The organism is Pseudomonas sp. NBRC 111119, assembly GCF_001320125.1.
Lineage (GTDB): Bacteria > Pseudomonadota > Gammaproteobacteria > Pseudomonadales > Pseudomonadaceae > Aquipseudomonas > Aquipseudomonas parafulva.
The window spans coordinates 1-57516 of sequence record NZ_BCAV01000068.1 but is presented as its reverse complement, the minus strand read 5'-3'; the positions used below and the strand labels follow the sequence as shown (position 1 = coordinate 57516).

Here is a 57516-nt window from a genome sequence, read left to right as displayed (position 1 = left end):
CCGCTACGCCAGTGACACGTATTTCGAAGGCGCGCTGCTGATTGCACTCTTCGGTTTCGTCGGGTCGTTTGCCCTGGCCAAATTCCTGCTGCGCGGTGAGGTGATCGAATGACCGAATCTCTGACATTGCCCTTCTGGCTCGAGCTGGTCACAGCCCTGCTGCTGCTGACCGGCAGCCTGTTCGCCCTGGTCGGCGCAATAGGGCTGGTGCGCTTGAAAGACTACTTCCAGCGCATGCACCCCCCGGCACTGGCCTCGACCATCGGCGCCTGGTGCGTGGCGCTCGCGTCGATCATCTACTTCTCTTGGCTCAAGGAAGCTGCCGTACTGCACGCTTGGCTGATCCCGATTCTGCTGTCCATTACAGTGCCGGTCACCACGCTGTTGCTGGCGCGTGCCGGGCTGTTTCGCAAGCGCCAGGCCAAAGAGCCGGTACCCGAAGAAGTCAGCAGCGGCCTGGACAGCGGCAACTGAGCCTGGCTGCCGTCACGTTTGGCTGAGGCGCTGCAATTCGCGCCTGACCATGGCGGCATAGGGCGGCGGCCCCAGCTGATAAAGCTCGGCCGCTACCCAACTCAACCAGCCTGCTTGCAGCTCACAACGCCGGGCCAGCAACCGCTCAGCCTCGGCCACTGCCCGTGCATGGTGCTGGCGATGGAACGCTGCACGGGTGCCAGTGCCATCCCCGGTCACTCACTGGCCTTGAAGGTAGTGAGCTCACCTTTACGCCATTTGGCAACCTTGCCCGTCACTGCCTTGAGCAGCTTGCCAAGGCCTTCCTGAACCTGCTGCTGGGCTGCGAACACCAGCATGACGCCCTGGCCTTCACGGAACACGATGCCCTCGCCTTCTGGCACCGACACGAATGCGTAATCGCCTACCCCGTACACATTCAACTTGATATCGCGAAAGCGTATTTCCAACTTGCCGCCCTCGCGGCTCGGTAGCACGGCAGCACGAAAGTGGTCGCCGACTTTCAGCTCCAATCGCTGTTTGTCATCCACCACCAACGCGCTTTCGGTATCGAGTTCGGCCATGTAAAGGCCATCGGGGTTCTGTTCGGTAACGTAGACAAAACGGCCCTGAAACAAATGAGCCAACTTGCCGCGCAGGTCGCCCAAGGCGAACAACGCATGCGTATCAAGAGTACTGACTGCCAATGAAGTAATCCTCAACCGGTTACTACCCGCGCCCGTCAACGCTCGACGAGGCACGGCCGTTTCTAATCGATAGGCGAAAAGACTAATAAACTACGCTGTGAAATGTCTGCCCCCGCTGGCGCTGCAGCGTGCAGGAATTTTTACTGTGGCTTGCCGGCTTCGCCGTCGTTAAATGACTTGGGGCATGCTCCCACGGCAGCGAGCGTTTAGTCTGACACTCACTGCCTGTAAAAATGCGGTTCAGGAATGGGCCCGCACGATACGAGCCCTGACATCCACTTGCGCACTGCTGGCGGGGGAATATGCCCGAAAACGGTGAAACCCGTCGAGAGCCAATGCCTATTTAGCAGGCCGCAGGGCCTTTGCGCAACTGCCACCCTGCTGTGCCCGGCGCGCGTGGCTGATCACCGGCCAGAAAAGCAAAAAGCCCCAGGGATCGCTCCGTGGGGCTGTGCATCGCGTGCGGATCAGACCTGGCGCTGGTGGCGGTCCAGCTGCTCGTGGCGCTCCTGGGCTTCGATGCAGTACTTGGTGGTCGGGCTGATGAGCAGACGCTTCAGGCCGATGGGTTCACCGCTGTCGTCGCACCAGCCGAAGCTCTCGTCAGTGATGCGGTCCAACGCCATCTCCAACTGCGGCAGCAGGCGCTGATCACGGTCGATGGCGTTCACCAGCCAGCTGCGCTCTTCTTCGACCGACGCCACATCGGCAGGGTCCGACGGGGTGTCCAGGCCTTCGATGGTGGCGCGGCTCAGCTCGATGCGTTCATGGGTTTCGACTTTCATCGCTTGCAGCAGCTGTGTGAAGAAGGCCAGCTGATCAGCGTTCATGTAGTCATCGGCCGACATGGCCAGCAACTGTTCCTTGGTCATCGAATTCTCTATGAAAATATGTGCATTTGGGCGATTCGGTTGCCGCCGACGCCCAGGCATCGGCAGCGAAATTCTTCAAGCGCCAATCGGCACTCTTTTACAGGGGGCGGAAGTCTAAGGCGCCACGTCGCCTGGAGCAACAGCAATCGCGGGCGAATTTGCGTGAAGGGGGCAGATTCCGCTGGTCGGTGCGCACAAAGCGGGCCGCCACCGGCAAGTGCCCTTGCAGGTGGCGGCAGCATCCAGCAACTCAAGCAGGCAAGCGGCAAGCGGCAAGGCTCAACGGTCCTTGAACTGCGCCTCGCGTTTGGCGATAAAGGCCGACATGCCTTCTTTCTGGTCTTCAGTGGCAAAGGCTGCGTGGAACACCCGGCGCTCGAAGCGCACCCCCTCGCTCAGCGTCACCTCGAAGGCGCGGTTCACGCTTTCCTTGACCATCATGCTCACCGGCACCGACTTGCTGGCGATGGTCGCCGCCACCTTGAGGGCTTCTTCCACCAGTTCGGCCTGGGGCACCACACGCGCCACCAGCCCCGCCCGCTCCGCCTCTTCAGCCCCCATCAGGCGCCCGGTGAGGCACAGCTCCATGGCCTTGGCCTTGCCCACTGCACGTGTCAGGCGCTGGGTACCGCCCATGCCGGGCAGTACACCGAGGTTGATTTCGGGTTGGCCGAACCGGGCGTTATCGCCCGCCAGGATGAAATCGCACATCATGGCCAGCTCGCAGCCGCCGCCCAGGGCAAAGCCAGACACCGCGGCAATGATCGGCTTGCGGCGGTTGGCGATACGATCGGCGTCGGCGAACAGGTCATCGACGTAGATTTGCGGGTACTCAAGGCCGGCCATCTCCTTGATATCGGCGCCCGCGGCGAACGCCTTGGCAGAGCCTGTCAGTACGATGCAACCAATTGCCGGGTCGCGCTCCAGCTGGTCCAGGGCCTGATTGATCTCGCTGACGATCTGGGCGTTCAGTGCGTTCAGCGCCTGGGGGCGATTGAGCGTAATCAGCCCGACCTTGCCGTGGATGTCCAACAGGATGGTTTCGAATGCCATGCGGTCTGCTCCTTCAAAGATTGCGCGCAATGACCATGCGCTGAATATCGCTGGTGCCTTCGTAAATCTGGCAAACCCGTACGTCGCGGTAAATGCGCTCCAGCGGGAAGTCACTCAGATAGCCATAACCCCCCAATGTCTGCAAGGCATCCGAGCAGACCTTTTCGGCCATTTCCGAGGCGAACAGCTTGGCCATCGACGCCTCCACCAACGCCGGGCGCCCGGCGTCACGCAGGGCAGCGGCATGCAGCACCATCTGCCGGGCGACGGCAATTCGGGTAGCCATGTCTGCCAGCCTGAAGGCGACGGCCTGATGCTCCACCAACGCCTTGCCAAAGCTCTGCCGCTCGCGCGCATAGTCGCGGGCCACCTCGAACGCAGCCCGGGCCATGCCCACGGCCTGGGCTGCGATACCGATACGCCCGCCTTCGAGGTTGGCCAACGCGATGCGGTAGCCCTCGCCCTCTTCGCCCAGGCGGTTGGCCACGGGTACGCGCACATGGTCGAACACGATCTGACACGTGTCGGAGGCGTGCTGGCCCAGCTTGTCTTCAACCCGCGCTACCTGATAACCCTGGGAGTCGGTGGGGACGATGAAGGCACTGATACCGCGCTTGCCAGCGTCGGGGTCGGTGACGGCGAACACGATCACCACGCCGGCATTCTGCCCGGAGGTGATGAACTGCTTGCTGCCGGTCAGCACGTAGTGGTCGCCTTCACGCCGCGCACGCGCCTTCAGGCTGCTGGCATCAGAGCCTGCCTGGGGTTCGGTGAGGGCGAACGCGCCCAACATCTCGCCTGTGGCCAACGGCGTCAGGAACTGTGCCTTCTGTTGGTCGCTGCCAAAACGCAGAATGGGCACACACCCTACCGAGTTATGTACGCTCATGATGGTCGAGCAGGCACCATCACCGGCGGCGATCTCCTCCAGGGCCATGGCATAGGCCACGTAGCCCGTGTCACTGCCGCCCCACTGCTCGGGCACCAACATGCCGAACAGGCCGAGCCCGGCCATTTCTTCGATGGCCTCCTTGGGAAACCGGTGAGCCTTGTCCCATTGCTCGGCAAAGGGTTTGAGCCGCTCCTGGGCGAAACTGCGCACCGCATCGGCGATCTGTTGTTGCTCGTCGTTAACCAGCATGTTTCACCTCAGTACAGGCATTCGATGGCCATGGCCGTAGCCTCGCCACCGCCAATGCAGATGGCCGCTACACCACGGCGCAGGTTGTTCTGACGCAGCGCGTGCAGCAGCGTGACCAGAATGCGCGCCCCGGAAGCACCTATCGGGTGGCCCAGCGCACAGGCACCGCCATGGATGTTGACCTTCTCATGGGGCAGGTCCAGGTGTTTCATCGCCGCCAGGGTCACCACAGCGAAGGCTTCGTTGATCTCGAACAGGTCGACGTCGCTAAGGCTCCAGCCGGTGCGCTTCATCAGCTTGTCCATGGCACCGATGGGCGCCGTGGGGAACAGTGCAGGGGCATCGGCGAACGCGGCATGCCCATGGATCACCGCCAGCGGTTGCAACCCGCGCTGGTCGGCCTGGGAGCGACGCATCAGCACCAATGCTGCGGCGCCATCGGAAATGGAACTGGCGTTGGCCGCGGTCACTGTCCCGCCTTCGCGGAAAGCCGGTTTGAGCTGGGCGATCTTGTCCAGGCGCGCCTTGGGCGGCTGCTCGTCATCCTTGATGACCCGCTGCTGCTTGCCCTCGACAACGTCCACCGGCACGATCTCCGCAGCGAAGCGGCCGGCCGCAATAGCCTGTTGGGCGCGGGTGAGCGAGGCCAGGGCGAACTGGTCCTGGGCTTCGCGGCTGAAGCCGTTGGCCTGCGCGCAGTCCTCGGCGAAGGTACCCATCAGCCGGCCCTTGTCATAGGCGTCTTCCAGGCCGTCCATGAACATGTGGTCGATGATTTTGCCGTGGCCCATGCGGTAGCCCGCACGGGCCTTGTCCAGCAGGTAGGGCGCGTTGCTCATGCTCTCCATGCCGCCGGCCACCACCACATCGGCGGTGCCGGCCAGCAGCAGGTCATGGCCCATGATGGCCGCCTGCATGCCAGAGCCGCACATCTTGTTCAGGGTGGTGCAGGTGGTGTGCTTGCCCAGCCCTGCGCCCAACGCCGCCTGGCGTGCCGGTGCCTGGCCCTGGCCGGCCGGCAGCACGCAACCGAACAGCACCTGGTCGACACTGGCTGCATCCAGGCCGGCGCGCTCGACAGCACCACGAATGGCGACGCTGCCAAGCTGTGCTGCAGTCAGGCTCTTGAGGTCGCCCTGCAACCCGCCCATGGGGGTGCGTGCAGCGCTGACGATTACCACCGGATCATTGCCCAGGTTCATGATGCTTCTCCTTACTTGGCCGCCATGCGCAGCGCACCGTCAAGGCGGATCACCTCGCCGTTGAGCATGCTGTTCTCGATGATATGCCGCGCCAGCGCAGCGTACTCCTGTGGGCGCCCGAGCCGTGGCGGGAACGGCACGCCGGCCGCCAGCGAAGCCCGCACGTCCTCGGTCATGCCAGCCATCATGGGGGTTTCGAAAATGCCCGGAGCGATGGTCATCACCCGGATGCCATGACGCGCCAGCTCGCGGGCAGCAGGCAGCGTCAGGCTGGCAATCGCCCCCTTCGACGCTGCGTAGGCCGCCTGGCCAATCTGCCCGTCATAGGCGGCTATGGAGGCCGTATTGATGATGACCCCGCGCTCGCCCCCCTCGTCGGCAACCCCTTCAGCCATGGCCTCGGCGGCGAGCCGCAGCATGTTGAAGCTGCCGATCAGGTTGACGTTGATGACCGCGGCAAAGCTGGCCAGGCGGTGTGGGCCCTGCTTGCCGAGCACCTTTTCAGCGCCAACGATGCCTGCGCAGTTGACCAGGCCGTGCAGGCTGCCAAATGCACTGACGGCAGCCGCTACGGCGGCCTTGGCTGCCGCTTCGTCGCTGATGTCTGCCACGCTGAACCTGGCCCGCTCGCCCAACGCCTGGGCTTTGGCCTCGACCGCCTCCGCGTTGAGGTCCACCAGCATCACCGAGGCACCGGCCTCGATCAGCATCTGCGCAGTGGCAGCCCCCAGGCCGGAGGCTGCGCCGGTGACGATGAACTGTTTGTTGGCTATCTGCATGTCGGGTTTCCTTTCAGGCGCCGGCGTTATTGGCTTGTTGCGCTTGTTGTCTGGCCACTTCCTGGTTACGCAGGATGAAGCGTTGCAGCTTGCCGCTCGGGGTCTTGGGCAGCTCGCTGACGAATTCGATTTCTCTTGGGTAGGCGTGGGCGTAGAGCCGTTGGCGAACGTGCTGGCGCAATTGCTCTTCCAGTTCGTCACTGGCTGTGAAGCCCTTGGCCAACACCACGAATGCCTTGATCAGCTCGGTGCGCTCAGGGTCCGGCTTGCCAACCACCGCCGCCTCCACCACCGCCGCATGCTCGATCAGCGCACTCTCCACGTCGAACGGCCCCACCCGGTAGCCCGACGTGGTGATCACATCATCGCTACGCCCGACAAAGCTGATGCTGCCGTCCGGGTTCAATTCGACGGTGTCGCCGCTGAGGTAGTACTTGCCGGCAAATGCCTTGGTCGGCAGCGCGTGATAGCCCGCAAACCAGCACATCGGCGACTGCTCACGGTCAACGGCCAGAATGCCCGGCTGGCCCGGTGGCAACTCGCGACGCTGCTCGTCCAGCACCACGATTCGGTGCCCAGGCACGGCAAAACCCGCTGCGCCCAGGTGCACGGGATGAGCAAGGCCATGGTGGTTGCACAGCACCATCCCCAGTTCGGTTTGCCCGTAATGGTCATGGATGGTCACACCCAGTTCGTCGCCAAACCAGCGGATAACCTCGGGGTTCAGCGGCTCGCCGGCACTGCTGACCACCCGCAGGCAACCCTTGACCGGTGCAGAAAACTGCTCGCCCGCTGCGATGAGCAGGCGGTAGGCCGTCGGCGAACCGGCAAGGTTGGTGATACCCCGTGTGCGGATCACCCGTGCGCAGCTCTCCACGCTGAACGGCCCGTCATAGAAAGTGGTGGCGTGCCCAAGCGACAACGGCCCGGTCACAGCGTAGTAAAGGCCATACGCCCAGCCGGGGTCAGCCAGGTTCCAGAACCTGTCCTCGCCGCGCAGGTCGATGGCGTCACGCATGTAGCCCTGAAACGCAACGATTGCCTTCAGGGGGACCTGCAAGGGTTTGGCAGGCCCGGTGGTGCCAGACGTAAACATCAGCAGAAACGGGTCGTCGCCCGTCAGCATCACCGGGTCGCACCCCTGTTGCGTCTGTTCCAGACACTGCTGGAAGTCCAGCTCACCGTTACGGGCATTGACCGTGATGATCAGCGGGCAAGCCTGGACATCGTCCAGCTTGAAGCGGTTATGGCTGTCGGTGACCACCACCCGGGCGTGCGACTGGTGCAGGCGGTGCTCGATGGCCGTCGGCCCGAAAGCGGTGAACAGCGGCTGGTAAACGGCGCCCAGGCGCCAGGTGGCCAAAATCGTCACCAGCAGTTGCGGAGTCCGCGGCAACAGCCCCGCCACCCGGTCACCGGCTACCACGCCCTGTGCTCTCAGCACGCTGGCAAACCGAGCGGCAAGCGCCTGCAGTTGCTCGAAACTCAACTGTTCGGTATTGCCATCGCGGTCTTCCCAATGCAGGGCCAGCTTGCCACTGCCGACATGGCGATCGCAGCACTCGACGCAGGCATTGAGCGCGTCGAGGCTGCCGTGCAGCGCAGCGCTTGCAGTGTCGAAATAATTGAACGAACGGGCAGCCTCGGCGTAATCACGCATCGTCGGACTCCTGGCTTGTTTTTGTTGGAGTGGTCCGACGATGTTCGCGCCGGCCAGGCGCTGGGGCAATGGCCAAAGCTGTCAATGTGGCTGACCGGTTTGGCCGCTGAGGGCGTCAGCCCAGGCCCCGCTCCCGGCCCAACAGCAACTGCCGCGTCAGTTCCTGAACAAGCATCTGTCGATTCCCAGCGTGCTCGATCTCAAGGTCGTCCCACTCCAACTGGTATTGATCAGCAGGCAACTCGCCTTGTCGCGCAGCCAAGGTAGCGCGGCGGGCGGCCAGATTTATATCGAGTGACGCGAAGGCTTGGGGATGCAGGGTTTCCATGCAACGCTCCCAGAACGTACGCTGGGCCAGGCTGACAGCCAGTGCGTCAGGCGGCTGCGCCGACAGCACCTCCTGGCAGGCCTGGTCGAGCTGGGCCTGGGTCACGTTGGCGGCCTCCTCGTAGCGCATCGCCCGGGGCTGGCACGGCAGGTTCAGCCGCACCCGCAAACGCACGCGGTACTGCAGGCTGAGCGCGATCTGGTCGACCCATTCGCGAGCGGCCAACCGCTGCAGGATATCGCGCCTGACCACCTGCTCCAGCCGTTCCAGGCGAAACAACTGCTGGCCGAGCATGAGCAGGTCATTGGTTCGGTCCGGCAGCGTATAATGCTCGGCCGCCTCGGCCAGCACCCTCAGTTGCAGCTCACAGAACCGGTCAGCGACCGTGTTGGCACAGGTCAACGGCAATTCGGCCAGGCTGAAGACGCGCTGTCGCAATTGAGCGTTGCCATCAATCGCTTCAAGTACCGACCAGACTCGCTCGCCAAGGTAGAACGAGGCTTGCTGGTAGTCGCCCGTATCCTGCAGGCGGCTGAGCACTCTGAGCAGGCCGCCACTGCGCGGCATTGCCATGACGCGGTCCCACAGCGCCTGCCGGCCAGGCGTCTGCTGCAAACCGATGGCATCCAGCCAAAGCTGACGGGTAGCCGTCGGCTCGATGGCCCGCCGGGCCTCAGGCAAGTGGAAGTGCTCGGCGATGGTGTCGAGTGCGAAGAGCTGCTGAATGTCTGCCATGCTCAAGCGGTTACGGTCGACCATCAGGCCGAGCCGTTGCACGTGGGGCATTGAAAGGATTGCCTGCGGCACCAGACCCAACTGGTTGTCCCGCAGGTCTGCCCGTTCCAGGCCTGCACACAGCTCCAGCCCCGATGGCCATTCACCCAGTTGGCAATGGCGCAGGTTCAGCTCAACCAGGTGGGGCAACTGGTTGTAGCGCACATGGAAGGCCCCAAGCGGGTTGTAGCTCAAGTCCAGCGAGCGCAGGTGGGGCAGGCCATTCATTACATCCAGGGCATTGCGGCTCAGACGAATGCGGTTGTGCCCCAGACGCAGCGTGCGTAGCTCTACAAGGTAAGCGAGGCCGACCGGTACCTGCAGCAGGCGGTTGTTGGAAAGGGTCAGCTCACGCAGGCCACTGAATGCACGAAGAAAATCTGTAGGCACATGGGTGATGGGTACATCGCGGACCACCAGCGCCCTGATCTGGGGGAAATCGATGTGCCCGGGCAACTCCGGCAGGCTGGCCAGGTTCAGGTTGATCAGGCTCAGCCGCTGGCCCTGCCCGTCGCTGCCCCAGGGTTCCCCTTGCAGCCGCCATGCCCGGCGCAGCCGCGCCGCCACCTGCTGGCGCACAGCTTGGCGTGCAGGGTCGAACTCGAAGCTGGCCCATCGGTTCAGATGCCGTTCAAGGTCGGCAAAGTCCTCCTCCAGCTCAAGCAAAGCGTCGTAGACAGAGCGCTGCCCTCCCAGCAAGCGGTTCAGTTGCTCATCGATCTGGGTATCGTCCAACCCTGGGTACAGATTACGTAAACGCTCGCGCAGTACGCGCTGGGGGCTTGGGTACCGAGGCAGGCGCCCACTTAATGGGTAGCCGACACGGCCGTCGGGCATGCGCCGACCAGGGTTGAACCAGCGGGCTCGGGGCGCCCACCCGAGCATGCGGGCGATCCCGTCGTGGCTGGCCGGAAGGTGCTTGATCAACTGCTTGCGCAACGCCGTGACCGGCTGGATGCCCGCCAGCCCAAGGCCTTCTGACTGCGCAGGCGTCAACACCGCCACCAGGCATTCGAACAGGCTATCCGACTCATGCACCAACGCACCGTAGCCTGGGGCCACCTCTTCGCGTAACTGGAAAAGCCCACCCCGGTGTACCACCCTGAGCACAGCTGCATTCCCCTTCCGCTCGCCCAGCACAGCGATACGACGCCCTGGATCATCCATGCTCCAGAGTTCCAGGTATCGGGGCGGCCAACCTTCCTGCCGGGCCAACAATGCGAACACAAGCTCACCGCCCTCATCGCAATAGGCATGATCCAGATACAAGCCGCAGACAGCGCGATTCAGCCGAGCCACGCGCAACAGCGCTGCGCCCTGCCGCAGGCTACGCAACGGCAACTTGCCTTCGGCCAACGCAAGCTGTCGTTCAGCGGCGCCCATTTCGTGGGCCAATGCCTGGGCATAGGTTACGGGCAGCCCTGGCAAGTCTTGCGCCATCACCGCCAGCAGTGGGTCGCCGTCAGCCTCCTGGCGGCACAAATGATCGAACAGACGCCTGCGTAGCCGAGGTGCCGCGGCCAGCAGTTCATCACGGGCATCGGCCTCCAGCGATATGCCACGCTCGTTGAGGCACCACGCTAGAACCTGAGCATCATCGCGGGGTATCGAACCTGCCTGCAGCCCCGCGAAGAAATTGCCGATACGCCTGTCAGCGCTAAACCGCAGCAGGGTATCGTGCAGGTTTGCAGGCGTATCCCGGCACTCCACCTGCAGACCGCGCAGCTCATCCATGTCGACACCTGCTGCACGCAGAACGCGGGAGGCGTCCGTTTCATCCAGCGGGCTGTGCAAGGGCCACAGGCTGTTGAGCAACTCCCCAGGGTTCGGCTGCTCAAGCGGGCGTGTATCGGTCAATCGCCAACTGCGGCTGCCAAATGCCTCGATGCTCGGCCCATAGCCGCCTGGGCGTCGAGGGTGGCAAATACGCCAAGGGCCATCGCCTTGCGGGCGGTGCACGGGATAGTAGTGCTGGCCAACGCGAAGCAACCTGTGCCCCTGATCCCGGTACAGCCCATCCGCAGACAGTTGAGGATACTCGGGCGTCAGCGCATAAGGCTTCAGGTCATTGGCCCACAGCCGCTTGCGGCCGTCACCGAGCACAACCGGTTCCAAGCCTTCAACAAATTCACTGGCGGCGAAACCGCGGGCCGTGATGTTCACGCCTGCTGCAACCGCTGCCGTCACCGCCAACGTTTCTGCTACGCCCAACATGTGTTCCAGTGCCTCATGCTGGTGCCCGTGGTACCAGTCGGCTGCGCCCTCGAAAACCTCAGCAAGCGTCTGAACCACCAGTTGCCCCAGCAACATGGCCCCGACCAGCGGGATGAACAGCCCTGCCAGGTTGGCGAGGCCCAGGCCGACAGATACCCACTGCTCGCGCAACCTTGCCGACGCCTGTTGATCGACCTGCGCGGTGGGCACCAGTAACAGCCGGGCATCGTCCTTTACCCGTTGCACCTGCTGCATGACCAGCATGCTGAAAATATCCCCGACCTGAGGCACGCCCTCCAGCGCCAGGTCTGGCACGGGGTCGGCCAGCCGTTTACCCAGCAACTGCAAAAATGCGGCGCGGTCCTGCACGGCCACCAACTGGCTGAGATAGCTACGGTACCCCGGCTCGCGCAAGGCATCGGCCAATGCGGCGTTCATCCGTGCAGCAGAGGAAAAGTAGCGTAAGGCCTGCGTGGGATCGCTGGGCAGGTACAAGACCAGACCCTGGTCGTTACCGCGTGCATCGCGCAGCTGGATCAGCAAGGCATCGGCCAAGGTGTGCCCCAGCACACTGAACAGGCCTGGATACCCATGAAGGTCCAGGCTGCCTGCATCGCTGCTGGCGATGTGCGCGAGTGCAAGCTGCTGAGGCGCGGTAAGGTCACCGCGCAGTGCGGCAATTTCGGTCGCCAGGCTCAGGGCTGCACGTTTGTCCTGGGCCAACGCTTCACAGGCCTGCTCGGTAAACACCTGCGTCAGCAGGCGTTGATAAAGCTCACCAGCATCCAGCCTGCGGCAGGCCAGCACCAAGGCCTCGGTATCCCCGGAAAGCGGGGTACTCTCGCCTTCCATCACCAAGCCACTGCCCTGATAAAAACTGGCCTTGTCTTCGAAATTCTGCATCAACCGCAACACCGCAGGTTCTCGCCACTCGATGACGGCTTGCACCGGCAGGGCGACCCCCGGTGGCACCGCGAACCTGCGACGGATTTCGAGCCACTGCAGTTTTTCCAGGCCCGGGCTGCCCGGCAGGCCCTCGACCAGACGTTGCATGTGCAGCTGGGCAAAGCTTTGTAACGGAATCAATCGGCGTGTGGCAGAGCGTACGTGCACCTGGCTGGCGTGATGCGCCTTGAAACGATCGCGCAGGCGGTTGATCTGGGCTGGCGATGCCTGCTTCAGCCATGCGGGCAGGCGGGCGCCGATGAAATCATGGGCAGCACGTGCCATCTTGGCGTTGCGCTGTGCAGTGGAGAGCGGGGGCGTTGCGCTGTCGGTCATGGGGCTTGGTCCAGAAAGAGGGCTGACCACCCAACTCTGTCGCCCTTACCTACTGACCGGCAGCAGGAAACACCCCCTCACTCACCTCGTCATTACCCAGCACAAGGCTGCGGTAATGCCCTGGGTTGCAACCAAACCACTTGCGAAACGCCTTGTAGAACGAGCTGGCATCCGCGAAGCCCAGCCGCGCCGCAATTTCGAACATGTCCAACTGCCCTTCGGCCAGCCAGGCGATTGCCAGTTGCCGCCGCACGCTGTCCTTCAGCCCCTGGTAACTGTGGCCTTCGTCCGCCAACCGGCGACGTAGCGTGGAGGCAGACAGGCACAGTTGCCGCGCCAGTTCATCGGCATCTGGCCATGAAGACGGGTGCCTGGCCAGCAAGCCGTGGCGTACCCGTTGAGCCAGGCTGGCAGGGTCCCGGTATTTGACCAGAATGTTGCCTGGCGCCTGCGCAAGAAACCGCTGCAGCTCGCTTTCGCTTCGCCGTATGGGCTGGGCCAGGCAGTCTGCGGCAATGATCATGCGCGTTCGCGGGCGCCCGAACTGCAGGTTTTCAGAAAACATGACCCGGTAGTCGTCGCAGAACGGGGGCTCGGCACAGCGCAGCTCAATGGCCAGAATAGGGATGCGTCGCCCCGCCAACCAGCAAGCCACACCGTGCACGATCATCCAGAAGGTAAAGTAGGTGAAGGCCCGGCGCGGCTCATCACGGGGTTCGTTGATGACGATTTCGGCCAGGCTGTGCTGGCGAACCAGGCCTGGCTGCAGGTCCTCGAGCATCAGCGTGAGAAAGGCCAGGGCTGTGTCCAGCCCTGCCTCGACGGTGGGCTGGGCCATGCTCGCCCGGCACAAAAACGCCAGGCTGCCGCTGCGCAGGCCGCGCGGGTCCATCGCAAAGAACTCGTCATTGCAGCGTCGTGCCAACAGGCGCCACAGGCGCGCATAGGCCGTCGACGGCACCCGTGCGTTCGCTTCATGCAGCAGCTGCGGGTCAATCCCGGCTTTGCTCAGCAGCCCCGCAACCGGGCAACCGGGCGGGCAGGCCTGCAGCAGCGCCTCACGCACCAGTTGCATGGAAATGGTGTCTTTGTCGCTCATCGCTTGCCCAGATTGCTCGATGCCAGCCATCTTAAAGCGACGGCGAAAAAACACCACCCTGGCGCGTGAACCGGTGGTGGGCCGCAGCAGGCTCGCCAACGGTCTCGCGAACATCACATCAGCCAAGCGAAGCCTCGGCCTGCCTGGCCAACGCTTGGCGGGTGAGCTCCAGCATCTTGGCCTTGACTGCACTGTCACAGGCCTTGGCAATGGCTTTGGCGCGGCGATCGTATATGGCATCGCTCATGCTTTGCCGGTCGGCGTACAAGCGTTCCATCTGTTCGGCGAAGGGCTCGCGGATTGCTTCGAACACAGCGCCATGGCGCGCCTGCAAGTGATCGCTCCAGAAGCCTCGCTCGCTGATGTCCGTTACCAGCTGATCGCTGGCCTCGGCCTGGCGCACATGGGCCTCGGCAGCATCAAGATCCTGCTGGCTAACACCCGCGGTAGACTCGAACTCCATGGTCCGCGCCTGCCCCGGCAAGTCCAGTTTGCTGGCCAACCCTACCCGGTAGGCCAGGCTGACCTCGATCTGGTCGACATTCTCCCCACCGGTTTCGCGCTGGCTCATCGCCTGCCTTGCATACGCCTCGACCTGGTCAAGACGGAAAAAACGCCGGGCAAGGCTCAGCAGCTCTCCCTCGGCATCACCGCCAGCGGCCCCTTCCACTGCCGCGCTCAGCAACCTGACCTCCAGCAGCCCGAAGCTTGAGATCACGCTGTCCACACATGTGCGCGGCTCGCTGGCCAGGGTAAAGGTCTGCTCACGCAGGCCGGTGTGCTGCTCGATTGTGTCAAACATCGCCCACAGTCGCGCTTCCAGGTCTCCACGTGCCAGGCGGAAGTCGCTGGTGTCTGTGAGCTCACCCACCAAGGTAAAGAAATCACCACTGCCAGGCTCGGTCAGCAGGCGGTTCCACTGGGCCGTTCGCAGGGCTCGCGCCTCGGCGTCAAGGTGCTCCATCCAGCGGCTCAGGTGAAACGCATCCCCATCGCTGCTGGCTTCGCTGTCGGAGGTGCGGCTTGCATCGATCCACAGGTCTCGATAAATGTCCGGCAAAGGGTTGCCCGCCAGGGCGATTCGTTGCCGCCACTGTGCCCGCTGCGCATTCAGCGAGGCCGGCAGCTCAGTGATATGGTTGTCACGCAGGTCGACGTACTCAAGCGATACAGCGTGTTCCAGGTGCGACGGGACCTCCGTCAGGCCTGCCCCCCTCAGCCCCAGCTGTCGTAGGCGCGGCAAACGGTCCAGCGCCAGCCCGAAGCTGCCCAGGGGGTTCTCGCTGAGATCCAGCACACTCAACCTGGACATACCTGCCAGCACCTCGAAATGTGAGGCATCCAGATGCAGGTTGTTACGTGAAAGCATCAGCTCCTGCAGATGCAACAGCCGGCTGAGTGCTTGCGGCAATGTGGTCAGGGCATTGTTGTCCACGTTCAGCGCACGCACGTTGCGAAATGGGTACATGAACCCGGCCGGCACTTCGCTCAGCTGCATGTTCGCCAGGCTGAGTTCACTGACATGAGTGAGGCCCCCTTGCCCGCTCAGGTCTGGTAGATCTCCGGCGCCTATCCCGGAAAGCACCAGGACCATGCCCGGGTCGCCATTGGGTTGGCGTCTGCCTGCCAGGCCCTGGAAGCGCCAGCACCGGCGCAGCTCATCGGCGACCATGCGCCGCTGTGGGCGCCTGGCAGCGCCCGCCGTGTCGACCGTCCACCGGTCCAGCGCCTGGTCTAGTTGTGCGTATTCACGCTCCAGGTCCAGCAAAACCGTAAAGGGCGAGCCTGGTTGCTCATCAAGCACATTCAGAAACAGTTCCAGCTGGCGCTCGCTGAAGCCTGGGTAAAGGCTGCGCACACGGTCCTGCAGGGTACGCTCGGCGAGGTGGTTGCCCGTGCCCCGGCCACTGAGCAAGTACCCGAAGCGCCGATCGGGCAGCCGGTCGGGGGAGCGGAATGTGGGCTTGATCGCTTCGATACCCATCAGACGACGCAGTGCAGCGCGGTCCGTCGGCAGGCGCTGCTGCAAGCTGTCACGCAGCGCAGCCACACCGCCCTCGCCCGCCCAGCCCAGGCGTGCCTTGTCTGCTGCAGGCAAGCAGTCCAAAAGCGCCTGGAGCAAGCCCCCACCGCCGCCCTGGCCAAGTTCCACTGGCCGGCCGCTCTGATGCACCGTCATCTTGCCCTCACCCCATACCAGCACCTTGGGCGGGTTGGCCGAATCAGACGGGTAAAGCTCGGCGATCAACCGCCCACCGGCACCACCCTCGCGCACCTGAACGTTGACCTGCTGCGGCCAGCCTGGGCTCTTTCTCAGCAATGCGAACACCAGCGACGCCGTGTCTGGATGGTACGCGTTGTTCAGATAAAGCCCTTGCAATGCTCGACACACTCTGGCGTTCTGCAGGGCCAGGCGGGCAGCCTCCGCCATGGCCAGGTCCAACCGACCGGTGGCGCTCAGGCGTACCTGCTGGTCGGCACTGGCATTGAGCAGCAGATCGGCGGCATAAGCACGTGGCAAACCGGGGAAATCCCGCTGGATGACGTCCATGCCCGCCGTGCCCTGGCCTTTGTCGGTCAGGTGCAACATCAGTTTTTCACGTAGCGGCGGCGCCTGCTGGCGAATCGCCTGCACCTTGGCATCCTGGGTCGACGGGAGGGTGGCCAATTGCTCGGAGCACCATTGCAGCAGCTGTGTGTCAGGCACCTCCTGGCCAACCTGCAGGGAACGGAAGAATTCGTCGATGCGCCGGTCGGCAGCAAAACGCTCCAAGGTGTCACGTAAATGCACAGGCATGACACGCTGCTCACTGACCAACCGACGCAGCGCGGGCTCATCAACGTCAGCAATGCTCAGCACCTGGCTGATCCGCTCGGCATCGAAATCGTGGGAGATCGGCCACAAGCGCCCCAGCAGCGCTGCCTGACCATGCCACTCCTGCGGGTGTTGCCACGACAGGCGCCAACCGTACTCCCCATTCCATTGCAGGGTGGGCGCAAAACCTTTTTGCCTGTCAGTGCGCAACAGCCGCCACTGGCGCGAGAGCGGGTCCCTGTGAACCTCGTGGTAGTGGCCCTCGTTCAGCCACCAGCGCCGGTCACCGTAGTGGAACAGCCCGTCACGCCCGCGCAGCGCCCGGCTGGGCACCTGCGCGGCCCGAAACGGCTTGATGTCTTGCGACCACAGGTTCGCCGTTTCAGCATTGGGTTCCACCGGTACCAGTTCATCGACGAACGCGCTGCGTTTGAACGAGCGAGCGACCGCGTGCCCGCCCGCAGCACCCAACGCGTTGACCGCCACTACTTCGGCTACGCCCAGCATGTGCTCCAAGGCTTCATGCTGGTGGCCCCGGGACCAGTCGTTCACCCCCTGGTACACCTCCTCGATCACCTGCCCAACCGTCGCCGCGAGCATCAGAGTGCCCAGTTGCGGCACGAACATCGAGGCCATCTGCAGCAGGTTCAGGCCAACCGCTTCCAGGGTTTGCAGGCGATGGAGCCGTTGTTGCGCATCCACATCGGTCACCGGCACCAGGATGAACCGGGCGTCATCCTTGATGCGCTGCACGTGCAGGCCAGCCAGTTCCCTGAACAACGGCGTACCCGCTGGCTTGCCGGTGACTTCCAGATCTGGCACGGGATCACTCAGGCGCTTTTTCAGCAGCCCCTCGAATGCAACCCGCTCGCTCAACGCAACCTGGGCGAGCAGTACCGGATAGTTGTGGGGGTTGCGCAGCAGCGTGGCCATGTGCGCGTTCAAGGCGCCCAGGTCTGCAAACCGTTGCAGTGGCAGATGCGGCAGGTAGAGCAGCAAGCCTGCCGTGGGACGGGCATGCTCGGGGGCGCCCGCGTCCGACAGCTCGATCAGCAGGCCATTGAGCATGGCATGGCCAAGCACATACAGGTGCTTGACCAAGACTGTGGGGTGCTTGGCGTTGGCGACGGGCAGTTCGCCAAGCGTGTGTTCGAGGTTGGCGACATCCGCTTCATCGATGCCTTGCTGCAACCCTGCCAGCTCCACTGCCAGGGCCAGGCGCTTGCGCTGGTCCTGCGCCATGAATGTGGTAACCGAGTTATCCAGAAAGCCGTCGAGGTACTGCTGGTAGCGCTTGCCCACATCCGCCTTGCGACACGCCACGGCCAGCTGCGCGGTGTCTACAAGTACCTCCGGGGGGTTGGCGGCAGTACGATGGGCGACAGAGACCAGGCCAGTTTTGGAATTGAAGCTGGCGCCTGACGGGAAGTTCTGCATCAAGTGGCTCATGGCCGGGTCGTAGGTATCATGGTTGCGCAGTGACTCGCCCCCCATGAGGCTGTAGTTTTCCCAGCGCTCGCGCCACAACGTGTGGGCAAGGTCGAGCTTGAGCTTGAATGTCTGCTCGAGCATTTCGGTCAGTGCTGCCCGGGCGAAGTGTTCCGGTGAGACCAGGCGGTTGAAGACCGTCTGCAGGCGCTGCTCGATAACGCGGTGCTCTTCGAAACGTGTACGCAGGGCGACGATCTGCTCGACCGAGGCAGCGTGCAACCAGTCGGGCAAGTGTTCGGCAATGAAGCCGTCGATGTGATCGGTGGTGGCGGCAGGGTTGGCCATGGTGGGCTCCAGATGGTTGAGAGCCCGGCACCTTTGCCCATCCGCCACAACCTGGGCAGGCGGAACCGCGTCCTAGCCCGCCCGCTGTGCCTGCGACACGTCCATGAACACCTGGATCAAGCGCAGCCCCCGCCGCCGCTCCAGGCAGCCCACCCAATGCTGGTTGACCAGCGCTGCACCGCTCAACGGGCGCACCACCACGCGCGGGTCGTGGGGGGCTTCGGTGGACGAGACGATACCGATGCCCAGCTCGGCGGCCACTGCCTCGACCACAGCTTCCCGGCTGCCCAATTCCAGCAGCACACGCAGTTGTAGCCGCGCCGCGGCGCAAGCCTCGTCGAAGGTGCGGCGGGTAGTGGAACCCTGCTCGCGCAGCACCATGGCCTGCTGATCGAGCCTGCTGAGCGGCAGGTCGCCAGCGCTCGCAGCCCAGGCATGGCCGGCCGGCAGCAGGGCGCAAATACGGGACTGGCACAGCGGTTGGAGGTAGAGCGCCTTGTGCGGCTCGGTGTCTGTGAGCACTGCCACATCGACGTGCTCGCTGAGCAAGGCCGCCAGGGTTTCACGCGCATTGCCCAGGCGCAGGCTGACGGTGACACCCGGATGAGCCTGGCGCAGCTGCGCCAGAATCGGCATGACGCGGTGCGGGCTGTCGGCAGCCACCTCCAGGCGCCCACTCAGCAGTTGCTGGTTGGCTTCGAGCATGGCCTTCGCCTCGTCGGCCAGGCCGAACATCGCGCGTGTCACGGCTGCCAGCCGCACGCCCGCTTCGGTCAGTTCCACCCGCCTGGCAGTGCGGCGCAACAACGTGACCTGGTAGTGCTCTTCCAGTGCCTTCACATGCCCGGTAACGGCCGGCTGGCTGATGAACAGGCGCGCAGCGGCGCGGGTGAAGCTGCCCTCGCGGGCCACGGCGTCGAACGCGCGAAGCTGAAACAGATTCATGGATATCGGCCTGGCTTATGGCTGGCATCGGAACAAGCAATTTGATTGATGGCCGCACCGATTGCAACCTCATGCCACAACCCCGGCCACTGCTGACGAGGCATCCCCCATGAGCACCGCGCCCACTCTTTTAACCCCCGGCCCCCTCACCACTTCCCTGCGCACCCGCCAAGCCATGCTGGTGGACTGGGGCTCCTGGGACGAGGATTTCAACCGCATCACCCACCGCGTGTGCGAACAACTGTTGGCCATCGCCAGCGCCAACGCCACCCATCACTGCGTACCGCTGCAAGGCAGCGGCACGTTCGCGGTGGAAGCGGCCATCGGTACCCTGGTACCCCGCGCAGGCAAGGTGCTGGTGCTGATCAATGGCGCCTACGGCCGCCGCATCGCCAACATCTGCCGGGTACTCGGGCGCACCTGCCTGCCGTTCAAAACCGCCGAAGACCAGGCTGTGAGCGCCGCGCAGGTCGATCGGCTGCTCACTGAGCACGCCGATGTCACCCATGTGGTGCTGGTTCACTGCGAAACCAGCACCGGCATCCGCAACCCGCTGGAGCTGATCGCACAGGTGGTGAGCAGGCATGGCAAGCGCCTGATCATCGATGCCATGAGCTCGTTCGGCGCCATCCCGATAGACGCCAGCAGCACACCCTTCGAAGCGCTGATCGCCGCCTCGGGAAAATGCCTGGAGGGGGTGCCGGGCATGGCGTTCGTGCTCGCCCAGAAGCACGCGCTGGCAGCCGCGGCAGGCAATGCCCACTCGCTGGCGCTGGACCTCTGCGACCAGCAGGCCTACATGGCCAGCACCGGCCAATGGCGCTTCACACCTCCCACCCACGTGGTAGCTGCCCTGCACGAAGCCCTGCAGCAATATGCCGAGCAAGGCGGCCTGCCCGCACGGGCGCGCCGCTATGCCGAAAACTGCGAATGCCTGCTGCAAGGCATGGCTGAGCTGGGGCTGCGCCGCTTTTTGCCCGCCGAAGTCCAGGCACCCATCATCGTCACCTTCCATGCGCCGCGCGATGCCCGCTATCGCTTCAAGGACTTCTACGAAGGGGTCAAGGCCAAGGGCTTCATTCTCTACCCAGGCAAGCTGACCGAGGTGGACACCTTCCGCGTCGGCTGCATCGGCGCGGTATCGCAGGACCGCATGCAGGCAGCGGTGAACGCCGTGGCAGAGGTACTTCGTGACCTGCACATCCGGTACATCTGACCCCCATCGACTATCTGGAAACAGCACCCATGAAGTACAGCAACCCTGCGCAATTACAGGCCGCCATCCTCGACTGGGCCGGCACCGTAGTCGACTTCGGTTCTTTTGCCCCTACCCAGATTTTTGTCGAGGCCTTCGCCGAATTCGGCGTCAGCCTCACACTCGAAGAAGCCCGCGGCCCGATGGGCATGGGCAAATGGGACCACATCCGCACGTTGTGCAATGTGCCAACCATCGCCTCACAGTATTGCCAAGCCTTTGGCCGGCTACCTACTGATGAAGACGTCACGGCCATCTACCAACGCTTCATGCCCCTGCAGATCGACAAGATCGCACTGCACTCGGCGTTGGTTCCCGGCGCATTGCACACGCTCAAGCGCCTGCGCGCGAGCGGCCTCAAGATCGGCTCATGCTCTGGCTACCCCAAGCGCGTGATGGACAGGGTGGTCGCGCTGGCTGCCAGCAGCGGTTACGTGGCCGACCACGTGGTAGCCACGGATGAAACACCCAACGGCCGCCCCTGGCCGGCCCAGGCGCTGGCCAACGTGATCGCGCTGGGCATCGAGGACGTTGCAGCGTGCGTCAAGGTCGACGACACGCTGCCGGGTATTCTGGAAGGCCGGCGTGCCGGCATGTGGACCGTCGCCCTGATGTGCTCAGGCAACGCCCTGGGCCTGAGCTGGGAGGGCTACCAGGCACTGACCGGCGAACAACTGCAGTACCAGCGCATGCGCATCGCGGCCCTGTTCGAAGAGGCGCAACCGCACTACCTGGTCGATACGCTCAACGGGCTGCCGGCCGTGGTGAATGACATCAACCGCCGCCTGGCAGCCGGCGAAATGCCCCAGACGGCGCAGGCCAATGCCCTGCTCGGCAGCCTGGGGTGAAGGCTACTGGGGCAATTGCACCTGCGGCTTGTTGGACACGAAAATCGCCCAGCTGGAGATGAACAGCGCCGCGATCAATGGCCCGATCACGAAGCCGTTGAGCCCGAACACCGACAGCCCACCCAGGGTAGATACCAGGATCAGGTAGTCTGGCATGCGCGTGTCCTTGCCTACCAGAATCGGCCGCAACAGGTTGTCCACCAGGCCGATTACTAATACCCCGAAGGCGGTCAATATCACCCCCTGAAGGATCGCACCGGTCATCAGGAAGTAGATCGCCACCGGGCCCCAGACGATGCCCGCGCCCACGGCAGGCAGCAACGACAGGAACGCCATCATCACCGCCCACACCAGCGCGCTGGGAATACCCAGTACCCAGAAGATGAAGCCACCCAGCGCGCCCTGGGTAATCGCTACCAGTACGTTGCCCTTGACCGTGGCACGCACCACACGCTTGAACTTCAGCTGCAGGCGGCGCTTCTGGTGCTCTGGCAGCGGCACCGCCATGCGTACGCGCCGGGCCACCTCGGCGCCTTCGCGCAGGAAGAAGAACAGCAGGTACATCATGATGCCGAAGCCCACCACGAAATCGAACGTGCCCTGGCCGAAGCTGAACGCCTGGCTGGCGAGAATCTGGCTGCCCTCCGAGGCCCAGGTGGTGATCTTGTCGCGCAGGGCTCCCAGGTTGCCCATGCCCATGTTGTCCAGGCCAGTCTGGGCGAAGGCCGGCAGCATCTCCTTGCCCCGCGCGACGTACCCGGCAATGTCCAGCTGCCCGCTCTGGATACGCTGGTACAGCGACGCGCCTTCCTGCACCAGCAGGCCGCTGGTGACGATGACCGGCAGTACCGCCACCAGCAGGCAGATCAGCGTGGTCACGCCGGCGGCCACGTTGCGCCGCCGCCCAAAGCGGATCAACAGGTTGCGCTGCAAAGGCGCAAACAGGATACCGAGAATCACCGCCCAGAAGATGGCGCCGTAATAGGGCAGCAAGATCCACACGAAGGCGATGGTCACCAGCGCCAGGAGCACTGCCAGGGCTTTGTTCTGCAAAGCGGTTTCGTTCATTTCCGGTCCTCGGAGGGTTACTGGCATATTAGTGCGCGCGGCACTGCCAAAAGTGCCGTTGTTCAGTTGATTCAGATCAATAACCTACCCCGTGCCAGGCGCTAGCATCCGCGCCCTTTACCCGGTGCGCCCATGACCCCCACTGCCAAGCCCGAACTGCTGGCTCCAGCCGGTACCCTCAAGACCATGCGCTATGCGTTCGCCTATGGCGCCGACGCGGTCTACGCGGGCCAGCCACGCTACAGCTTGCGGGTGCGCAACAACGAGTTCGACCACGCCAACCTCGCCCTGGGCATCCAGGAGGCCCATGCCTTGGGCAAGCGCTTCTACGTCGTGGTCAACATCGCCCCGCACAACGCCAAGCTCAAGACCTTCCTCAAGGACCTGGCACCGGTGATTGCCATGGCCCCCGACGCGTTGATCATGTCCGACCCCGGCTTGATCATGCTGGTGCGCCAGCACTTCCCGCACATGCCGGTGCACCTGTCGGTGCAGGCCAACACCGTCAACTGGGCCAGCGTGCAGTTCTGGCAGTCGCTGGGGCTTACCCGGGTGATCCTCTCGCGGGAACTCTCGCTCGAAGAAATCGCCGAGATCCGCCAGCAGGTGCCCGACATGGAGCTGGAGGTGTTCGTGCATGGCGCCCTGTGCATGGCCTACTCTGGCCGGTGCCTGCTGTCTGGCTACCTGAACAAGCGCGATGCCAACCAAGGCACTTGCACCAACGCCTGCCGCTGGCAGTACGACGTGAAACCCGCCAGCGAAAACGCGACCGGCGACATCGTGCGCGAAGTGCAGCCCACGCTGGGCCTGGGGGCGCCCACCGACCAGGTGTTCCTGCTGCAGGAGAGCAACCGCCCGGGCACCGAAATGCCAGCGTTCGAAGACGAGCATGGCACCTACATCATGAACGCCAAGGACCTGCGTGCCATCCAGCACGTCGAGCGCCTGGCCGGCATGGGTGTGCACTCGCTGAAGATCGAGGGCCGCACCAAGTCGCACTTCTACTGCGCCCGTGCGGTGCAGTCCTACCGCAAGGCCATTGATGACGCTGTGAACGGGCGCCCCTTCGACCGCGCGTTGATGGGCAACCTTGAATCGCTGGCGCAGCGCGGTTACACCGAGGGCTTCCTGCGCCGCCACGTGCACGACGAATACCAGAACTACCAGCGCGGCAATTCGGTGTCCGAGCGCCAGCAGTTCGTGGGCGAGCTGACCGGGCAGCGCATCGACGGCCTGGCCGAGGTCAAGGTCAAGAACCGCTTTGCCGTGGGTGATCACCTGGAGCTGATGACGCCGCGCGGCAACTATCACTTCGACCTGCACCAGCTGTGCAACCGCCAGCAGCAGGCCCTTGCAGTGGCGCCGGGTGACGGTCACGTGGTGTACCTGCCGATTCCGGAACAGGTCGCGCTCGAGCACGGCCTGCTGATGCGGGACCTTGCCGATGACGAAACTGCCAGCTGACAAAGCTGTAATGAATGCGTCAGCAGGCTGACAGGCGCTGCGGGCGAACATGCATCGCAAGCTGCCCCGCCACCGCGCCTGCGCTATGCTGCCGGCCCGGTCGGCGGTATTTCGCCTGCGTCACTCAAGGAGCTTTGATCATGCTGCGCAAACACCTGCTCACGCTGGGCCTGCTGGCCGCCTCCGGCATCGCCCAGGCCGCCGACACCCTCGATGTCTACCGCGACCCGAACTGTGGCTGCTGCAAGGCCTGGATCAGCCACCTGCAGGAAAACGGCTTCACCGTAAATGACCACGTTGAACCGAACATGAGCGCAGTGAAACAGCGCCTCGGTGTGGCGCCACGCCTGGCCTCGTGCCACACCGGCGTGATCAACGGCAAGTTCGTCGAGGGCCATGTGCCCGCCGAGCAGGTGCGCCTGCTGGCTGGGCGCAGTGACCTCAAGGGGGTTGCGGTGCCGGGCATGCCTGTCGGGTCACCCGGCATGGAAATGGGTGAGCGCAAGGACGCCTATGAGGTGATCGGGGTCACCCAGCAAGGCGAGGACACCGTGGTCGCCCGCTACTGATGTTCAGCCTGTGGGCGCTGTTTCTCAGCGCCTTTGGCGCCGCTACCCTGCTGCCGCTGCAGTCGGAGGCCGTGCTGGTCGGCTTGCTGCTGCGCCAGCCCGAAGCCTGGGTAACCCTGCTGCTGGTCGCCACCTTGGGCAATGTGTTGGGTTCGGTGGTGAACTGGCTGCTGGGGCGCGCCATCGAGCGCCTGCGCGACAAGCGCTGGTTCCCCTTCAGCCCCGCGCAATTGGCGCGTGCGCAGCGCCGCTACCAGCGTTGGGGCCCTTGGTCTTTACTGCTCAGCTGGGTGCCGGTGATCGGCGACCCGCTCACATTGATTGCCGGGATCATGGGTGAACCGCTGTGGCGCTTCCTGCTGCTGGTTACCCTGGCCAAGGCCGGCCGCTACGCCGTGCTGGTCATGCTCACCCTGGGCTGGTTTCACGCTTGGTAACACCTTCTCGACTACGCCGTGTCCAACGGCTGGTACAGTCGCCGTTTCCTACGTGATCTGACATGGAGTGCCACATGCTGCGCGCAACCGCCCTGGCCCTGACCTGCCTGGCCGGCAGTTCGGCCATTGCCGCTGAACCGCCCACCTACGGTGCCCAGCTCGAAGGGTTCACCTACCCTCACCCGCTCAAGCACTTTGAATTCGAATCCCAGCGCCAGGTGCTGCAGATGGGGTACATGGACGTACCCGCGCAAGGCCAGGCCAACGGCCGCAGCGTCGTGCTGATGCACGGCAAGAACTTCTGCGCCGCCACCTGGGAAACCACCATCGATGCCCTGAGCAAGGCAGGCTACCGGGTGATCGCGCCCGACCAGGTCGGCTTCTGTACCTCCAGCAAGCCCGCGCATTACCAGTACAGTTTCCAGCAACTGGCCGACAACACCCATGCATTGCTGCAGCACCTCGGCATCCAGCAGAGCGCCGTGCTTGGCCACTCCACCGGCGGCATGCTCGCCACCCGCTACGCGCTGATGTACCCACAGCAGGTCACACGCCTGGCCATGGTCAACCCCATCGGTCTCGAAGACTGGAAAGCCCTGGGGGTGCCTTATCGCACGGTAGACCAGTGGTATGCCCGCGAACTCAAGCTGGACGCAGCAGGCGTGCGCGACTATGAACGCAAGACCTACTATGCCGGGCGCTGGAAGCCGCAGTACGAGCGCTGGGTGCAGATGCTGGTGGGGCTCAACCAGGGGCCCGGGCATGAAGCGGTGGCATGGAACTCGGCGCTGATCTACGACATGATCTTCACCCAACCGGTCTATCACGAGTTCAAGCACCTGCAAATGCCGACGCTGCTGCTGATCGGTGACAAGGACACCACGGCCATTGGCAGCGATATCGCACCAGCGGACGTGAAGGCGAAGCTGGGCAAGTACGACGTGCTTGGCCCACAGGTCGCCAAGCTGATTCCCCAAGGGGAGCTGATCACCTTCGAAGGCATGGGGCATGCACCCCAGATCGAGGAACCTGTCCGGTTCAACCGCACCCTGATCGACTGGCTGGGGCGCTGAACACCGCGCCTGGCGTCGTCAGGCGAAACGTTGCAGCTGCATTTCCTTCAGCCGGCTGAGCGTACGCTGGTACGGGAAGGCCAGGTAGCCCTCGGTGTACAACTGGTCGAGCGGCACCTGTGCCTCCAGGTACAGGGCCACTCGGCGGTCGTAGCACTCGTCGACCAGGGCGATGAAGCGGCGCACCGCATCGTCCTTGGGCGACAGCGCCGGCAACTCCCGGTCACCCGCCGCTACCCGCGCAGCACCGTCTTCGGTACCCCGGGCGATCCGGCCGGCCTGCTGCTGCCCGCCCAGGGCAGGAATACCCGAAAGCAAGATGGCCGTGAACCCATCGCACAGGGCCATGAACTCGGCGGTCGCGAACGGCTGTTCGCACAGGTTGGCGAATGGGCACCAGATCACGTGCTGGCTGCGACGCAGCACCTGCAACTGCCTGCTGCCCATGGCCAAAGGCTGATCGGTACCGGGGTCGCCCGGGCTGAGCTGGCTGAACAGCGTTGCAAACTGGCTGACCTGCCCGGCAGGCACCACCCAATAGCGCTGCCGCTGCGCCCCGGGATGCAAGCGGTGATCCTGCTCGCCCGAAACCGGCAACACGTGCATGTGCTGCTCGATTGCCTTGATGGCCGGCAAGAACCGCTCGCGGTTGAAGCCGTCTCGGTAGAGCTGGTCGGGCGGCTGGTTGGAGGTAGCGACGAGCACCACGCCGCGGTCGAACAATACCTGGAACAAACGCCCCAGGATGATCGCATCGGCAATGTCATTGACGAACAATTCATCGAAGCACAGCACGCGGATATCGCCGGCCAGCTCGGCCGCCAGCGCGAGCAGAGGGTCTGGGGTGCCGTTGAGCTGGAACAGGCGCTGGTGCACCCAGGCCATGAAGTGGTGAAAGTGCTGGCGCCGGCTGGGCACCTGCAGGCAGCGGTGAAACTGGTCCATCAGCCAGGTCTTGCCACGCCCCACCGGCCCCCACAGGTACAGCCCATCGGGAACGCGGCCGCGTTCGATCATCTCAAAGCAAGCCTGCAGAGCCTGAACGGCGCGGGCCTGGGCGGGGTCGGCAACAAAGCCCTGGGTGCTCAGGGCTTGCTGGTAGAGGGTTTGAGGGTCGTTGGCCATGGCGCATTGTACACGCCCGCGTGCCCGATGCCGGCCAACGCCAACGGGTCAATTGTCGCGGGCCAGCCCCACTTTCAACAGCGCACCGTCCTTGGCATCGGTCAGCACATACAGGTAGCCGTCCGGGCCAACGCGCACATCACGGATGCGCGCCTTCAGGTCGCCCAGCAAACGCTCTTCGTGTACCACCTTGTCTCCGTCCAGCTGGAGGCGGATCAGCTCCTCGGTGGCCAGGGCGCCAATGAACAGGTTGTGGTCCCAGGCGGTGAACACGGGGCTGTCGTAGAACGCCATGCCACTGACGCCCGGGGATTTCTCCCACACATGGTGGGGGTCGACCATGCCGTCCACATGTTTGCCCTTGGCTTCCGGAATCGGCAGCATCGAATAGTTGATGCCGTGGGTCGCGATCGGCCAGCCGTAGTTCTTGCCCGCCGCCGGAATATTGATTTCATCCCCGCCACGCGGGCCGTGTTCGTTGGTCCACAGCTTGCCCGTCCACGGGTTCAGGGCTGCGCCCTGCTGGTTGCGGTGGCCGTAGGACCAGATCTCGGGGCGCACGTTTTTCTGGCCAACAAAGGGGTTGTCCTTCGGCACCTCGCCGTCCGGCAAAATGCGCACAATCTTGCCTTGCAGCTTGTCCAGGTCCTGGGCGGTGGGGCGCTGGTTGTTTTCGCCCAGGGCAATGAACAGGTAACCGTCGCGGTCGAACACCAGGCGCGAGCCAAAGTGGTTGCCCTCGGACAGCTTCGGTTGCTGGCGGAAGATAACGGTGAAGTTTTCCAGGCGGGCGCGGTCCTCGGACAGTTGCCCACGGCCCACCGCCGTCCCCCCCTTGCCATCATCGCCTTGTTCAGCATACGACAGGTACAGGGTGCGGTCCTTGCCAAACGTGGGTGACAGCACCACATCCAGCAGGCCACCCTGGCCCTCGGTCCATACCTTCGGTACCCCGCTGATCGCCGGCCCCACCTTGCCCTCGGCGCTAATAACCCGCAGGTTGCCCATGCGCTCGGTCACCAGCAGGTCCTTGCCGCCCGGCAAGAATGCCAGCGCCCACGGGTTGCGCAGGCCATCGGCGACGGTGTCTACGGTCAGCGTGCCTTCTTCACTTTTGAACGTCTGCTGCGCGGCGGCGTGGGCCAGCAGCGGTGACAGTGCAGCGGCGGTGAGGGTGACTAGCCAGGTTGCTCGGGACATGCGGGGTTCCTTAGGGCAAGTGCTTGGTAGAGGGCTCAAGGCGCGCGCGGGTTGTCGCGCGGGGGCCGCGTGGGTTCGAGGTTGGGGGCTTGCTGTTGGCGGCGCAGGTTGTCGCCGTTACCGATCCCGCGGTTGTCCAGCGTGGGCGGGCGTGGTGCGGGCTGCGTGGAAGGGCCACGTACCGCAGGCGTTGCCGGAACGCTGCCCTGGCGGCTATTGGGGTTGGCGCGCTGGATGGGGCTGTTGTAGGGGTTGTTGCTGCCTGCGACAGGCTGCAGCCCGGGTTGTGGGGCTGCCTGCACCGGCAGGCAAAGGGCTGCACCCAGCAATAGCATGGCAAATTGGGGTTTCATGCTCCACCTCCTGTACGAAACGCTGCGCCTGGGGGTTTGATAGCCTACGGCGCAAAGGGTTCGGGCCAAAAGGCTGAATGCGGGCGGAGATGATTCCTGATGTTTCTGGGGGTTGGTTTCGGCGGGCGCCGCTTTTGCGGCGCATCGCGAGCTGGCGCTCGCTCCTACGAAAGCAGGAACGGGCACCGGCTCGGAGCGGGCGCCAGGTTGCAAGACGCCGCGAAGGTGGGCGCTTAGTACGCCAGGCTCCAGGTCAAGGTGTACGTCCGCCCGCGCCCTTGATAGTCATACAGGTAAGCCGGCCCGTAGGTAGGCGAATAGAACAACGCAGCCCGCTGCCCCCACACCGTGCTGTACTGTTTGTCCAGCAGGTTCTGAATACCGGCGCTGAATGTGCCAAAGCCTGTGTCCTGGCTGCCCAGCAGGTCGAAGGTGGTGTAGCCGTCGATCGTGTGCCCGGCATCGTCCTTCAGGCTGAACGCCCGGTTGGCCTGCAGCCGTGCGCTGCGGCCATCGTCCTTCCAGCCAACGAATGCTGTGGCTTTGGACAACGAGGCATAGCGAGCGTCACGCTTGATCCAGCCGCCACCGGCCGCCTCTTCTTCGGAACGGGTCAGGTGCAAGGTGCCACCCGCCTCCCAGCCGCTCTGGAAATGACGGGTAAGCGCACCCTCGAAACCAAAATCACGGCTCTTCTGGGCCTCCACGTCAATGGTCAGCGTTTGCGAATCGACGTTGATGATCTTGTCCGACCAGATGTAATACAGCGCCGCCTGCGCATCCCATTGCAGGTCCGCGTAGCGCCAGCCCAGCTCCACCTGGCGGCTCTTGATACCGGCCAGGGGGTTGTCACCCACGCTCAGGCCAGGCTTGCCGTAATACTTGGCCGGGTCCGGCAGGTCGAAACCCTCGCCGTAGTTGGTCCACAGCTGATGGCCGTTCTTGAAGTCGTAGATGGCCCCGAGGTTGTACAGGTTGACCTGGTAATCGTTACTGCCCCCCGGCACCCCCTTGAAGTCGCCTACATCCACGTCCATCTGCTGACGCCGCGCGCCGCCGGAGAACGTGAGGTTGTCCGTGGCATGCCAGTCCAGCTGCCCGTAGAACGACACGCCGTCCACCCGGTAGCTGGGGTAGCGTGCCGCCTTGCCGGCCTTGTCCAGGTCCAGCCCACCGGTGGCGGACGAGGTGCGGGCGTCAAAGGTGGTCTGGTCGGCATTGAACCGCTCGCGGTCAACGTCCACGCCATAGGTGAGCTTCAACGTGTCCCACTGTTTGGCGAACAGCCCCTTCAGGCTGGTGACTTCGAAGTTCTGCTGGGACCCGGCAAAGTACACCCCACGTGAACCGGTCGGCGCCCCGCGGTTGTAGTAAGGGAACGGGTAGAAATTGTCGGCTTCCTTGCGGTAGGACGCTTGCAGGTAGAAGTCCTGGCCCAGCACGTCGCTGTGGTGGTAGTTGGCGTTGAGCAACAGGCGCCGGGTGCGCGGGTTGAGGTCTGACGAATAGCCGCTGCGCAGTTCGGCGTCCTCCAGGTCCGACGGTGCATTGTACTTGAGGTTGGGGAACCAGATGCCGGTGCTGCCGTGGTTGCCCGAATCGTAGTACTGCGCCAGCAGGTCCAGGCTTTGCTGGTCGTTAAACTGCATACCCACGGTACCCAGCAGGTCCAGGGTGCGGTTGTACTGCAGGTCGGTCTGGGTGTTGTCGATGAAAATCTGGTCGCCCGCACCGTCGTAGAACGCTTCGTTCTGCTCCCCGGACACACCCAGCCGTGCGTTGAAGCGGTCGTTGCCGCCGCTGACCGACTGGGCGAAGCGGGTGGCGAGGTCGTCGCTGTTGTTGAAACCGCTGCTGGCGCCAAGCTGGGTTTCAAAGCGTACCGGCCCGGGCTCGCCCTTCTTGGTCACGATGTTGATGATGCCGCCGGTGGCGCCGCCCCCGTAGATGGCGCTGGCGCCGGACAGCACTTCCACACGCTGGACGTTGAAGGGCGAAATGCTGTCGAACTGGCGCGACAGCCCACGGGAGCTGTTCTGGCTGACCCCATCGATCATCACCAGCACGTTGCGCCCGCGCATGTTCTGGCCGTAGTTGGTCCGCCCTTCCGGGGCCAGGTCCAGGCCGGGGACCAGCTTGCCGATGGCCTCCTTGAGGCTGACGCCACTGTCGATCTGCTCGCGCAATTGCTGCTGGTCAACCACCCAGACGGTACCTGGGATTTCGGCGATGGCGGTGCTGGTGCGCGACGCCACGCTGACCTCGATCGGCTTGAGGCTCACAGCCTGCGGCGGGGCATCAGCCTTGCGCAAGGTGATGGTGCCGGCATCGGTGAACTGCCAGCGCAGGCCACTGCCTGCCAGCAGCACTTGCAGCGCCTGCTCCACACCGTACTGCCCCTGCAGGGCGGTACTGGCACGGCCGGCGACGTCGGCCGTGGTGTACAGCAGGTGCACACCCGCCTGGTCGGCAAAGGCCGTCAGGGCCTGGTCCAGGGGCTGGGCGGGTACGTTCAGCTGCACCTGTGTGGCCTGCAGGGGCGCAGGCTGCGCAGCGCTGGCAGCCTGTGGCTGCAGCGGGCCGACCAGCAAAGCCACAGCGCTGCAGGACATCAAAGCATGATGGAGGTAACCGCCACGGCGGTTGATGGGCATGGGCTTCAAATGCACGATTGAGCTTCCAGGCAAGTCGTCAATGGGAAGAGGTTGCTGATCAGTCCCACTACGACGATCTGGCCTGGAAGAACTTGCAGTCCCCATTGAAAGTATTTTTCAGTTAGCCCGCACAGACGGCTTAACGCACTACCGCCAACCATGGCAGGTAGGTGACTGTCAGGCCGTAGCGCTGTTCCAGGGTGCGCAGCAACGCCTGAGGGTCATCGAGGTCGAACACCCCGCTGACCTCCATGGCTGCCAACTGGCTGTTTGAAAGCACGATGCGGCCATGGCGGTAACGCTCCAGCTCTTCCAGCACCTGGCCCAGCGGCCTGCCATTGAAGATCAGCTTGCCCCGTTGCCAGGCCATTTGCGTGCTGGCATCACTGGCGACTGCCACAGGCTGCCCCCCGACCTGCGCCGTGCCTTGTGCCAGGACCACACCGCCATCGCGGCGCACACTGAAGCGTGCGGCGTCGCCGCGCACCGGCTGCGTCGCCGTTTCGACCACGAAAGGCCGCGACCCAGGCGCAGTCTCGAACAGCGCCTCCCCTGCCACCAGCACCACGCGCCGCTCGTGCTCGTCAAAGGCCACGTCAAGGGCGCTGGCGCTGTTCAATGTCACCCGCGTGCCATCGGCCAAGGTGATGACCCGGCGCTCACCTACGCCCGTGTGGTAGTCGGCCAGCAGCGCGGGCGCCTGCTGCCAAACCACCAGCGCTGTCACCAGCGCGGCCACGGATGCAGCCACGCCGGCCTGCTTCAACCAGCCCCGACAGTGGCGCAGGGCATGCCCGATGTACTTGGCCACCATGCTTTCGGACACCCCCAGGCGCTGGGCTACCTGCCTTTGCGTCAGGCCTTCCACCCGGTTCAACAACAATGCCTGACGCGCGTTGGCCGGCAGTTGCAATAGCGCCTGGTCAAGAATCTGCAAGCGTTCATGGGCCAGTAACGCCGCTTCTGGCGGGGGTGCCTGGCAGGCCACGTCCACAACGCCCTCACCTTCATCGTGGCACGCTGCGATCCGCCGCTCTCGCCGCAAGGCATCGATCGCCAGGTTGCCCGCCACCCGGAAGATGAAGCTGCGCGCATGCAACACCGGAACCGCCTGGGCGTCGATTTTAACCAGCTTCAGGTAGGTTTCCTGAGCCACATCCGCAGCACGCTGGCGGTCGCTCATGCGCCGGGTCAGAAACCGCAGCAGGTCGTCATAGTGCTCCTGGAAACTCGCCAGCAAGCCCGGCGCGGGGGAAGTCAGCATGGGTTCGGCCACTGCACGTTAGGAGGAATTATCGGGCGTTAATGAGAAACAGTATCTTTCATCTACGCTGTCACTTTCAACGCCGACGCGCATTTGCCACACTGCCTGCACTCCCCAGGCAAGGTTTGCACCTCATGACAGCCCGCTTCTACCGTACAACCCGCTCGTTCATGGTACTGGTAATGGTCACCGCCCTCGGCGCCTGCGCCCTGCTGGAGCCGCGCGAGCCGGTAAATGTCAGCGTGATCGGCATAGACCCTTTGCCCGGGCAAGACCTGGAGCTGCGCATGGCCGTGAAAATGCGGGTGCAAAACCCCAACGAAACGCCCATCGACTACAACGGCGTTGCCCTCAACCTGGAAGTGAACGGCCAACCGCTGGCCGCAGGTGTCAGCGACCAGCACGGGCAGATTGGGCGTTATGGCGAAGCCGTGATCGAGGTACCGGTGAGCATCACTGCGTTCTCATTCCTGCGCCAGGCCTATGGCCTGGGCAAGCTCGACGGGCTGCAAGGGCTGCCGTACAAGCTGCGCGGCAAGCTGGCCGGCGGGCCGTTGGGCACCGTACGCTTCACCGATGAAGGCAAGCTGGACCTGCCCAAGGGCACCGACTGGTAGGTCCCCGTATGCCGGCTTAGCGGCCGGCGTTGGCTGCGGCCATCAGCTTGTTGACTTCGCTGCGGACCATGTTGCCGTACTCGGGCGGGGTCATGTTGTCGAGCTCGTTGCGCACCCACTCTGCCCACTTGCCCTTGCGCCTGGGCTTCTCGGCGATCAGGCGCGCCGCTTCACCCTTGGCCTTGCCCAGGTTGGCCTGCCACATTTCGAACAGGCGCGCCTTCTCCGCCTCGATCTGCGCCCGTTCCTCGAAGCTCATGTTGGCTAGGTTGAAACTCATGGATCACCTGCTAGCTGTAAATGGCGGCTATCTTACACCAACGCGCCAATAGCGATTGGAAGCAACTTTTACGGCGCACGAGTATCCATTGTTCTAACAACCCATAGACGAGGAGCATGGCATGGCCCGTAAAAATGCCGCTGCAGCCGACAGCGATCAGATCAAGGACCAGGTATTCAGCGAGTTGCAGGCGCTGATCGAAGAATCGGAAAAACTGCTCAACGACAGCGCTGCCCTGGTGGGCGAGGAAGCGGAAACCCTGCGCGCCCAGGTCAGCCTGAAACTGCGCCAGGCCCGCGAAGCGGCCGGCAACGTGCGTGACAAGGCCCAGCCAATGGTAGACGCCACCCAGGACTACATCGGTGGGCACCCGTGGCAGACCGTTGCCATTTCGGCAGGCGTTGGCCTGGTGGTTGGCCTGCTGTTGGGCCGCCGCGACTGATCCCCTGGCCGCCTGGCAACCGTCAGGCGGCTTGCGCCATGGGGATACCGCTGTGGAAGCGCAGCTCCTGGTCGGGTGACTGGATAAGCTCCACCTCCGCAGCGCGTACCAACTCCATCCGGCGAGTAATATCCGCCTCATCACCGTAAAGATGCGCCAGCTTAAGGTAGCCCTGGTAATGGCGTGCCTCACTCTTGAGCAGGCCGTGGTAAAAGCGGCCCAGCTCGTCATCCAGGTGCGGCACCAGGGCCGCGAAGCGCTCACAGCTGCGCGCTTCGATAAATGCCCCCACCACCAGCGTATCCACCAGCTTGACCGGTTCGTGGGCCCGCACCATGCGCCGCAGGCCAGACGCGTAGCGCCCTGCCGACACCGGCCGCAAGGGCACCCCACGGCGTTTCATCAAGCGCAGCACCTGTTCGTGATGCACCAGTTCTTCTCGCGCCAGGCGCGACATCATGTTGATCAGGTCCAGGTGGGTGTTGTACTTGGCGATCAGGCTGAGGGCCGTGCTGGCAGCCTTGAATTCGCAGTTCTTGTGGTCGATCAACAGCGTGTCCTGATCGGCCAGCGCCGCCTGGATCCAGGCGTCTGGCGTGGGGCAGCCGAGAAAGGCGTCGATTTCAGGGATCAGGGACATGAGCGGGCAACCACACAGAACAGGCAGGGCCGGCGATTATAGCGGCGGCGGCGGCCTGCGTCAGTGGCTATGCTTGATATACGTCAAGCGCCCGCGGGGCAAGCGCCGACTATAGTCAGGCACCGGTTGCCAATCTCGAAGGGAGTCTACGCCCATGCAAGCCGTCCGCAGCATTCTCGTCGTGCTCGACCCTGAGCACGCCCACAGCCGGGCTTTGACCCGGGCCAAACTGATCGCCAGCGTCACGGGCGCCCGCCTGCACCTGCTGATGTGCGACAAGCGCCACGAACACAGCGCGGTGCTGAGCCTGCTGAGCAGCCAGCTGCACGATGACGGGTATGACAACGTTACCCACGAGGAGGCCTGGCGCGGCACGCTGCATGACACCATCATCCATGTGCAGCAAGCCGAGGGCTGCGAGCTGGTGATCAAGGAACACCGGCCCGACAACCCGCTCAAGCGCGCCCTGCTCACTCCCACTGACTGGAAGCTGTTGCGCCACTGCCCCTGCGCGGTGCTGATGGTGAAAAGCGAGCGGCCCTGGACCGAGGGCAAGATCCTGGCAGCGGTGGACGTCGGCAACCAGGATGACCACCACCGGCGGCTGCATGCCGCCATTGTCGACCACGGCTATGACATTGCGGCGCTGGCAAAGGGCGAGCTGCACGTCATCAGTGCCCACCCGTCGCCGATGCTCTCCGCGGCCGACCCGGCCTTCCAGCTGAGCGAAACCATCGAGCAGCGCTACCGGGAGGCGTGCAAGGCCTTCCAGGCTGAATATGACATCAGCGAGGACCGTCTGCATGTGGCCGAAGGGCCAGCGGACGTGCTGATACCCCACGTGCAGAAAAAGCTCGACGCCGTGGTGACGGTGATCGGTACGGTGTGCCGAACGGGTATCAATGGCGCTTTGATCGGCAATACATCGGAGGTGGTGCTGGATACGCTGGAAAGCGATGTACTGGTGCTCAAGAGCGAGGAAGCCAGCGCGCACCTGGCGCAACTGGCACGCTCAGCATAACTGGACGGTGTGGGCTGCCTCCGTGCGTTACTGGAGGCAGCCCACTGACCGGTTTCAGCCCAACGCCTCCTTCACCTTCGGGTCCAGCCCCTCCCCGGCATGGTCGTCGATCCACGCCAGCAATTGCCTGCGCATGGACGGTGTCCAGAAGCTGTGCAGGTGCTGGCGTACCCCTTGCACGGCCAGCGCCCGGTTAGGTTCGCTGTCGAAATAATGGGCAATCTGGTTGGCCATCTTCACCAGGCTGTCATTGCTCATTGGCGCACCTCGGCTTTCTCCGCTTTGCGACGCTCCTGCAGCAGGCGCCGCTGTTCGTCACTGAAGTCCTGGTAACGCTTCTGCCACTGCGACGGTTGGAACACCTTCACCACTTCCACCGCCGTGACCTTGTATTCAGGGCAGTTGGTGGCCCAGTCGGAGTTGTCGGTGGTGATCACGTTGGCCCCGGACTCGGGGAAATGGAACGTGGTGTACACCACCCCCGGCGCTACCCGCCCGCTCACACGGGCGCGCAGCACCGTTTGCCCGGCCCGGCTGCCGATGCCCACCCAGTCACCGTCCTGAATACCTCGGCTCTCGGCATCGGTGGGGTGGATCTCCAGGCGGTCGGCGTCGTGCCAGGCCACGTTGCCAGTGCGCCGCGTCTGCGCGCCCACGTTGTACTGGCTAAGAATGCGCCCAGTGGTCAGCAGCAACGGGTAGCGACCGTTGACCTTCTCGTCGGTAGGCACGTACCCGGTAAGCATGAAGCGGCCCTTGCCGCGCACAAACTGGTCGATGTGCATGGTCGGCGTGCCATCGGGCGCGGCATCGTTGCAGGGCCACTGCAAGCTGCCGTGGCGTTCGATCTCGGCGTAGCTGACACGGTGGAACGACGGCGTCAGGCGGGCGATCTCGTCCATGATCTCGGACGGGTGGCGGTAGTTCATCGGGTAGCCCAGGGCGTTGGCCAAGGCCACGGTGGACTCCCAGTCAGCCTTGCCGGCCAACGGCTCCATCACCTTGCGCACCCGCGAAATACGCCGTTCGGCGTTGGTAAAGGTACCGTCCTTCTCAAGGAACGAGCTGCCGGGCAGGAACACGTGGGCGAACTTGGCGGTTTCGTTGAGGAAGATGTCCTGTACCACCACGCATTCCATGGCCAGCAAGGCTGCGGTCACGTGCTGGGTATTCGGGTCACTCTGGGCAATGTCTTCGCCCTGGCAGTACAGCGCTTTGAAACTACCGTCCAATGCGGCTTCGAACATGTTCGGGATACGCAGGCCTGGGTCGGGCTGCAGGGTCACGCCCCAGGCCTGCTCGAACTCGGCGCGCACGCTCTCGTTGGAAATATGCCGGTACCCGGGCAACTCATGGGGGAACGAGCCCATGTCGCACGAACCCTGCACGTTGTTCTGCCCGCGCAGCGGGTTCACCCCTACCCCTTCGCGACCGATGTTGCCGGTGGCCATGGCCAGGTTGGCGATCCCCATCACCGCCGTGCTGCCCTGGCTGTGCTCGGTCACCCCCAGGCCATAATAGATGGCCGCGTTGCCGCCGGTGGCGTACAACCGGGCGGCCGCACGGATCTCTGCAGCGGGTACGCCACAGATCGGGCCCAGTACCTCAGGGGCGTTTTCCGGCAGGCTGACAAAGTCGCGCCAGCGGGCGAAGTCCTCGGTTTCGCAACGGGCGTCGATAAAGCGCTGGGCCAGCAGGCCTTCGGTGACCACCACATGGGCCAGGGCGTTGAGCATGGCCACGTTGGTGCCTGGGCGCAGTTGCAAGTGCAACTCGGCGCGGGCATGGGGCGAGTCCACCAGGTCGATGCGCCGTGGGTCGATCACGATCAGCCGGGCACCCTGGCGCAAGCGGCGCTTGAGCTGCGAGCCGAACACCGGGTGCGCATCGGTCGGGTTGGCACCGATCACCAGCACCACGTCGGCCTTCATCACCGAGTCGAAGCTCTGTGTACCCGCCGATTCCCCCAGCGTCTGCTTGAGGCCATAGCCGGTGGGGGAATGGCACACGCGCGCGCAGGTGTCGACGTTGTTGTTGCCGAACGCCGTACGCACCAGTTTCTGTACCAGATACGCCTCTTCGTTGGTGCAGCGGCTGGAGGTGATGCCACCGATTGAATCACGCCCGTATTTGAGCTGGATGCGGCGCAGTTCGCTGGCGGCGTAGGTGACCGCTTCGTCCCAGCTCACCTCCTGCCACGGGTCTTCCAGGCGCTTGCGGATCATGGGCTTGGTGATGCGGTCCGGGTGGGTGGCGTAACCCCAGGCAAAACGCCCTTTCACGCAGGCGTGGCCATGGTTGGCCCCGCCGTTCTTGTCCGGCACCATGCGCACCAGCTGGTCGCCTTTCATCTCGGCGCGGAACGAGCAGCCCACGCCGCAGTAGGCGCAGGTGGTGATCACCGCGCGTTCTGGCTGGCCCAGCTGCACCAGGCTCTTTTCGGTCAGGGTTGCCGTCGGGCAGGCCTGCACGCAGGCACCGCACGACACGCACTCGGAACTGAGGAAATCATCGCCACCGGCGGCGGCCACCCGGGACTCGAACCCACGGCCGGTGATGGTCAGGGCAAAGGTGCCCTGGATGTCCTCGCAGGCCCGCACGCAGCGGCTGCACACGATGCACTTGCTGGGCTCGTAGTTGAAATACGGGTTGGAAAGGTCCTTCTTTTCGGCCAGGTGGTTGGCGCCGTCGTAGCCATAGCGCACCTCGCGCAAGCCGACCTGCCCGGCCACGGTCTGCAGCTCGCAGTTGCCATTGGCCGAACAGGTCAGGCAGTCCAGCGGGTGGTCGGAAATGTACAGCTCCATCACATTGCGCCGCAGGCCCGCCAGGCGCGGCGTCTCGGTGCGCACCACCATGCCTTCGCTGACCGGCGTGGTGCAGGAGGCCGGGTAGCCGCGCATGCCTTCGATTTCCACCATGCACATGCGGCACGAACCGAACGCCTCCAGGCTGTCGGTGGCGCACAGTTTGGGAATGCTGGTGCCCAGCATGGCCGCAGCGCGCATCACCGAGGTACCGGCCGGCACACTGATGGCGCGGCCATCAATGTTCAGGCTGACCTGCACGTCGCTGTCACGGGCTGGGGTGCCCAGGTCGGTTTCCGGGTCGAAGTAGTTGATCATTGCGCGGCCTCCGTTTGGGTCAGCCCGAAATCGGCAGGGAAGTACTTGAGGGCGCTGGCCACCGGGTAGGCAGTCATGCCGCCCATGGCGCACAGCGAACCGTACTGCATGGTGTCGCACAGATCGCGCAGCAGCAGCGCGTGGTCGTGGCGGTCGGTGATGTCCTGGCTGGCGATCAGCCGGTCCACCACCTCCATGCCGCGGGTGGAACCGATGCGACACGGGGTGCACTTGCCACAGGACTCTTCGGCGCAGAACTGCAGGGCAAACCGCGCCATGCTGGCCATGTTCAGGGTATCGTCGGCCACCACCACCCCGCCGTGGCCGAGCATGGCGCCCATGGCGGCAAACGCTTCGTAGTCCAGCGGCGTGTCGAAGTGGCTGGGCGGCACCCAGGCGCCGAGCGGGCCACCCACCTGCGCGGCCTTCAGCGGCCGGCCGCTGGCAGTGCCGCCGCCGTAACCCTCCACCAGCTCACGCAGGGTCAGGCCGAAGGCCCGCTCCACCAACCCGCCGTGGCGGATATTGCCGGCCAGCTGGAACGGCATGGTCCCCAGCGAGCGGCCCATGCCGAAGTCGCGGTAGAACGCCGCGCCCTTGGCCAGGATGATCGGCACCGAGGCCAGGGTGAGCACGTTGTGCACCAGCGTCGGCAGGCCGAACAACCCCTCGAGCGCCGGCAGCGGCGGCTTGGCACGCACAATACCGCGCTTGCCTTCTATGGATTCGAGCAGCGCGGTTTCTTCCCCGCAGATGTAGGCACCGGCGCCCACCCGCACCTCCAGCTCGAAGGCCTTGCCACTGCCGGCGACGTTGGTACCCAGGTAGCCCGCCTGCCGCGCGACCACGAACGCCTGGTTCAGGGTGCTGATGGCATCGGGGTATTCGGAACGCACATAGATGTAGCCCCTGTTGGCGCCCACGGCCAGGCCTGCGATGATCATGCCTTCGATCAACAGGAAGGGGTCGCCTTCCATCAGCATGCGGTCGGCAAAGGTGCCGGAGTCGCCCTCGTCAGCATTGCACACCACATACTTCTGCCCACCGGCAGCGCCCCGCACGGTACGCCACTTGATGCCTGCCGGGAACGCAGCGCCACCGCGGCCGCGCAGGCCCGAGTCAAGCACGCTGGCGACCACGTCATCGCCCTTCATCGCTACCGCCGCTTCCAGGCCGGCAAAGCCGCCATGGGCGCGGTAATCCTCCAGCGACAGTGGCCGGGTAATGCCAGCGCGGGCGAACAACAGGCGTTGCTGGGTTTTCAGGTAGGGGATGGCTTCCACCGGGCCGAGTGCCAGCGCATGGCCAACCGCCTCGCCAAGCAGGGCGTCGAACAACGACGGCACATCCTGCGGGGTTACCGGGCCAAAGCCCACGCGGCCCTGCACACTGTCACACTCAACCAGGGGCTCCAGCCAGTACAGGCCGCGGGCGCTGGTGCGTTGCACATCAAGCGGCAACTGCCGCTGCAGGGCCTCGCGCTGCAGCGCATCGACCACCTGGTCGGCCCCCACAGCACGGGCTACCGAATCACAAGGTACGTACACCGTCAGCATGCTGCGTCCTCCCGGCAACCGTTCACCAGCTCACGCAGGCGCTCAGGGGTGAGCCGCGCGTGTACCTGCCCGTCCAGCTCCAGGGCCGGCGAACAGGCGCATGCGCCCAGGCAGTACACAGGGCGAAGGCTGATGCCACCGTCTGCGCTGGTGCCATGGTCGTCCAGGGCCAACTGCTCGCGCAGTTGTGCGGCCAAGGCTTCGGCACCGCGGCTCTGGCACGACTCGGCGCGGCAAAGGCGCAGGGTGTGGCGGGCTGGCGGTGTGGTGTGGAAGTCGTGGTAGAAGGTGATCACCCCGCGCACCTCGGCCTGGCTGAGGTTCAGCGCATGGGCGATTTCGGCGACGGCGGCGTCGGGGACAAAACCGATGTCCTGCTGGATGGCATGCAGGATCGGCAGCAACGCGCCAGGGGTGCCCTGGTGGCGTGCCAGAATACGTTCAACGGCGGGCAGGTGAAGCAGTTCATCAGGCATACAGCGGACCTCGGCATCACGGCCCCGCCCCTGTTGTTATGTTGGCGGGTGCCGGCGTGTTCTGCTGCGGCGCGCCGGCCACGTCACGGTTGCGTGGTACTGGCGGCCTCCGTGCCCCTGTTCATGTGTCTACGCACACTGATACGGGGGCATCCTGGAAGCATGGCACTTGTGGGGGCAAGCGGATGCGTACGAACGACCAGGCGCGTCCTGAAACCGACGGATGGGGCAGCCGACCACGGTGCAGCGCCCAGAGGGCCAAGCCCTACGCCTCCCGACCCTCGACGCCACCCACAACTGCGTTTAAGCTGGCGCATTTCCTACGCACGGAACAGCGTATGCCAGGCACATTCCAGGGAAGCTGCCTTTGTGCTGCGGTTGGCTACCAACTGCTCTCCCCGCCCAAGGCGATAAGCCACTGCCATTGCAGCCAATGCCGCAAAGCCCATGGCGCCGCATTTGCGTCCTACGGCAGTGTGCCCCGCACCCACCTGCGCATTCTGCGCGGCGCCGACCGCATTCACAGCTTTGCCTCTTCTGCCACCGTACAGCGCCAGTTCTGCGCAGCCTGCGGCTCAAACCTGTTCTGGTCGCGCAGCGAGGGTGAATTCGCCGAATGGGTTTCGGTCGCTCTGGGCACCCTGGACACACCGTTCCAGCCCGCAAAGCAAAAATACCTTCACACCGATAACGCAGCCTCGTGGCATCTGCCATCAGGTTCCTCCACCCCCGACTCACCACCCGAAAAGGAAATCCCATGCGTACCCTGAAACCCGCCCTTGCCGCCCTGCCGTTTTTCGTCTTGGCCGGCTGCGGCAACGACGCCCTCGAAGGCACCTACGAACAGACCACCACCGTGATGGGCTTCGAAACCCCCAAGCAAACCTGGGAGTTCTCCAAGGACTACATCATCGCCAATGGCAACAAGCTGAAAGTGGATGAGTGGGAGCGCAAGGATGACGTGGTCACCGCCCGCAACAAGGACGGCATGGCCCTGCTGAACGTTCGTGTACTGGAGGGCGGCAAGCGCCTGGAAGCGATTGGCGGCAGCGAAATGGCCAAGAACGTGTTCGTGCGGGTCGACTGACCCGTTGCGGGCCCAGGCAAGGCCCATCAGTTGCGCCTTGCCTGCCCTGCCTCAACGCAGGTCAACCCGCCCGATCACGCATCACAGCTTGAAGGTGTTGACCAGGGTATTGAACGAAATGGCCAGACGCGACAGTTCCTGGCTGGAAGCGTTGGTCTGGTTGGCCCCTGCCGAGGTCTGGGTCGACAGGTCCTGAATGTTGATCAGGTTGCGGTCCACCTCCCGCGCCACATTGGCCTGCTCTTCCGACGCCGTGGCGATCAACAGGTTACGGTCGTTGATCTGGGCGATGTTCTGGGCGATCCGCTCAAGCGACTCACCCGTGGCCTTGGCCAACGCCTCGGTGCTGTCTGCCAGGCTGCGGCTGTTGCCCATGGCCTTCACCGCATCGTCGGCACGCGACTGCACACTGGTGATCATGGCTTCGATCTCACCGGTAGACGCCTGGGTACGCGCCGCCAGTGCGCGCACTTCGTCGGCGACCACGGCAAAGCCACGCCCTTGTTCACCGGCACGCGCGGCCTCGATCGCCGCATTGAGCGCCAGCAGGTTGGTCTGCTCGGCGATGCCACGGATCACGTCCACCACCTTGGCGATATCACGCACGCTGCCCGCCAGTTCGTCGACAATCACGGTGGACTGGCCGATTTCGCTGTTGACGCTGGTAATGGCCTGCACCGCTTCGCGGGCCTGGTCACGACCACTGGCCGCTTCCTGGCTGGTTTGCCGGGAGGCTTCGGAGGTGGACGTTGCGTTACGTGCCACTTCGTCCACCGCTGCACTCATCTCGGTCACCGCAGTGGCGGCCAGCTGAATCTCGTCGTTCTGACGCACCAGCCCGCGGGTGCTTTCTTCCGTGACTGCATTCAGTTCTTCGGCGGCGGAGGCCAACTGGTCTGCCGCACTGGCGATCTGCTGAATCGTGGTTTTCAGGTTGTTCTGCATGCCACCCAGCGCGGTCAGCAATTGGCCAGTTTCATCGGCATGGCCGGTTTCAACCGCTTTGGTGAGGTCGCCGCCCGCAATGCGTTCGGCGTTACGAACAGCCACCGCAATCGGGTTGCTGATCACCCGGCTGATGAACATGCCCAGCAGCAGTGCAGCCACGAAGGCGACACCAATGCCGATGTACAGGTTGAGCTTGGCAGCCGCCTCACTGTCCCTGGCGTCCTGCGCGCCCTCACCGATCTGGCGGTTGTTGGATTCGACCATGATGGTCAGTTCGTCGATCACGGTACGGAAGGCCTGGTGCAACTCGCCGGCCATCAGTTGCCTGGCAGCTGCAAGGTCGCCGCTCTGGATGGTCGCCACGGTCCGGTCGACGACCGCTTGGTAGGCGGGCCAGTCCTTTTCCATCTTGTCGCCGGCCGCACGCTCGTCATCAGCCAAGGGCGTTGCACGATAAACAGCGAAGGCTTTTTCGCTCGCCAGGCGATTCTCTTTCATGGAGGCGAGGATGGCACTGCGTTCCTCCTGCGGCGCGTTGGTGGTGGTTGCCGCCAAGAAGCGATAAAGATCACGACTCTGCGCAATTGCACTGGAGCGGGTTTCGGCGGTTTTGGCCACCGACACCAGGTTATTGGAGAACACGAGTTGCAAACTCGAAGACAACGAGCCGATTCCTTGGCTACCGACAACTCCTACAATCAAGGTGATCAATGCGCAAAGCGCGAAGGCGAGGTACAGCTTGATTGCTAATCTGGCGTCGTAGAACCAATTCATTAGGGAGGCCTGCAATAAAAGGGATGGGCTGCAATTGCACTCAGGCGCTGGCATCAATGCTGTATCGGCGGCACCCGATTACCCTGAAGTGCCGTGCGATATTTTTCATCAACTCAAAAGCCAGGACGATCAGTACGCCCTTGAACGTAACTAATGGCCAATTGCCAAGACACTGACCCCACCCCGGCGCCAAGCGTTCCACTGGCCGATGACTTTAATGAAAAAAATGGCGCCACATCGTTGACGCATATAAAAAACGCCTGCGGTTCAGGCAGGCGTCCGGCGCAGCAATGCCGCTTACCAGAAGGTGCCACGCAGCGTCAGCACAACGTTGCGCGGCTCGCCATAGTAATTTCCATACTCAGAAGTGCCGACACTCGCGTAATAACGGCGATCAAACAAATTGTTGCCGTTTAGCGCAACCGTCCAATGATTATCAATATCGTATTCAATCATCGCATCGTAGACCGCATAACCGCTCTGGCTGAAATTATAATCATTGCTGTCTGTCACATTGCCGTTGCCATCGAATCGGTAGGCTTTACCGGTGACGTAAGTGGGGCTCATGGCCGTTACCCCACCCCCCACGCGCCAGCCCTCCAGCGCCCCCTTGAAGTTGAAGACGCTCCACAGTTTCAACAAATGACGGGGCGTTACCGTGCTCGACAGCGTCTCTTCGCTGCTGTTGCGGATCATGTTGTAGGTATACCCCGCCATGATGTCCCACCCCGGCATGATCTCGCCGGTCGCCTCCAGGTCGATGCCTTTGCTGATGACCTTGTCCTGCGCCAGGAAGCAACATGAGCTGCTGTAGCTGAAGGGTGGGTTAGGGTATGCCGGGTCGGTGGCCGCCTGGTGCTCACGGGTGGTGTAGAACAGCGCTGCACTGACATTGAGCGCGCCCTGGAACAGCTCTCCTTTGAGGCCGGTTTCATAGGTTTTACCGGTCATTGCCTCAAGGGGTGATGGCGAGGCCTCGGGGCCTTGCATTTTCTGCGACTGCGGCTTGAACACTTCCGAGTAACTGGCATAAGCAGACCACTGTTCGTCCAACGCATAGATCAGCCCACCATAGGGCACCAGCGTGGTCGCTTCGCGGTCGGTGACCCGGTCCTGCTCTTGCCACGGCCCGGTGCCGTCATTGTTGCGCAGGCTATAGGCCTGCTCGAACGTGTAACGCTGGGCGCGGGCGCCGGCCACGAGTTTCAGCGGGTCGGTCAACTGCAGGCGCAGCGTGGTATAGGCGCCGTACTGCTCTCGCGTATTGGGGTTGTAGTCCCGCCAGAAGCTCCGGTTGGAGCCCAACTCCGGCAAGGGCGTGGCACCAGGGTTCCACAGGTCGATCAACCCGCCTTTACCGTTGACACCCATGGCAGCGCGCCAGCGACTGGTCACCTTCTGGTAGTCGGCGCCCAGCAGCAATTCGTGCTGGCGGCCAAAGGCGTCGAAGGTGCCCGAAAGGTTGATGTCGAATACGGACTGGTTGCTCCAGCTTGAAACGTAGCTGCCCCACCAATACGTGCCGGTGTTGGTGGTTTCGTCTACTGAGCCGTAAGGGTTTATACCTTCAACGTTGGCGCTGTTATACGAGTGGGTGTAGGACGCGTTGAGCTTCCAGTCCGGGTTGAAGCTGTGGTCGATCTTGGCAAACCACTCCCGGGTGTAGCTGTCCGACCATGCCCGGTTGGAGGTGAACCAGGTGCTGCGCGGCAGTTTCAGGTCGCCACCCGTGCTGTAGCGCGGCAGGCCGTCCCCGGTACCATTGTCCTTGACCTTGTCGTAGCTGCCACCCACCGTCAGCATCGTGTCATCGGTAACGTCCGCTTCCAGAATGCCGTACAGGAACGGCTTTTCAGTGCTGCGTTTGTCCATGAAGTATTGGCGGTCGGTGTAGGCCGCCACTACCCGGCCGCGCAGCTTGCCGTCCAGGCCCAGAGGGCCGGTGAGGTCCACTTCGCTGCGATAGTTGTCCCAGGAGCCTGCGGAAGTGTTCAGTTTCAGCTGGTAGCTGGCCATTGGCCGCTTGCGCACCAGGTTGACGATGCCACCCGGGTCCCCGGTGCCGCCCAACAGCCCACTTGCACCGCGTAATACCTCAACGTGGTCATAGGGCGCCATGTCGTACAGCCGCTCACTGTAGAAGGTGCCTAGCCCGGTGCCAATGTCCATCGGTGACGTGCCGTCGATCTGCACGTTGTCAATACCGAAACCCCGGGAATAGAACTGCTGCGAACTGTAACTGTTGTTGCGCACGGTGATGCCCGGGGTACGCTTCATGGCTTCGGGCAGCGTGGTGATGCGCTGGTCCTCGATCATCTGTTGGCTGATGATGGAAACAGCCTGGGGGGTGTCCTTCAGGCTGGTGGGCGTTTTCGAACCCACGCTGACCAGGCCTGCCGTGTAGGACTTGCTGTTTTCGGTCGCCTCACCCATCCCCTGCCCCTGAATGGTGATGGCCCCGAGGGTCAGCGCATTGTCGGCAGTGACCTGTTCGGCGATCACGTAGCTGCCCTCCGCCGTCTTCTCCACTCTCAGGCTCGAACCCTGCAACAGCCGTTGCAGCGCCTGCTCCACGCTCAAATGGCCAGCCAGCGAAGGTGCCTGCCGGCCCGCAGCGGTATCGGTGGCGAACAGGATGCGGCTGCCCGTCTGGCGGGCCAGGACGTTGAGCGCCTGGTCCAGTTGCTGGGCAGGTACATTCACGTTGTACTGGGCTTCCTGGGCCTGCAGGCTGGAGGCCAGCAGCAGGCTTGCCGTCAGTGCCGACAGGCGGCCGACATGGATACGGCGCGGTGATGTGTGGTTGTTCATGCAGCTCCCCAATGACGCGATCAAAAGTGACGTTCATTGGCAGTGGCGGATGAAAGTAGCGCAATGTTGAGGTGCGATGCGAAAAATTATCGTTAGCTTCTGATAACCGCCCCGGCGACAGCGCTATCGGCCGCTCACTGTAACGGTGCCGTTACCGGAGCGGGTCACTATCACGGGCAGAATCGCCGGCAGCAGGTCAATCAGCGATTCGATGGCCGCCGTGTCAAACTCCCCAGACACACGCAGGTGTGCCAAACGCGGGTCTGCCAGGTTGACCGGCGCCTGGCGGTAACGACGGATATCGGCCAGCACCTCGTGCAGCGGTGTGCCATCAAAGCGCAGTTTGCCTTGCTGCCAGGCACTGGCTTGCGATGGCGCACGTGCTGTGACACGCCCGAGGCGTTGATTGCTCGCCAGCACCTGCTGGCCGCCCTCCAGGCGTTGTGGCGCAACCGAAGCGGTTGAAACCTCCACCGCGCCTTCCAGCACCGCAACCGCGACACCGCGGGCGTCGCTGCGCACGTTGAATACGGTGCCAATATCCCGCACCGTCACCCCTTGGCTGCGGACGATGAACGGCCTGGCACCGTGCGCAACGGTGAAGGCGGCCTCCCCTTCCAGCAGTTCAAACTGGCGGCTACGCAAGCGGTGTTCGATGCGCAGGTGGGTGGCGCTGTTGAGCACCGCGTGGCTGCCGTCGGGCAACTGCAGGCGCTGGCGCTGGGCATAACCGGTGCGCAGGTCATCCGTACGCCAAGCCGGGTCCAACATCCATAACGTGACTGCCAGGCACAGCACCGAAACCGTGGCGCCCAGCACTTTCTTGCGTGTGCGCTGCCGGGCGGTCTGCGCCTTGGCTTCAGCCAGCAATGCCTCACGCGAAGGCACCCGTTCGCGCACTGCACGTTCGAAGGCCGTAAGTGGGTCGCCCGGGTCGGGCCGACGGGGCTGTGCCATGGCTCAGCCACGCCCCGCCAATGCCTGCCGCGCAGGCTCCCAGCGCTGGGCAATGCTGCGCATGGCCCGGGCAAAGTGCTGGGTAACCATGTTCACCGAGATCCCCAATTCACACGCGATCTCCCGTTGCGGCATGTCATGAATCCGATGCAGCAGGAACACCTGCCGGGCACGCGCTGGCAACGCGTCGATGATCGCCAGCAGTGCTTCCAACTGTTGCTCGAAGTCCAGCGCTGCGGCGCCATCAAGTTCATGCACGTGGCAGTCGGGTACCGAGTCGGTGGGTTCGAAGTACGCCAGACGCGTGTTGTCCGCGCGCCGGCGGTCGATGGCGCGGTTGAAGGATGTGCGGCGCAGAAACGCGAATGGCAGCTTGACCGCCTGTTGCGGCGGTTTCTCCAGCAATTGCAGGCACACGTCATGCACGACGTCTCGGGCGAACTGGCTGCCGTGAAAGCGCCTGCGGATATAGGCGACCAGGTCGTCATAATGCAGGGCCAGCGCACTGATCAGTTCGGCATCAGGGGAAGACTTGGTCATGACCAGACAGGGGCTAATTGGGAGTGAGTCGCATTATATATAAAATGCGACCCCTGCCTACTCTTCCCGATCGCCCAGGGTTCAGGTGCGCATCATGTCAGCCGCTTGCTCGGTGGCCTCGGTGGTGCGCGTGGCCAGCTTGCGCACTTCATCCGCCACCACCGCAAAGCCCCTGCCCGCCTCGCCTGCACGGGCCGCTTCAATGGCCGCGTTCAGTGCCAGCAGGTTGGTCTGGCTGGCAATGCTCTGGATGGTGCCGACAATCTGCGTCAGCTTGACGATGTTCGCTTCCAGCGTGCGCTGGTGGGCCGCTTCGGTATCGCGCATGGCGCTTTGCTGGTGCTCCAGGTCCACGTCCACCAGCGCCCCTACCACCCGCAGTGGCGCACCGTGGGCATCGCGCTTGGTCTGCCCGCGTGCGCGGAACCAGCGGTATTCGCCGCTTTTCATCTTCAACCGGTACTCGATGTCGAAGGGGGTCTTGCCGGAGCGGTCGTTCAGGTGGGCCTGGAACGCTTCCAGGCTGTAGGCCTTGTCTTCCGGATGCAGGCGCGAGGCCCAGCTGTCCAGCACGTCAGGGAATTCCTCCACCGTTTCGAAGCCCAGCAGGCGGCGGAACTGCGGCGACCACCAGAACGGGTTGTTCGGGTTGACCGGGTCACCCGCGATCACTTCCATGTCCCACAAGCCATCGGACAACATCTCCCGTGCCAGCTCGAAACGGGTGATGATCACATCATGTTCCTGCTCGCGCTGCAGCTCGTCATGGATGTCCCGCAACGCCCCGGCAACCCGCAGCGGCACGCCCCGGCTGTCACGCAGAGTTTCGCCCTGGGCGAAGAACCAGCGGTAACTGCCGTCCTTCATGGCCAGGCGGTTGCGCACCCGGTACGGTGTCATGCCCGACTTGTCGTTCAGGTGGCGGGCAAACGCATCCAGGGTGGCGGCCCGGTCATCCGGGTGCAGCCGGTCGGCCCAGCTGGCCAGCACGTTGGGGAAATCGCGCTCGTCGCGAAAGCCCAGCATCTCCCTGAATTGCTGCGACCACCAGAAGCGGTTACGTGGGTTGACTGGGTCGCCAGCCACCACTTCCATGTCCCACAGGCCTTCGCTGGAGGCGCGGTTGACCAAGTCGAAGCGGGTTTCCGAAGCACGGGCACTGGCATCGGCTTCGGCCAGCAACTGGCGCGCAGACTCCAGCTCGCGCTCCAGTTCGGCAATACGGTTGTCCCGCTCTGCCGCTTTCAGTTCGCGTGAAGTCCATTCACTTTGCACGTCTGCCCAGCTGGCCGAGCCTTGGCCAGCCTCGGCCCTGGAGGAGGAAGGCAGCGCGGCAGCCAGTTGCCTGAGGACCTGAAGCTCATGGCGGTTACGAAATAGATGAAGCATGGGTTGATACTCGGAGGAAGACGAAGAATGCCGAATCCCTGGCTTGCATGGCACATTGCAGCGGTTACATAACGCAGCATCTGCGGTTGCGAGACGCAATCAGTGCATACTCCGACCGCTGCATTGCGCAAAAGGTTGCGTAGCACTGACATCATTACGATATCAGTTTTAAAGGCGCAGTCACTGCCTAGTGAACACTATTGCCGACAGAGCAACTACGGCTAGGCAACGCACCCGCTGAAGCGGGAATGATAGGCATACCGCAACGTTCAGAGACCCCATCGTTGACCGACCAGAAACTGCTCGCCAAGTACGCGAAACGGTTTGATGCCGTACTCGCCCACATTGATGGCCACCTCGACGGTGACCTCTCGGTCGAAACGCTGAGCCGCCTTGCGAATTTTTCGGCGTATCACTTTCACCGACAGTTCAGCGGGTTCATGGGCGTGCCGGTATCGCGCTACGTCCAGCTCACCCGGCTGCGCCGCGCGGCACATCAGCTGGCGGCGTCACCACAGGTCTCGGTCGTGCAGGCCGCGCTCGGTGCGGGCTTCGAAAGCCCCGAGGCGTTTTCCAGGGCGTTCAGGCGCGCCTTCGGCATGCCCCCTAGCGCCTTTGCCAAGGCGCCCAACTGGAAGGCCTGGAGTGCGGTGTTCGTGGTTCCCCACCTTGCCAGGCGTATCAGCATGCAGATCCGTATCGTGAACTTCCCTGAAACCCGCGTTGCCGCGCTGGACCACCACGGGGCGCCCAACCGCGTGGGCGAAACCGTGGCGCGCTTTCGCCAGTGGCGAATGCAGACCGGCCAATCGCCCGTCGCCAGCTGCCGCACGTTCGGCATCCCCTACGACAACCCCGACACCACCCCCGCCGAGGATTTTCGCTTCGCCGTGTGCGGCGAGATGCGCGATGCCTTGCAGGCCAACACGTATGGCGTGCAAGCGCGGGTGATACCGGCAGGACGGTGTGCGGTGATCCGCCACGTCGGCTCGCTGGACTGCATTGGCGAAACGATCTACCCGGTGTACCGGGACTGGCTGCCCGCCAGCGGAGAAGAGCTACGCGACCATCCGCTGGTATTCGAATACCTGAGTGTGTATCCCGAAACACCGGCAGAGCGGTGGGAGACGGATGTTTATGTGCCGTTGAAATAAGCCGGCTTTGGCACTAATCGGCCTGCTCGTCGGGTACCTGATTCAAGGTGGCCAACATGATCACTTCCGTGGCCGAATACAGGCCGTCGATACTGGCCACCACCTTTGCGCCCAGCACTTTCGCGTAAAGCTGCTGGGCAGCGTTGTCGGCACGGGTTGAGACAAGGACTGACTTTATACGTTGGCCCTGGCTGCTCAACGCTTCGGTAACTAAGGCCAGTGACGCCCTGATCAGATGCTCGCCAAAGCCGCGCCCGCGATGCCGGCCGGCCACCGCTATTTGATCGAGTTCCAGCGTGGCCTCGGGGCGAATGCCGGACTTCTGGGCCCAGAAGATATAGCCGGCGATTTCGCCTTCCAATTCCAACACGAACGCCAGCATTCGCGGTGCGGCGGACAATGTGGCGTGTACCCAGGTTTCGGAGCCCATCTGGCGTGTGAAGGCCTCGCGGTGGAGGGTTGCGATTGGCTGGGTGTCGGCGAGGGTGGCGGGTCTTACTTGGGGGTGCATGAGGGCGGCCTGGGTTGGGTCAGCGGGTGAGCCATCTGAGTGGGCGGTTGGGTGGGTCGTTCAGCGAATTCGCAGTCAAGCGCGGTGAAGGACTGGCACTTGGTAAAGCAGGATACTATTGGCGGCGGCTCATTAGGAGGCTCGGTGCAGAGATGAACCTGGAAGAATGGGATGAAGCGGTGCCCAATCCGCTCACTGCGCGCGAGGCCTGCCAAGTGCTGCGGGAAGCGCTTTTCGGGCGCCGGACGATGACAATTGTTCGTGGCCAGGTTTCAGAACAATTGGATTGCTTGCATTACGTAGTGGATGTCGATGGCTGGAAGATGCGCATCTGCGCCAACAACGGCGAGCCTGAGTATTGCGAGTTATGTGTGAGCCCGGATGGCAAGTGCTGGGCGTTCGACCCGGGTGCCCGTATTGATCCGATTGCGTTGCTGTCAGGGTGGGAATATCAGAATCTGCAGCGGTTGCTGACTACACTTTGAAGGGGATGGCTGCGGTACCTGCGTTGCTTACTGAATAGGTGCAAGGGATATGCGCGATAAAAGACAGTTATGGCTGCTGCCAATCGTGGTGCTCTTCGTCGTGGTCTGGGCAACCGGAAAAAAGAGCCCGTCTGAAGTTGAGAAGCCGATTAGCCCCACGCCAGTGAGCACCCTTGCGGCCGAGTCGCCAGGTGTGGGGCAAAAACCCTCATCTTCAACACTTGAGCATTTTGTAAACGCTGACAAGCTGAACCTGCGCGCGAGTCCAGGCGGCACGGTGGTTGGCAGCCTTAAACGGGGTGACACTGTGCGAGTTTACGAACGGCGCGCGGATTGGGGTCGCATCAGCCTCGATGGCCAGGCTCCGCGTTGGCTTTCGTTCAAGAACCTGTGCACCACAGCAAATTGCTTTGCCAATACCACGCAAAAAAGGCAGCGGGCGGTTCCGCAGCCTGCTCGCAACGCCGGACCTGCGTATGGTATGTCGTGCCCCTGCTCTTCTGGCCGTGTTTGTATCGGGCCCCGCGGTGGTCGGTACTGCATTACCTCAGGGGGTAACAAGCGGTATGGCATTTGACGGGTTTTGTAGCGAGGTCGGGCTGGATGGTTTAGAGCCCAGCTGAAAGCCCCCCATCGGCCAAAACCGGACGCGGGATTGCTTGGGTTGATAGACTATGCGCCTCCTCGAGTACCACTTGGCCTGGCGCGGTGCGCCTGGTCATTCAGACACGTGACTTAGATGCATCAAGACCTGAACAAACAACGCATTGAGCCGTCCCGCCGCTTCAGCGTTGCCCCCATGATGGATTGGGCATACTCTGTGTCCGACTCCCGAATTTCTTGACCTCCAGCGCTACTGCACTGTTAACGTACCATTTTTGTACCAACACGCTCAAAAACTGTGCTGCCAGGCACCTACGTTTCCCCAAACTCAGCGTATGACTGTCTAAGCAATGCTCATCGTGGCTCTAGCTGAGCATCGCAGTATTTAGCAGCCAAACGCGTTGTCCGTAGCCTATAGGGATACATCGTCTCAGCTTGTAGACAAAGCTGTTTCAATTACCTCCCAAATTCACCATCCTTCGGTAGCGCTGCTGAAGGGCTATTTCCCCACCCTCCATAATTTCACATACGTTTTTACGTACATGCATATCCTGCAACCCACCTGAAGCAGTAACTTCGATTTGCCCACGATCTTGAAGGGCGATGACATATTCAGAGTCACCATTCACAACTATATTTGGATTATGCGTGACAACTACTAACTGCCGCTCCGACTTATTATCTTGCAATTTCGATACAATCAAGGAAGTTATCAACCCGTTATCAAGATCATCTTCTGGCTGGTCTAGAACAAGTGGCTCATCCCCATAGGATAGCAAGAAGGACAAAACGGTGGCCGCTTTTTGACCAGCCGAACCCTGAGCTATGTCTTTAAAACGCTTACCATCATAGTACTTTACAATTAATTTATCCTCAGGAAACCATGAGACCACGTTATTCATTACTTCACGGGGAAGCCCAGCTACAAAGTCCAAAAACCTTTTTCCAGGCGTAGCGGAATATATCTTTCCTTTTTTTGGAAGATTTACAAAAGCGGACTTGAATTCATGCAATTTCGCCAATCGATTTTCAAGTAAACTATCAAAATCCAACTCATCCCGTCCCACACCCTGCAACACAGCATGCAGATCATAAAGACACCCACTACCTTTTTCAGGGTCGTACAGCTCCCCAACGAAAGTCGAGTCTAACTTGGATATAACCTTACGGAAATCCTGATCTATCCTATTCTCATCAACAAATGGATCCAGAACTAACTCAATCGATGCACTTGACTTGACATACTTATTTATGAATTCTAGACGGCGCCTACTAAGATTTTTTCTCAATCCTTTCAGTCGTTCATACGACTGCAGCGCAGCAGAGTGCAACTCATTCACTTTTCCTTCCACTACAATCAAGGCTTCTAAAGACTTCCTCAACGCTGCGCGCTGCGAAACAAGCTGTTCATAGATAGCAGGATTTTGTACGCCTTTCCTATCCAACTCCTCGACCAAAGCCTGGTATTCCCGAACGACGGTTTCGTTATCTGACGCAAATTTTGATGATTGTAGCCATTCCTGCAACTGGCCCACTTTGCTTCTAGCTTCATGAATCAAATTCATTACATTTCGTTTTGCCGCTTGCATGACTTCAGCAAGCTCATTGATTTTTTGAACCGCCTCAACATTAGCAGGCGAAGGTGTCTTCAACTCCCCGGACGCTATTGATGAAAAGTTATACGACTCAACAGCCAAATACATATCACTCAGATGGCTTTGAAAATCTTCGACCTTCCCATTCACCAGACGCTGATCATCACCGGTCCGCTGATATTTGGTAAGAATATTTCTATGCCCGGACGACTCAATCGCTTGAATTTTTTGGTCTACGTCTGCGAGCTGGCCTGTCAGAGTATCTTTATGTGAAACTTTCGCTAGAAGCTCTCGCTTTTCCTGATTTAGGCGCAGGAAAAGATTCTCTTCCTCTTCCCACTGCATCCTCCATGCTAACTGATCGACCTCAGATGACTCATCGATCAAACGAAGCAGCGAATTTGGATTCTTTGCAATGTCAAAAATCTGCCTCTGGCTGAATATTTTAACCGGAAAGCGACTTATCGGATCACCTACTTCCCCCACCCAACCAACCAACTCGTCATCACGGAATATTTTTATTTCTTCACCGTTCCGCCACTCAAGTTTATAAAGAGTGTTTTGCTTTTTATACAGCATCTCTATAGCAGTTGTATCTAGAAGCACTCCGTAATCATCTCGAGACAAAGATTTACGAGCAAAACGCGTGAAGCTATCTCGGACCTCATTCCCTACTGGCAGGTCCAATAAATCCTTGGATCTACCCGTCGCGATCCGAATGAATTCTAGCAGCGATGATTTCCCACTCCCGCGACCTCCGATAATCGAATTAAGCCAAGGATTAAACCGTACCACAAACTCTTTACCTCGCCCGCAGTACTTGGCATCCTTCACCTTAACTTCTATAAGCTGGGATTCCGAAGCCCGATTTGGATCACCCTCAAAGGTATCTGAGCGACGAATAGAGGAATTCCCATCAAGCAAAGCAAGCCGAAGCCCAACTATTGAAGGCTCCGACATTTTCACCCAAGTAAATGAGCGTCCCACAGCGGTCGGTGTGTGAGCATCAGAACCGACAATCTCTGGTAACTCTAAATTCAAATTGCGATATCGATGGAGGGCCGAGTTATCAACACCAGGACGATCTTGAGGAAAAACTATTTCTATAGCCGATGACTTATTACAAACCTGTGCTATTGTAGCCGCTGACTGCACCCCTCCGAGACCAGCCGGCATATCGATGTGAGCAGGTATTGCAACGCCCCCACACTTAATTATCTCTTCAACAACTTTTTCTGCACTATCTTCAGCAACGCCGTCACTATCGCCATAGGTTGCACGATAGTGGACCGCCCCTACTACACCATTTATGAACTGCGTGTTCTTTTCCGGATCGAATATACCTAATATGTGAACGTTTCCGTTTGCCGTTATCTCTACTCCCGGGAAGACATGAATAACTTCCCCTTTGGCTCGCAGATCAGCAGCTGCTTCCTTTAATCTATCAACCCACTCGCCTGAGTTATGGTCGGTTACAGCAACACATTCAATGCCCTTTTCAATATAAGCCGACAACCACTCTTCAGGCGATATCGACTTTAATCCAATATTTCCTTTACCATAATCCATTGATGCAGGGGTATGGTTGTGGAAGTCGAATTTCCACCAGCGCGATCCTACGATGTCCATGGACAGCTCACCTTGTTGGTTTTTGACCCAAAGCTAGCCATTTGCCATGCCTGTGTCTACAGCGCTATCGCTTCAGCCTCTCGCTGAAGACAAGTCATACAGCGATAATTGATAGCAAGCTAATCGACTAGCTCCATGTGCAACAGAATTGTAGCGGGGAGAAGCCCAACAGGCGCCCTCGTGGAAACCACAAATTAGGCGCCTGCTCGCAAGGGTTGGCGAAGCAGCTAGTAAGCTTGGCTGGACCACTAGCGGTGGCTGACTCAAACCATTTTGCCTCAGTCAGAACACACGTTACTTAGCATAAACGGCCCAAAAGTGGTCAACTGGCGTCGTGTAAGACTGACTCACCATTTCCCGGCGCATTCCCCAATAAGGGATGCTAGGAACGCTCCCGGTCCGCACAGTCCCCCTGCCATACCGGTCGTTGATCTCATCGAGCGTAGACATCAGCCGAGTACAAGCAACTGGCTGCGTCACCGGGAACAGGTCGTCGGCGAACTCACTAGGCTGCCGCAGATCAACCAGTAAGATCTGAGCTTTGCTGTACCGATATCCGGCCTGGTAGATTCTCTCTACAGCCTCCGTTGCCGCCTTGCTCAAGAGCAAGGTGTCGTTGGTGGGATATAGCAATTCGACCAGGGCACCCTTAGGGAAGTGCAGCTCGTAGGGGTTGAACATGCCAGTGGAATCGAAATTCGTATGCGCTTGCACACCGAACCTTGGGCACGCAGCTTCTCGGCCGCCCGCCCCGTGTAGGTGGCCACTGCCTGTTTAGTCGGAGTCAGCTCCGTCAGGCGTTTGCCAAACATCCGGCTGCATCAGATCGCCTGCTTCGGTGGATCTGTCTCGTCCAGTTCAAGGCAATGCGGGCCCGTGAGTTTTCGCGCCGTCTTCTCCACTACCACGCTGAACTTGTCACGCAACATCCTCGGATCTGCCTTGGCCAGATCCATCTTCGTGCGGATCCCCATGGACTCCAGATGCACTGTCATCTGCCTGCCGGTGCCCCACACCTCTTTCACCTTTGTGTTACGAAGCACCCAGTCACGCTTAAAGAAGTCAGTAATGTCGACGACCCCACCGGTCTGCGTCTGCATACGCTTTGCGGTGTGGTTGGCGAGCTTCGCCAAGGTCCTGGTCCGGGCAACGCCGACACCGACGGGGATTCATGTACAACGCAGCACCTTGGCCGCACATCCGGCGGAACTGAGTGATTTGAGTGGCACGCCGTACGCAAGGAGGTAAGCGATGCCCGTAACCAAAGGGCTGGACTGATATCACCTTCGAGTTGAAACGATCTCAGCCAGCGCCGGGGACAGCATTTTTAGCGGCTAAAGTTACCGAACCGCCCCAACCACAAGCGAAAGTTTAGCTAAAGAAATCTTAAATAAAGAAATAAATAAATCTACAAATGTAGAAATCTACACTTCGATCAACGTCCAAAAGAACAAAAGCGCTTTTGCGCAAAAACGCAAAAGCGCACGCAACATACGGCTCATGGGCTTCGAAATGGGAGACCACACCTCACCCCCTCCGAAAAACAACTATTGACAAGACTAAAAAAACTCAGATTAAATTCGCCCCCAACGTGGAATCGAAGCCATCTCGCACAGCCGCTGAGTGCTTGCGCTCATCTTGGAGAAAGTATGTCGACTTTTAAATTGTTTATTATCTTCTGCATCGAGGTTGTGCGATGGCTTCAATTACTAGAACTAGAAAAGTTGCTCCAATACTGAAGGCTGCCAGTTCATTATTACCAGTTCTCCCGTAACCTCTGCCTTAGCCTGTCGCTGGTTTGTGTTGGTATAGCGAATATCCAGAGATTCGAAGTGAAAGCCATCAAATGCTCGCCGGATGTCCGGGTGGTCGTTAATGCTGACCATCACTTTGCCCTTGCAGACCCGCATGAAGTCCGCCATGCGCCTGTATTCCGTGAAAGGGAAGTCCACGCCGTATCCGGCGGTTTGCCAGTAAGGCGGGTCCATGTAGAAGAACGTGTGCGCTCGATCGTATCGCTCGGCGCAGTCGAGCCAGGGCAGATTCTCGACGTATGTGCCGGCGAGGCGCTGCCACGCGGCGGAAAGGTTCTCCTCGATGCGCAGCAGGTTGATGGCCGGCCCAGTGGTGGCAGTAACGAACGTTTGCCCTGTGATCTTTCCACCGAAAGCATGCTGCTGGAGGTAGAAGAACCGGGCAGCACGCTGGATATCGGTCAGGGTTTCTGGACGCGTCATCTTCTGCCATTCGAAGAGCTGCCGAGAACTGAGCGCCCATTTGAACTGGCACACGAATTCCTCCAAGTGGTTCTGCACAACGCGGTACAGGGTAACTAGGTCACCGTTGAGATCATTCAACACCTCCACGGGGGCGGGCTGGGGACGCATGAAGAACAACGCGGCACCGCCGGCGAAGACTTCGACATAGCATTCATGGGGGGGAAAGAGGGGGATCAAGCGGTCGG

Annotated in this window: 47 protein-coding genes and 3 pseudogenes (1 of these 50 only partly in view); 16 read left to right on the top strand and 34 right to left on the bottom strand. The window is 62.2% G+C overall.

Going from position 1 to position 57516, the window contains the following annotated elements; translation table 11 throughout:
- Both APH25_RS22780 and APH25_RS22775 read left to right on the top strand, forming a co-directional pair.
- Positions 1-112, top strand: the 3' portion of a protein-coding gene (locus tag APH25_RS22780; protein WP_021783192.1) for a K+/H+ antiporter subunit F. 167 nt of this gene lie to the left of the window's left edge; the window shows 112 of its 279 coding nt (coding positions 168-279); its start codon lies beyond the left edge, outside the window; the stop codon is at positions 110-112.
- Positions 109-474: a Na+/H+ antiporter subunit G gene (locus APH25_RS22775; RefSeq protein ID WP_060483500.1), complete on the top strand. Its 366-nt coding sequence runs from the start codon at positions 109-111 to the stop codon at positions 472-474. The genes APH25_RS22780 and APH25_RS22775 overlap by 4 nt, the downstream gene beginning before the upstream one ends.
- A gap of 12 nt (positions 475-486) precedes the next feature.
- On the opposite strand, the gene APH25_RS22770 is transcribed toward APH25_RS22775, so the two are convergent.
- The 12 genes from APH25_RS22770 to APH25_RS22715 form a co-directional block, all read right to left on the bottom strand.
- The gene (locus tag APH25_RS22770) at positions 487-693 is read right to left on the bottom strand and encodes a hypothetical protein (protein WP_060483499.1); all 207 of its coding nucleotides are present in this window, start codon (positions 691-693) and stop codon (positions 487-489) included.
- On the bottom strand, positions 690-1160 hold the full coding sequence (locus APH25_RS22765; RefSeq protein ID WP_028632576.1) for a hypothetical protein: 471 nt from the start codon (positions 1158-1160) through the stop codon (positions 690-692). The genes APH25_RS22770 and APH25_RS22765 overlap by 4 nt, the downstream gene beginning before the upstream one ends.
- A gap of 467 nt (positions 1161-1627) precedes the next feature.
- Positions 1628-2032, bottom strand: coding sequence for a TraR/DksA C4-type zinc finger protein (locus APH25_RS22760; protein WP_028632575.1), 405 nt, complete (start codon positions 2030-2032; stop codon positions 1628-1630).
- Positions 2033-2311: 279 nt separating this feature from the next.
- Positions 2312-3085, bottom strand: a complete 774-nt coding sequence (locus tag APH25_RS22755; protein WP_060483498.1) for an enoyl-CoA hydratase — start codon at positions 3083-3085, stop codon at positions 2312-2314.
- 13 nt (positions 3086-3098) lie between these two features.
- On the bottom strand, positions 3099-4226 hold the full coding sequence (locus APH25_RS22750; RefSeq protein ID WP_060483497.1) for an acyl-CoA dehydrogenase: 1128 nt from the start codon (positions 4224-4226) through the stop codon (positions 3099-3101).
- Positions 4227-4234: 8 nt separating this feature from the next.
- Positions 4235-5428 carry an acetyl-CoA C-acyltransferase gene (locus tag APH25_RS22745; protein ID WP_060483496.1) on the bottom strand — a complete coding sequence of 398 codons (1194 nt, stop codon included), beginning with the start codon at positions 5426-5428 and terminating at the stop codon, positions 4235-4237.
- Positions 5429-5439: 11 nt separating this feature from the next.
- Complete coding sequence (locus APH25_RS22740; RefSeq protein ID WP_060483495.1) at positions 5440-6207, bottom strand: SDR family NAD(P)-dependent oxidoreductase; 768 nt, start codon at positions 6205-6207, stop codon at positions 5440-5442.
- A 13-nt stretch (positions 6208-6220) separates the two neighbouring features.
- On the bottom strand, positions 6221-7867 hold the full coding sequence (locus APH25_RS22735) for an AMP-binding protein (protein ID WP_060483494.1): 1647 nt from the start codon (positions 7865-7867) through the stop codon (positions 6221-6223).
- A 115-nt stretch (positions 7868-7982) separates the two neighbouring features.
- The gene (locus APH25_RS22730; RefSeq protein WP_060483493.1) at positions 7983-12464 is read right to left on the bottom strand and encodes an NEL-type E3 ubiquitin ligase domain-containing protein; all 4482 of its coding nucleotides are present in this window, start codon (positions 12462-12464) and stop codon (positions 7983-7985) included.
- Positions 12465-12513: 49 nt separating this feature from the next.
- Entirely contained in the window at positions 12514-13563 is a 1050-nt protein-coding gene (locus tag APH25_RS22725) for an AraC family transcriptional regulator (RefSeq protein WP_060483511.1), read from the bottom strand.
- 118 nt (positions 13564-13681) lie between these two features.
- Positions 13682-18154, bottom strand: coding sequence for an NEL-type E3 ubiquitin ligase domain-containing protein (locus APH25_RS22720; protein ID WP_060483492.1), 4473 nt, complete (start codon positions 18152-18154; stop codon positions 13682-13684).
- Positions 18155-18226: 72 nt separating this feature from the next.
- On the bottom strand, positions 18227-19099 hold the full coding sequence (locus APH25_RS22715; RefSeq protein ID WP_060483491.1) for a LysR substrate-binding domain-containing protein: 873 nt from the start codon (positions 19097-19099) through the stop codon (positions 18227-18229).
- Between the two features lie 109 nt (positions 19100-19208).
- Between APH25_RS22715 and APH25_RS22710 the strand changes: the two genes are divergently transcribed.
- Together APH25_RS22710 and phnX are read left to right on the top strand one after the other, a co-directional pair.
- Entirely contained in the window at positions 19209-20315 is a 1107-nt protein-coding gene (locus tag APH25_RS22710) for a 2-aminoethylphosphonate--pyruvate transaminase (protein ID WP_060483490.1), read from the top strand.
- A gap of 29 nt (positions 20316-20344) precedes the next feature.
- Entirely contained in the window at positions 20345-21202 is an 858-nt protein-coding gene (gene phnX / locus APH25_RS22705) for a phosphonoacetaldehyde hydrolase (RefSeq protein WP_060483489.1), read from the top strand.
- Positions 21203-21205: 3 nt separating this feature from the next.
- Here the strand turns inward: phnX and APH25_RS22700 are convergent, their stop codons facing one another.
- Positions 21206-22270 carry an AI-2E family transporter gene (locus tag APH25_RS22700; RefSeq protein WP_028632564.1) on the bottom strand — a complete coding sequence of 355 codons (1065 nt, stop codon included), beginning with the start codon at positions 22268-22270 and terminating at the stop codon, positions 21206-21208.
- Between the two features lie 132 nt (positions 22271-22402).
- Here APH25_RS22700 and yegQ point away from each other — a divergent pair, with 132 nt between their 5' ends.
- The 4 genes from yegQ to APH25_RS22680 all read left to right on the top strand — a co-directional run bounded on the left by yegQ (position 22403) and on the right by APH25_RS22680 (position 25816).
- Positions 22403-23737, top strand: a complete 1335-nt coding sequence (yegQ, locus tag APH25_RS22695) for a tRNA 5-hydroxyuridine modification protein YegQ (protein WP_060483488.1) — start codon at positions 22403-22405, stop codon at positions 23735-23737.
- A 140-nt stretch (positions 23738-23877) separates the two neighbouring features.
- Positions 23878-24306: a DUF411 domain-containing protein gene (locus tag APH25_RS22690; protein WP_060483487.1), complete on the top strand. Its 429-nt coding sequence runs from the start codon at positions 23878-23880 to the stop codon at positions 24304-24306.
- On the top strand, positions 24306-24743 hold the full coding sequence (locus APH25_RS22685; protein ID WP_028632561.1) for a YqaA family protein: 438 nt from the start codon (positions 24306-24308) through the stop codon (positions 24741-24743). The genes APH25_RS22690 and APH25_RS22685 overlap by 1 nt, the downstream gene beginning before the upstream one ends.
- Before the next feature lie 74 nt (positions 24744-24817).
- Positions 24818-25816 carry an alpha/beta fold hydrolase gene (locus APH25_RS22680; protein ID WP_060483486.1) on the top strand — a complete coding sequence of 333 codons (999 nt, stop codon included), beginning with the start codon at positions 24818-24820 and terminating at the stop codon, positions 25814-25816.
- Positions 25817-25834: 18 nt separating this feature from the next.
- On the opposite strand, the gene zapE is transcribed toward APH25_RS22680, so the two are convergent.
- The 5 genes from zapE to APH25_RS22655 form a co-directional block, all read right to left on the bottom strand.
- A complete protein-coding gene (gene zapE, locus APH25_RS22675; protein WP_060483485.1) occupies positions 25835-26941 on the bottom strand; it encodes a cell division protein ZapE in 1107 nt (368 codons plus the stop codon).
- 48 nt (positions 26942-26989) lie between these two features.
- The gene (locus APH25_RS22670) at positions 26990-28141 is read right to left on the bottom strand and encodes a PQQ-dependent sugar dehydrogenase (protein ID WP_060483484.1); all 1152 of its coding nucleotides are present in this window, start codon (positions 28139-28141) and stop codon (positions 26990-26992) included.
- 35 nt (positions 28142-28176) lie between these two features.
- Entirely contained in the window at positions 28177-28494 is a 318-nt protein-coding gene (locus APH25_RS22665; RefSeq protein ID WP_060483483.1) for a hypothetical protein, read from the bottom strand.
- A 233-nt stretch (positions 28495-28727) separates the two neighbouring features.
- Entirely contained in the window at positions 28728-31148 is a 2421-nt protein-coding gene (locus APH25_RS22660; RefSeq protein ID WP_060483482.1) for a TonB-dependent receptor, read from the bottom strand.
- 139 nt (positions 31149-31287) lie between these two features.
- Positions 31288-32412 (bottom strand): sigma-70 family RNA polymerase sigma factor, encoded by a 1125-nt coding sequence (locus APH25_RS22655; protein ID WP_060483481.1) that lies wholly within the window; start codon positions 32410-32412, stop codon positions 31288-31290.
- Positions 32413-32546: 134 nt separating this feature from the next.
- Between APH25_RS22655 and APH25_RS22650 the strand changes: the two genes are divergently transcribed.
- Positions 32547-33029, top strand: a complete 483-nt coding sequence (locus APH25_RS22650) for an LEA type 2 family protein (RefSeq protein WP_060483480.1) — start codon at positions 32547-32549, stop codon at positions 33027-33029.
- Between the two features lie 16 nt (positions 33030-33045).
- Here the strand turns inward: APH25_RS22650 and APH25_RS22645 are convergent, their stop codons facing one another.
- Complete coding sequence (locus tag APH25_RS22645) at positions 33046-33309, bottom strand: hypothetical protein (protein ID WP_028632553.1); 264 nt, start codon at positions 33307-33309, stop codon at positions 33046-33048.
- A 121-nt stretch (positions 33310-33430) separates the two neighbouring features.
- Here APH25_RS22645 and APH25_RS22640 point away from each other — a divergent pair, with 121 nt between their 5' ends.
- The gene (locus APH25_RS22640) at positions 33431-33751 is read left to right on the top strand and encodes a YqjD family protein (RefSeq protein ID WP_028632552.1); all 321 of its coding nucleotides are present in this window, start codon (positions 33431-33433) and stop codon (positions 33749-33751) included.
- A gap of 22 nt (positions 33752-33773) precedes the next feature.
- Here APH25_RS22640 and APH25_RS22635 read toward each other — a convergent pair whose 3' ends face one another.
- A complete protein-coding gene (locus APH25_RS22635) occupies positions 33774-34391 on the bottom strand; it encodes a tRNA-(ms[2]io[6]A)-hydroxylase (RefSeq protein WP_060483479.1) in 618 nt (205 codons plus the stop codon).
- Positions 34392-34545: 154 nt separating this feature from the next.
- Between APH25_RS22635 and APH25_RS22630 the strand changes: the two genes are divergently transcribed.
- Positions 34546-35412: a universal stress protein gene (locus APH25_RS22630; RefSeq protein WP_060483478.1), complete on the top strand. Its 867-nt coding sequence runs from the start codon at positions 34546-34548 to the stop codon at positions 35410-35412.
- 54 nt (positions 35413-35466) lie between these two features.
- Here APH25_RS22630 and APH25_RS22625 read toward each other — a convergent pair whose 3' ends face one another.
- From APH25_RS22625 to APH25_RS22610, 4 genes are read right to left on the bottom strand one after another with little or no spacing between them, the layout of a single operon-like run.
- Positions 35467-35670: a formate dehydrogenase subunit delta gene (locus APH25_RS22625; protein ID WP_060483477.1), complete on the bottom strand. Its 204-nt coding sequence runs from the start codon at positions 35668-35670 to the stop codon at positions 35467-35469.
- The gene (gene fdhF, locus APH25_RS22620; protein WP_060483476.1) at positions 35667-38537 is read right to left on the bottom strand and encodes a formate dehydrogenase subunit alpha; all 2871 of its coding nucleotides are present in this window, start codon (positions 38535-38537) and stop codon (positions 35667-35669) included. Before fdhF ends, APH25_RS22625 begins: the two co-directional genes overlap by 4 nt.
- Entirely contained in the window at positions 38534-40093 is a 1560-nt protein-coding gene (locus APH25_RS22615; RefSeq protein WP_060483475.1) for an NADH-quinone oxidoreductase subunit NuoF, read from the bottom strand. The genes fdhF and APH25_RS22615 overlap by 4 nt, the downstream gene beginning before the upstream one ends.
- On the bottom strand, positions 40087-40569 hold the full coding sequence (locus APH25_RS22610) for a formate dehydrogenase subunit gamma (RefSeq protein WP_060483474.1): 483 nt from the start codon (positions 40567-40569) through the stop codon (positions 40087-40089). Before APH25_RS22610 ends, APH25_RS22615 begins: the two co-directional genes overlap by 7 nt.
- A gap of 338 nt (positions 40570-40907) precedes the next feature.
- On the opposite strand from APH25_RS22610, the gene APH25_RS22605 reads away from it, so the two are divergent.
- Positions 40908-41339 carry a GFA family protein gene (locus tag APH25_RS22605; protein WP_060483473.1) on the top strand — a complete coding sequence of 144 codons (432 nt, stop codon included), beginning with the start codon at positions 40908-40910 and terminating at the stop codon, positions 41337-41339.
- A complete protein-coding gene (locus APH25_RS22600; protein WP_060483472.1) occupies positions 41327-41656 on the top strand; it encodes a hypothetical protein in 330 nt (109 codons plus the stop codon). Before APH25_RS22605 ends, APH25_RS22600 begins: the two co-directional genes overlap by 13 nt.
- 81 nt (positions 41657-41737) lie before the next feature.
- Here the strand turns inward: APH25_RS22600 and APH25_RS22595 are convergent, their stop codons facing one another.
- The 6 genes and pseudogenes from APH25_RS22595 to APH25_RS26340 form a co-directional block, all read right to left on the bottom strand.
- Positions 41738-43378: a methyl-accepting chemotaxis protein gene (locus tag APH25_RS22595; protein ID WP_060483471.1), complete on the bottom strand. Its 1641-nt coding sequence runs from the start codon at positions 43376-43378 to the stop codon at positions 41738-41740.
- A 297-nt stretch (positions 43379-43675) separates the two neighbouring features.
- Positions 43676-46189 carry a TonB-dependent siderophore receptor gene (locus APH25_RS22590; protein WP_060483470.1) on the bottom strand — a complete coding sequence of 838 codons (2514 nt, stop codon included), beginning with the start codon at positions 46187-46189 and terminating at the stop codon, positions 43676-43678.
- Between the two features lie 123 nt (positions 46190-46312).
- Positions 46313-47146 (bottom strand): FecR family protein, encoded by an 834-nt coding sequence (locus APH25_RS22585; RefSeq protein WP_060483469.1) that lies wholly within the window; start codon positions 47144-47146, stop codon positions 46313-46315.
- A gap of 3 nt (positions 47147-47149) precedes the next feature.
- Positions 47150-47686: an RNA polymerase sigma factor gene (locus APH25_RS22580; RefSeq protein ID WP_060483468.1), complete on the bottom strand. Its 537-nt coding sequence runs from the start codon at positions 47684-47686 to the stop codon at positions 47150-47152.
- A gap of 105 nt (positions 47687-47791) precedes the next feature.
- A pseudogene (locus APH25_RS26345) lies at positions 47792-47995 on the bottom strand (methyl-accepting chemotaxis protein); the annotation flags it as partial.
- Positions 47996-48049: 54 nt separating this feature from the next.
- A pseudogene (locus APH25_RS26340) lies at positions 48050-48781 on the bottom strand (PAS domain-containing protein); the annotation flags it as partial.
- A 542-nt stretch (positions 48782-49323) separates the two neighbouring features.
- Here APH25_RS26340 and APH25_RS22570 point away from each other — a divergent pair.
- Complete coding sequence (locus APH25_RS22570) at positions 49324-50229, top strand: AraC family transcriptional regulator (RefSeq protein ID WP_082428416.1); 906 nt, start codon at positions 49324-49326, stop codon at positions 50227-50229.
- A gap of 13 nt (positions 50230-50242) precedes the next feature.
- Here APH25_RS22570 and APH25_RS22565 read toward each other — a convergent pair whose 3' ends face one another.
- On the bottom strand, positions 50243-50740 hold the full coding sequence (locus tag APH25_RS22565) for a GNAT family N-acetyltransferase (protein ID WP_060483465.1): 498 nt from the start codon (positions 50738-50740) through the stop codon (positions 50243-50245).
- 152 nt (positions 50741-50892) lie between these two features.
- Between APH25_RS22565 and APH25_RS22560 the strand changes: the two genes are divergently transcribed.
- Positions 50893-51225: a hypothetical protein gene (locus tag APH25_RS22560; RefSeq protein ID WP_060483464.1), complete on the top strand. Its 333-nt coding sequence runs from the start codon at positions 50893-50895 to the stop codon at positions 51223-51225.
- A 49-nt stretch (positions 51226-51274) separates the two neighbouring features.
- Positions 51275-51802 carry an SH3 domain-containing protein gene (locus tag APH25_RS25230; protein ID WP_082428415.1) on the top strand — a complete coding sequence of 176 codons (528 nt, stop codon included), beginning with the start codon at positions 51275-51277 and terminating at the stop codon, positions 51800-51802.
- Between the two features lie 478 nt (positions 51803-52280).
- Here APH25_RS25230 and APH25_RS25225 read toward each other — a convergent pair whose 3' ends face one another.
- The 3 genes and pseudogenes from APH25_RS25225 to APH25_RS22545 form a co-directional block, all read right to left on the bottom strand.
- Complete coding sequence (locus tag APH25_RS25225; protein WP_082428414.1) at positions 52281-55052, bottom strand: TrlF family AAA-like ATPase; 2772 nt, start codon at positions 55050-55052, stop codon at positions 52281-52283.
- Positions 55053-55346: 294 nt separating this feature from the next.
- Positions 55347-56221: pseudogene (locus APH25_RS22550) on the bottom strand (DUF4113 domain-containing protein); the annotation flags it as partial.
- Between the two features lie 546 nt (positions 56222-56767).
- The coding region (locus APH25_RS22545) for a DNA adenine methylase (RefSeq protein WP_156333259.1) at positions 56768-57516 on the bottom strand (749 nt) is incomplete at its 5' end.

Excerpts from the sequence above, each read along its gene's own strand:
- APH25_RS22750 (WP_060483497.1), bottom strand. The coding sequence starts at position 4,226 with ATGCTGGTTAACGACGAGCAACAACAGATCGCCGATGCGGTGCGCAGT.
- APH25_RS22725 (WP_060483511.1), bottom strand. The coding sequence starts at position 13,563 with ATGAGCGACAAAGACACCATTTCCATGCAACTGGTGCGTGAGGCGCTG.
- APH25_RS22680 (WP_060483486.1), top strand. The coding sequence starts at position 24,818 with ATGCTGCGCGCAACCGCCCTGGCCCTGACCTGCCTGGCCGGCAGTTCG.
- APH25_RS25230 (WP_082428415.1), top strand. The coding sequence starts at position 51,275 with ATGCGCGATAAAAGACAGTTATGGCTGCTGCCAATCGTGGTGCTCTTC.
- APH25_RS22690 (WP_060483487.1), top strand. The coding sequence starts at position 23,878 with ATGCTGCGCAAACACCTGCTCACGCTGGGCCTGCTGGCCGCCTCCGGC.
- APH25_RS22570 (WP_082428416.1), top strand. The coding sequence starts at position 49,324 with ATGATAGGCATACCGCAACGTTCAGAGACCCCATCGTTGACCGACCAG.
- APH25_RS22755 (WP_060483498.1), bottom strand. The coding sequence starts at position 3,085 with ATGGCATTCGAAACCATCCTGTTGGACATCCACGGCAAGGTCGGGCTG.
- APH25_RS22735 (WP_060483494.1), bottom strand. The coding sequence starts at position 7,867 with ATGCGTGATTACGCCGAGGCTGCCCGTTCGTTCAATTATTTCGACACT.
- APH25_RS22685 (WP_028632561.1), top strand. The coding sequence starts at position 24,306 with ATGTTCAGCCTGTGGGCGCTGTTTCTCAGCGCCTTTGGCGCCGCTACC.
- APH25_RS22660 (WP_060483482.1), bottom strand. The coding sequence starts at position 31,148 with ATGCCCATCAACCGCCGTGGCGGTTACCTCCATCATGCTTTGATGTCC.
- APH25_RS22590 (WP_060483470.1), bottom strand. The coding sequence starts at position 46,189 with ATGAACAACCACACATCACCGCGCCGTATCCATGTCGGCCGCCTGTCG.
- APH25_RS22670 (WP_060483484.1), bottom strand. The coding sequence starts at position 28,141 with ATGTCCCGAGCAACCTGGCTAGTCACCCTCACCGCCGCTGCACTGTCA.
- APH25_RS22560 (WP_060483464.1), top strand. The coding sequence starts at position 50,893 with ATGAACCTGGAAGAATGGGATGAAGCGGTGCCCAATCCGCTCACTGCG.
- APH25_RS25225 (WP_082428414.1), bottom strand. The coding sequence starts at position 55,052 with ATGGACATCGTAGGATCGCGCTGGTGGAAATTCGACTTCCACAACCAT.
- APH25_RS22760 (WP_028632575.1), bottom strand. The coding sequence starts at position 2,032 with ATGACCAAGGAACAGTTGCTGGCCATGTCGGCCGATGACTACATGAAC.
- APH25_RS22710 (WP_060483490.1), top strand. The coding sequence starts at position 19,209 with ATGAGCACCGCGCCCACTCTTTTAACCCCCGGCCCCCTCACCACTTCC.
- APH25_RS22700 (WP_028632564.1), bottom strand. The coding sequence starts at position 22,270 with ATGAACGAAACCGCTTTGCAGAACAAAGCCCTGGCAGTGCTCCTGGCG.
- APH25_RS22720 (WP_060483492.1), bottom strand. The coding sequence starts at position 18,154 with ATGGCCAACCCTGCCGCCACCACCGATCACATCGACGGCTTCATTGCC.
- APH25_RS22665 (WP_060483483.1), bottom strand. The coding sequence starts at position 28,494 with ATGAAACCCCAATTTGCCATGCTATTGCTGGGTGCAGCCCTTTGCCTG.
- APH25_RS22600 (WP_060483472.1), top strand. The coding sequence starts at position 41,327 with ATGCGTACCCTGAAACCCGCCCTTGCCGCCCTGCCGTTTTTCGTCTTG.
- APH25_RS22585 (WP_060483469.1), bottom strand. The coding sequence starts at position 47,146 with ATGGCACAGCCCCGTCGGCCCGACCCGGGCGACCCACTTACGGCCTTC.
- APH25_RS22745 (WP_060483496.1), bottom strand. The coding sequence starts at position 5,428 with ATGAACCTGGGCAATGATCCGGTGGTAATCGTCAGCGCTGCACGCACC.
- APH25_RS22740 (WP_060483495.1), bottom strand. The coding sequence starts at position 6,207 with ATGCAGATAGCCAACAAACAGTTCATCGTCACCGGCGCAGCCTCCGGC.
- APH25_RS22640 (WP_028632552.1), top strand. The coding sequence starts at position 33,431 with ATGGCCCGTAAAAATGCCGCTGCAGCCGACAGCGATCAGATCAAGGAC.
- APH25_RS22615 (WP_060483475.1), bottom strand. The coding sequence starts at position 40,093 with ATGCTGACGGTGTACGTACCTTGTGATTCGGTAGCCCGTGCTGTGGGG.
- APH25_RS22715 (WP_060483491.1), bottom strand. The coding sequence starts at position 19,099 with ATGAATCTGTTTCAGCTTCGCGCGTTCGACGCCGTGGCCCGCGAGGGC.
- APH25_RS22580 (WP_060483468.1), bottom strand. The coding sequence starts at position 47,686 with ATGACCAAGTCTTCCCCTGATGCCGAACTGATCAGTGCGCTGGCCCTG.
- APH25_RS22655 (WP_060483481.1), bottom strand. The coding sequence starts at position 32,412 with ATGCTGACTTCCCCCGCGCCGGGCTTGCTGGCGAGTTTCCAGGAGCAC.
- APH25_RS22565 (WP_060483465.1), bottom strand. The coding sequence starts at position 50,740 with ATGCACCCCCAAGTAAGACCCGCCACCCTCGCCGACACCCAGCCAATC.
- yegQ (WP_060483488.1), top strand. The coding sequence starts at position 22,403 with ATGACCCCCACTGCCAAGCCCGAACTGCTGGCTCCAGCCGGTACCCTC.
- APH25_RS22635 (WP_060483479.1), bottom strand. The coding sequence starts at position 34,391 with ATGTCCCTGATCCCTGAAATCGACGCCTTTCTCGGCTGCCCCACGCCA.
- APH25_RS22610 (WP_060483474.1), bottom strand. The coding sequence starts at position 40,569 with ATGCCTGATGAACTGCTTCACCTGCCCGCCGTTGAACGTATTCTGGCA.
- APH25_RS22775 (WP_060483500.1), top strand. The coding sequence starts at position 109 with ATGACCGAATCTCTGACATTGCCCTTCTGGCTCGAGCTGGTCACAGCC.
- APH25_RS22650 (WP_060483480.1), top strand. The coding sequence starts at position 32,547 with ATGACAGCCCGCTTCTACCGTACAACCCGCTCGTTCATGGTACTGGTA.
- APH25_RS22730 (WP_060483493.1), bottom strand. The coding sequence starts at position 12,464 with ATGACCGACAGCGCAACGCCCCCGCTCTCCACTGCACAGCGCAACGCC.
- APH25_RS22595 (WP_060483471.1), bottom strand. The coding sequence starts at position 43,378 with ATGAATTGGTTCTACGACGCCAGATTAGCAATCAAGCTGTACCTCGCC.
- zapE (WP_060483485.1), bottom strand. The coding sequence starts at position 26,941 with ATGGCCAACGACCCTCAAACCCTCTACCAGCAAGCCCTGAGCACCCAG.
- phnX (WP_060483489.1), top strand. The coding sequence starts at position 20,345 with ATGAAGTACAGCAACCCTGCGCAATTACAGGCCGCCATCCTCGACTGG.
- APH25_RS22605 (WP_060483473.1), top strand. The coding sequence starts at position 40,908 with ATGCCAGGCACATTCCAGGGAAGCTGCCTTTGTGCTGCGGTTGGCTAC.
- APH25_RS22645 (WP_028632553.1), bottom strand. The coding sequence starts at position 33,309 with ATGAGTTTCAACCTAGCCAACATGAGCTTCGAGGAACGGGCGCAGATC.
- fdhF (WP_060483476.1), bottom strand. The coding sequence starts at position 38,537 with ATGATCAACTACTTCGACCCGGAAACCGACCTGGGCACCCCAGCCCGT.
- APH25_RS22625 (WP_060483477.1), bottom strand. The coding sequence starts at position 35,670 with ATGAGCAATGACAGCCTGGTGAAGATGGCCAACCAGATTGCCCATTAT.
- APH25_RS22630 (WP_060483478.1), top strand. The coding sequence starts at position 34,546 with ATGCAAGCCGTCCGCAGCATTCTCGTCGTGCTCGACCCTGAGCACGCC.